This is a genomic window from Hominisplanchenecus sp., from assembly GCF_046967715.1.
In the GTDB taxonomy this organism is placed as follows: domain Bacteria; phylum Bacillota; class Clostridia; order Lachnospirales; family Lachnospiraceae; genus Hominisplanchenecus; species Hominisplanchenecus faecis.
This window is the reverse complement of record NZ_JBKVNQ010000005.1, coordinates 1-56,736: the sequence shown is the minus strand read 5'-3', so window position 1 is coordinate 56,736 and position 56,736 is coordinate 1. Positions and strand designations below refer to the sequence as shown.

The following is a 56,736-nucleotide window of genomic DNA, read 5'->3' as shown; positions in this document are numbered from 1 at the left end:
ATATATTTTCCGCAATGCACATACCAGGCTTTTTACACCGGCCGATAAATATTTTTCCCCGTTTCTGGTTCCGAAACCAAACAGCGGAAAACAGTTCAGTGCAAAAGAAAAGGCCGATATCCTTCCCGAGCATAATCAGAACATCCATCTTGTCCCACAAATCATGACAAACAAAGCAGCAGATTTTATTGCCATGACAAAGGCTCTGGAAGAATATGGTTATCAGGAAGTCAATTTAAATCTGGGTTGTCCGTCCAGAACGGTTGTCACCAAAGGCAGAGGAGCCGGGTTTCTTTCAGATCCTGAGACACTGCAATTTTTTTTTGATGAAGTTTTTCGGGAAATAAAGATCAAAATTTCAGTGAAAACGAGGATCGGTCTGGAACATGCAGAGGAATTTCAGGATCTGCTTTCGGTATACAATCAGTTCCCATTTGAAGAACTGATCATACATCCACGTGTACAGTGCATGTATTATAATGGAACGCCGGATATGGAAACGTTTGCATATGCCTGCCAAAACAGCAAAAACAGTCTCTGTTACAATGGAGATCTGTTCCGAAAAGCAGATTTTGAAAGATTCAGGGAGCAGTATCCAAAAGTTCCGGCAGTAATGTTTGGACGCGGAGTGCTTGCCAATCCGGAACTGATCGGTGAAATAAAAGGCAAAAATGCCATGGACAAGATGAGGTTTCGTGTATTCCATGACTGCATTTTTGAAGCATACCGGGAAGCATTTCAGGATGATAAAAATGCCATGTTTAAAATGAAAGAATTCTGGTACTATGCGGCAGATATGTTTACCGCTTCTTCGAAATATGCAAAGAAGATCAAAAAGACGAAGAGTGTCTCGACGTACGAGGAAACGGTGGCACAGCTGTTTGATGAACAGGAGCTGATCGCGGGGGCGGGATTCTCAAAAAAGACAGAGTGAGGGAGCATTTATGATTGCAGACAGTCCTTTGATAGGAAAAATAATTTTGATCCTGGTTCTGATCGCCATTGATGCGTTCTGTTCTTGTGCGGAGATCGCAGTGATCTCACTGGATGCATCGGAACTGGAGAAAATGGCGGAAGAAAAAAACAAAAAAGCAGAAAGACTTTTGAAATTTTTAAGACAGCCGGAGAAATTTCTGACCATGATCCAGGCGGTGATCACACTGTGCGGATTTCTGATCAGTGCCTTTACGGCAGATCTGCTTGCACTGTGGATGACCGGTCTTGTGATGGAGCAATTTGCACACCTGGTTTCGGCAAAAGTCTGGCATAATATCTTTCTGGTGCTGATCACGTTTTTGCTTTCCTATGTGGTGCTGGTCTTTGGTATCCTGCTGCCAAAGCGTCTTGCGGCAAAACGGGGGCAGAAGCTGGCATTTCGGATGAGCGAGCTTCTGGAAGTGTTCTGGATCGTTTTTTCGCCGTTTACGGCTCTTTTAAATGCGACTACAAATCTTCTGTTACGTCTTTTCGGGATCGATCCAAATGCGGAGGCGGTGGAAGTCAGCGAGGAAGAGATACGGAAAATGGCAGATGCCGGAAGCAAAAAAGGTGTGATCGATTTGGAGGAAAATGAGATCATCCAAAATCTGTTTGAATTTGATGACATGGCAGTGGATGAGTTTGCCACGCATCGGACAGACATCACGCTTCTGTGGACGGATGAGACGCTGCAACAGTGGGAGGAGACCATTCACGACAGCCGCCACACCGTTTATCCGGTCTGCGAAGAGACGGTTGATCATGTGGTCGGCGTATTGAATATCAAGGATTTCTTCCGGTTCCGCGGGCGGACAAAGGATTTCATTATGAAGCATGCCGTGAAACCGGCTCAGTTTATCCCGAAATCGGTAAAAGCAGATGTTCTGTTTCGGCGGATGAAAGTCTCACATAACCATTTTGCGGTGGTTCTGGATGAGTATGGCGGCATGGTAGGTATTGTCACGATGAACGATCTGTTAGAGCAGCTGGTCGGGGATCTGGAAGATGATTTGGCAGAGCTTGCCGAAGAGCCGAAAATCTCCCGGATTTCAAAGGATACCTGGAAGATTGACGGCGGTGTAGATCTGGAAGATGCTGCGGAGGCACTGGAAGTGGAACTTCCGGTGGAGGATTATGATACCTTTGGCGGTTTTGTCTTTGGCATATACGGAACGATCCCATCCGATGGAACACAGTTTGAGGTCGATGCATGCGGACTGCATATCAAGATTCTTTCCATTAAAGAACATCGTCTGGAGTCGGCGGTCGTCTGTAAAACGACAGGTTCAGAAAATGCGGCAGAACAAGAAAGAAGTGAAAAAAATGAAGATAAGTGAAGCGGATCTGTTTGAAAAGATCGAAGCATTTCTTGCAGATTATCCAATTTGTCAGTATGGATTTCTGAAAAGTGAGGATATTCTGTTTTCAGATAAAGTGCGGTATATCTGCGAAAAGGAGTGTCCAAGGTATGGAAAGTCCTGGTCCTGCCCGCCGGCTGTGGGAGAGGTTGCGGACTGTAAAAAACACTGCATTTCTTATCAGTATGCACTGGTGTTTACGACGCTCTCGGAAGTGGAAGATATTGACGATATGGAAGAGACGCTTGCAACCAGGCCGGAGCATGAAGAGGTTGTCCACGCGATCTGTCAGGAACTGGAGCAGTTATCCGAAGCATACTTTGCTCTTTCTTCCGAATCCTGTGCAATCTGCAGCCAGTGTGCATACCCTGAAAGTTGCCGCCATCCGGAACATATGATCCCATGTATTGAGAGTCAGGGGATTTTAGTGACGGATGCGGCAGAAAAATGCGGCATCGAATATTTTTATGACCGTCATACCGTTACCTGGTACGGCATTATTTTTTTTCATCATGATCAAAAGAGCTGCTGATTTCCAAAAAGGATCGTAAAACAGATCAGCAGGAGAAACTAAGAAAGCAAAGGGCAGGTATTTTTTGGAAACGCATCACATAAACTGCATAATAAAAGGTGATGACAGCGGTATGAGTTCGAAAAAGAAAGCGATCCGGCAGCGTATTTTAGAATCTGCCCAGATACCGGAGGATCTCTCCAGAGGAGCCGTTCTTCTTCAGATAACCGGAAGAGAAGAGGTATACATAGAGAATTTCAGGGGGATTTTAGAATATACAGACTGCGGTATTTTGATCCTCGGGAAGCAGGGAAGGATTTTGATCGAAGGCAGATACCTTCAGATTCCGTTTTATACCTCAGAAGAGATGAAAATTACCGGACAGATCGACCAGATCCGCTATTTATAAGGAGGCAAAAGCTTGGTTTTGAAGCTTCTTTTATACCGAAAAGGGATGCTGAGGATAAGCGTAACAGGTGAAAGTTATGACCGCTTTTTAAATCTCTGTGCAAATCATGGAATTGCACTGTGGAATCTGGAGTATCATGGAAATGCCTATGAGATGGATATTTCGGTTCAGGGATTTCGCATGCTGCGTCCGCTTGTGAAAAAAAGCAGAACCAGAGTGAGGATCATACGGCGGCAGGGACTGCCGTTTTTTTTATATCGCTGCCGGAAGAAAAAGATGCTGTTTGCCGGACTGCTGTGCGGTATCCTGCTTCTGTATTTCATGTCCTGCTTTTTGTGGCGGATCGATATTGAGGGAAATCAGCAGATTACAAGAGGACAGATCTGTCGCTATCTGGAAACCGTGCATATTGAAAACGGCACTCGTATTTCCGTGATCGACTGCAAAGAACTGGCGGCGATGCTGCGAAAACAGTTTGATGCTTTTACCTGGGTTTCCGTAAAACAGGAAGGAACCAGACTGCTGATCCAGGTAAAAGAGAGCACAGATCCTGAGGCAAATGTGGAAAATAATGAAAAAAAAGAAACAGAAGGAACAAATCCTGCAAATCTGCCCACGGATCTGATCGCAGATAAAAACGGTGTCATAACATCCATGATCACAAGAAAAGGAGTACCAATGGTGTCAGTCGGTGACACGGTGAAAAAGGGTGACTTGCTTGTGAAAGGAGAGCTGGAGATCCTGGATGACTCCGGGGAAGTATCCGGTTATCAGTACTGTGCTTCGGATGCAGATATTTTTCTTAAAACTTCTTATGAATATCGGGAAAAGATACGATTAAAGAGAAAAGAGAAGCATTACAGCGGAAAAGAGAAACAAAAGATCGGACTTCGAGTCGGAAAATGGCAGATGTATCTGCCGGGTGCCGGCAAAAAAATGCAGACGTTTGATACGGTGACAGAGATGCATCCACTATGCATTTTTCAGAATTTTTATCTTCCGGTTTCTTTTGAAAAGCAGCAGTTTTTCGAGTATACATACGAAACGGTGACATTGACAGAAGAAGAAGCATCTGCCATGGCTGAAAAAGATCTGTATGATTTTCTGAATAAAATTCAGGAAAAAGGGGTTCAAATATTTGAAAATAATGTTAAAATAGAATTTGATACAAACTATTGCATCGCAAAAGGGTCTGTTATTTTGATAGAGAAGGCCGGAAAAAGTGTAGAAAGGATAACAACGGAATGAGTATTGTAGAAGCAAGTATTTCTGTTCCGGCGGAGCATGAAACAAATGTTTTCGGACAATTTGACCAGCATATAAAAAAGATGGAGCGGGCACTGAATATCACCGTTGTGAACCGTGATGGCGTTTTAAAGATCATCGGCGGGGAGACGGCAGTGAACAAAGCCAGGAAGATTTTTGAACAGCTGATCGAACTGTCAAAGCATGGAAATATTATTCAGGAACAGAATGTTGACTATGCGATCGCACTTTCTTATGAGGATAAAGAAGAAGCACTTTCTGCGATCGACCAGGATACGATCTGCCATACGATCAACGGAAAGCCGATTAAACCAAAGACGCTTGGACAGAAGCAGTATGTTGATGCAATCCGCAAAAAGATGATTGTTTTCGGGATCGGTCCTGCCGGAACCGGAAAGACTTATCTGGCCATGGCGATGGCGATCCAGGCATTTAAAAACGATGAGGTCGGCAGGATCATTCTGACCAGGCCCGCGATCGAGGCAGGAGAAAAGCTTGGATTTCTGCCGGGGGATCTGCAAAGCAAGATTGATCCGTATCTGCGTCCGCTCTATGATGCACTGTATCAGATCATGGGACCGGAAAGTTTTGCCAAAAACATGGAAAAAGGATTGATTGAAGTAGCACCGCTTGCCTATATGCGGGGAAGGACTCTGGACAATGCCTTTATCATTCTGGATGAGGCACAGAATACGACGCCGGCACAGATGAAAATGTTCTTAACAAGAATCGGTTTTGGCTCAAAAGTTATCATCACTGGTGACAAAACGCAGAAAGACCTTCCATCCAGTGCCGCTTCCGGACTGGATGTAGCCATGAAAGTCCTGAAAAAAGTAGATGGGATTTCGTTCTGTGAACTGACCAGCAAAGACGTTGTACGTCATCCGCTGGTGCAGAAGATTGTGCAGGCCTATGAGGAATACGAAAAGAAAGCTGTACAGAAAAAGACAGACAGAACGGTGAAGAGCAAAACGAAGACTTCGACGGGTACAACAAGGAGAAAATCATGACACTGAATTTTGAGAGCGAGTACGAAAAAGAGCTGCCGTTTGATGCCAGGGAAGTGGCGGAAAAGGTATTTACATTTACAATGGATTATCTTGGCTGTCCTTATGAGGCAGAAGTAAGCCTTCTGCTGACCGATGATGAGACCATCCACCAGATCAACAAAGAACAACGTGATATTGACCGTGCCACTGATGTGCTGTCTTTTCCGATGACAGACTATGTCACAGAAGGTGATTTTGCATTTCTGGAGGAGGAAGGGGCAGACTGTTTTCATCCGGAAACGGGAGAACTACTGCTTGGCGATATCGTGATATCCGGTGACAAGGTGTTGCAGCAGGCAGAAAGCTACGGCCATTCTCCGCTTAGGGAGTATGCTTTTTTGATTGTACACAGTCTTCTGCATCTGGTCGGATACGATCATATGGAAGAGCAGGAAGCAAAACGTATGGAAAAGAAACAGGCAGATGTCCTGGAATCCATGGGAATTACAAGATAGGGGGAAGAAAGAATGAAAAAGAAATTAGCAGTTCTGGCGGCTGTACTGATGGCAAGTGCCGTACTTGGAGGCTGTGCACAGAAAGCACCGGAAACCGAGACACAGACACAGACGCAGACGGAAACGCAGACTGAAACGGAAACCGAAACGGTTGCAACCGAAGCGGGAACGTTTGATCAGGGAGAGGCACTGCCGAAAGGAAAAGTACGCAGCTACCTGACCGGAAAGATCGTTGATAAAAAGATCGGTCGGAAAAGACCGTATGCGATCATGCTCAATAACATTTACGGTGCCATTCCGCAGGCCGGTATCGAACGTGCCGATGTGGTATACGAAGCTCCGGTAGAAGGTGCGATCACAAGACTGATGGGTATTTTTGAAGACTACGACGGGATGGAGAAGATTGGTTCTGTTCGAAGCTGTCGTGAGTATTATGTGCATTTTGCAAAAGAATTTGATGCATTGTATGTACATTATGGACAGGCTGTTTATGCGTGTGAAATTCTGAACAGCAACATTGACAACATCAGCGGACTTTCTTCTCAGGAGGGATTTGGACAGCTTTATGGATATGCCGGAGAAGAGACGTTTTACCGCACGGATGACAGACCGTCTCCGCACAACTGTTATACCAGTGCCGACCGTCTGATCGAAGCGACAAAAAAACTGTGTTACAGCCGAGAGTATGATAAGGATTACGATGGTCATTATCAGTTTGCGGGCGACGATCAGACCGTCACCTTTACAGATCCGGCAACCCATATTGAACCGGGATATGAAGTAAATGAACCGTGGTTTGACTATAATGCAGATGAAGGTGTATACTATCGTTATCAGTATGGCGACGCACAGATCGATCAGCTGACCGGAGATCAGCTGAAATACGATAATGTCATTTTCCAGCTTTGCGAATGTTATCCGCTGGATGATCACGGATACCTTGCCATTGAGGCAGAAAAAGGTGGTACCGCGTATGTCTTCACAAAGGGAACTTACGAAAAATGTACCTGGACCAAGGATGATATTGAGAGTCCGGCACGTTATTTTGATGAAGATGGAAATGAGATTACCATCAATCAGGGAAAGACCTGGGTATGTGTTGTTTATGATACAAAAGAAGACCAGATCGTGATCGAATAAAAAAATACAGAAAATATACCCCGTCGCAGGTGCGTCTGCCTGGTTCGCTGCCCGCGGGAACAAAGAGGTATGATAAAATATGAGTAAAAAGAGTTCAAGCAAAACAAATTTTCTGGCACAGGGGACGATTCTTGTAATCGCCTCCTTTGTCGCAAAAGCAATCGGTATGATCTACCGTATTCCGCTCACTCACATTTTGGGGGATGACGGAAACGGTTATTATTCTACCGCAAATGAGATTTATACTATTATCCTGATGATTTCTTCTTTCAGCCTTCCGCTTGCTGTATCCAGGCTGGTAGCAGAGCGGGAGTATGCAGGAGAAGTGAAAAATTCCTACAAGGTTCTGATCTGTTCCCTGCGTTTTGCGGCCGTGACAGGCGGTATTCTTTCCATTCTGACTTTCCTGCTTGGCGGTGTGATCACCAAGTATGTGATGGGGGTGGAGCTTGCAAGCTATGCACTTCGTGTCCTTGCACCGGCGATCTTTCTTTTTGCACTGACCGGTGTACTGCGTGGATTCTTCCAGGGACACGGTACGATGGTCCCGACAGCGGTGTCGCAGATCATTGAGCAGATCATCAATGCCATCGTTTCGGTAGCCGGTGCTTATGTGATGCTGCAGTACGGCCTGAAGCTTGGTGAGAAAAAAGGCGATGCGGAGCTTGGAACCGCACTTGCAGCAGCAGGAGGTACATTTGGAACGGTCGCCAGCGTCGGTGTGGCACTGCTGTTTATGATAGTGATCTATCTTGGCTATCGTAACGGTTTCAAACGCCGCATGAAAAAGGACAAAACAAGAAGAAGAGAATCTGACCGTGCCATTTACCGTGCGATTACTTACACTATTCTTCCAATCGTGCTCAGTACGCTGGTATATAATATCAGCACGATCATCGACCAGGGCGTGTTCAACCACATTCTGGCAGGCATGGGATTTACCCAGAAACAGTATGCAACCGTCTGGGGCATCTACAGCGGTAAATTCCGCGTGTTGATGAACGTCCCGCTGTCGATCGCATCCTGTCTGGCACCTTCGGTTGTACCGGCTCTGACAGAGGCGATGGCGAACAATGATTTACGGGAAGCCGGACTTCGGACCCGCGATACGATCCGCTATACCATGGTATTTACAATCCCGTGTGCAGTCGGTATGGCGGCACTGGCAAGACCAATCATGATGATGCTCTACGGAAACAACGACAGTCTGGCCCTTGCGGCAGGCATTATGCAAAGCGGAGCACTTCTGACCGTCCTTCTGGCACTGTCTACGCTTACCACCGGTATTTTACAGGGACTTGGTGAGATGCAGGCACCGCTTGTGCATGCAGCGACAGCCGTGGCGATCCATCTTGGATTTTTAGTTCTGTTTGTTGTAAAGTTTAAATGGAACATTTATGGAGTAGTCTATGCAAACATTATTTTCGGACTGATCATCTGTCTGCTCAATGCACGTTCCATCCGCAAAAAACTGCACTATCGCCAGGAGATTAAAAAGACCTTCCTGGTTCCGGTGATCGCGGCCGGTGTGATGGGCATTGCCGCATATCTGGTACACAGAGTGTTCAATCTGTTTGCCGGAAATACGATCTCAACGATCCTGGCGGTATGCGTGGGAGCTGTTGTCTATGGTATCTGTCTTGTAAAACTTGGCGGTATCCTGGAGCGTGAGATCCGCAGACTTCCAAAAGGTGATCTGCTGGCAGATCTTCTGATTCGGCTGAATATACTGTAATAGCAGTCATGTGTAAAAACAGGCCGTGAGCTTTGATGTTCACGACCTGTTTTCTAACTGCTGTAATTTTCCAGAAAATCATAAAGTTCTTTTTCGGTCCGGATATATTTTCCGTTTCTAATTTCTGTTTTCAGAGCGTCCGGCAGGCTGCTTAAGCGGATGCTGGTGTTTTCGTACAACGTTTCTTTATCATCCAGATAAATTGAGACGAAGCCCTGTTCTTCTGTAAGATAATATTGATATACCGGATGCGGATTCCCGGCATTTGCCGGAGCAGAGCGTATGGTTTCACTTTCATGATCGGCAGATTCTTCGGCGGAAGGCGGATTTCCGGTGATATAGTGATAGCTTAAATTGTAGGCGGTGCAAATCAGAAGAAGTAAGAGAAATGCTGCCGCAAAATAAATAGGCCAATGTTTCATGATCTTTTTCATCTCCTTTTTTTCAGTATTTCCGCTTTTTCCTGTTTTATCCGGGCAATTGACCTCTGGACGTACCTGACAAAATGGTGTAAGATAGCATGGAAAATGATCTGCAGACGAGCAGCAGATGGATGATACTTCAGGAGGAAAACATGAACAGCAGTATCAGAGAAATATTAAAAGATAAAAAGCGAATTGTGATAAAGATTGGTTCTTCGTCCCTGACTCACCCGGAGACAGGGGCGTTGAACCTTACGAAACTGGAAGTTCTGGTGCGTGAGATCAGTGATCTCCATAATATGGGCAAAGATGTGATTGTGGTATCATCGGGGGCGATTGCGGTCGGAAGAAGAGCTGCAGGTCTCGGACACCGACCAAGTGAAACAAAAGAAAAACAGGCATGTGCTGCAATCGGACAGGCCAGACTGATGATGATCTATCAGAAGCTTTTTTCGGAGTACAATCAGCTGGCAGCACAGATCCTGATGACCAAACGTACCGTTATGGACAATCTGAGTCGTTTTAATGCACTGAATACCTTTCAGGAACTGTTAAAATTAGGGGCGATTCCGATTGTAAATGAAAACGATACGGTTTCCACGTATGAGATGCAGTTTGGTGATAATGATACGCTTTCTGCGATCGTAGCGGCATTGATCGATGCAGATCTGCTGCTCCTGCTGTCGGATATTGACGGTCTGTTTACGGATGATCCGAACAGCAATCCAAATGCGGAATTAATCCATGTAGTAGAAAAACTGGATGACCATTTGCTGAAAATGGGAAAGAGCACATCTACAAGCGATGTCGGCACCGGCGGTATGGCATCGAAATTGACAGCGGCAAAGCTCGCTTCCGCAGCAGGCACGGATATGGTCATTGCAAATGGAGAAGATTTCCGAAATATCCATCGTGTGATCGAAGGACAGGACTGCGGTACCCTTTTTCTTTCTCACAAAAAAGATGAGTTTTATCTGATGGATTATCTGGAAAAAATGTTATAATGCCGGGAATGTGCAAGTTGACTCTGGCATCATAGTTGGGGACTTTTGACACCCACATCATAAAATAAGGAGAAATATAGTATGATAACGGATGAAAAATTAGCAAGAATCAATGAACTTGCCAGAAAAGCAAAAGCAGAAGGACTGACAAGTGCCGAGACAAAAGAACGCGATGTGCTGAGAAGAGAATATATTGAAGCAGTCCGGGCAAACCTTCGCGGACAGCTGAACAATATCAATATTCAGGAACTGGATGGAAGCATTACAAATCTTGGTGAAAAATATGGAAAAAAAGGACATTAGAAAACAGGTTTTTGCACAGCGGGCAAAAACAAGTGAAGCATTTGTGCAGCAGCAGAGTTCTCTGATTGCCGGGAAGATTTTTGCACTGCCGCAGTTTCAGGATGCTTCCTGTATTTATGTGTATATGGATTACAACAAAGAAGCATCAACCAGACCGATCATTGAAGAAGCATGGAGACTTGGGAAAAAAGTGGCAGCACCAAAAGTTTTCGGTGAGGATATGCGATATTTTTACATTCATTCTTATGATGATGTGACTCCGGGATATTTTAATATACCGGAACCGGATGAGACGAGAAATCTGAAAGAAGCGGCAGATGAGACGGCACTGCTTCTGGTGCCGGGTGTGGCATTTGATAAAGATCGCCACCGCTGCGGATATGGAAAAGGATTTTATGACCGCTATTTAAGCAGACATACACAGCATGCTACCGTTGCCATGGCACTGGATTTTCAGATCGTAGAAACGGTTCCGTCAGATGTGTATGATATCTGCCCGCAGATGCTGATCACACCAACGATGATTTATGGAAAATAAAAAGGAGGATTTGTCAATGAAGCGAACACTGGACGAGATTGGAATGTATGCGATGGCTGCGAAGCCGCATATGCAGTTGCTTGGGACAACAAAAAAGAATCAGGCACTGGAAGCAGTTGCAAATGCATTGAATGAGAAAGCAGATTATCTGATCGCAGAAAATGAAAAAGATATGCAGGCCGGAAAAGAAGCCGGGATGCATCAGGGACTTCTGGACCGTCTTCTGCTGACCAAAGACCGCATTGCCCAGATGGCAGAAGGACTGGTACAGATCGCAGGGCTGGAAGACCCGATCGGGGAAGTGCTTTCTATGAAAAAACGCCCGAACGGACTGCTGATCGGTCAGAAACGTGTTCCGCTTGGCGTGGTTGGCATTATTTACGAATCCAGACCGAATGTGACGGCAGATGCCTTCGGACTCTGCTTTAAAACAGGAAATGTGGTCGTGTTGAAAGGCGGAAGCGATGCGATGCATTCCAACATTGCCATTGTAAAAGTGATCCGTGAAGCTTTAAGAGCGTGCAAAGTGGATGAGGATGCGATCCAGCTGATCGAGGATACCGACCGTGCCGTCACAACGGCATTGATGAAGCGGAAAGATTTTCTGGATGTTCTGATCCCAAGAGGCGGTGCGGGACTGATCCGTGCTGTTGTGGAGAACAGTACCGTTCCGGTGATCGAGACCGGAACAGGGAACTGCCATATTTATGTCGATGAAAGTGCAGATCTTGACATGGCCGTCAATATCATTTTCAATGCAAAGACACAGCGGATCGGGGTCTGCAATGCCTGTGAATCACTGGTGGTACATGAAAAAGTGGAAAAAGCACTGATGCCGCTGTTAAAGGCAAAACTGGATGAAAAATCAGTTGAGATCCGTGGCGATGAACAGGTACAGGAAAGCGTTTCCGGCATCGTTCCGGCTGTGGAGAGTGACTGGGGAAAAGAATATCTTGATTATATCCTCTCCGTTAAGACCGTTTCTTCCATCGACGAAGCAATCGCACATATCAACCGCTATAACACCGGACATTCCGAGGCGATCATCACAAGAGATTATGCAAATGCTCAGAAATTTCTTGAAGAAGTGGATGCAGCAGCTGTCTATGTCAATGCCTCCACAAGATTTACCGATGGCTTTGAATTTGGCTTTGGGGCTGAGATCGGGATCAGTACACAGAAACTCCATGCAAGAGGACCGATGGGGCTTACGGCACTGACGACCACGAAGTACATTATCTATGGAAACGGTCAGGTGCGTTAAAAGATAACGGGAATAGATAATGCCAATACCTGGAAGCAAGAGCGGAGGAATAGAAAGATATGTTAGGAAAATTAGGTATATTTTTCCTTGCCATTGGATTGGCAAAAATCGCATGGTATCTTATCTGGAAAGACAGAAAATATACTAGACAGTAATCGGATAAAAGTAAAGCATGATATAACAAACGGGCATCTGTTTAACAGATGTTCGTTTGTTATACGCTGAGAAAATTTAACGGAAAAAGCAGTTGAATTGACGGGAGATATTTTTAAGAAATTAAAATGTTTGCATTGGAGTAGATGAGATGATCAGGTATATGATTTGTAATATGGATCTTGATATTGATATTGGAAGATTGGTTCTGGCAGCAGCAATCATTTTTCTGCCGATGTACTTCTTTCAGAAGCTGGCAGACTGGAGCACGGCAAATCAGAAGAGTATAGCAGACCTTTCCGTTGCTTTTTGCAATATCGTATGTTATATTAGAAAAAGTTATTGCAATTATAGAAGGGAAGAAAATTAGTGACAAACAACGAAGAATTCGAAAAGATATTAGAGAACATTGACGAGAATGGTCCGGAGCCACAGGAAGAACCGCAGAGACAGTATTATTTTATGAAAAAAGCCCGTGCCATCCTGAAACAGAAAGCAGAAGAACTGGGACGTCCGCTGACTGCGTGCACGGTGACCTTTGGCTGTCAGATGAATGCGAGGGACAGTGAAAAGCTGATCGGTATTCTGGAGAAGATCGGTTATGTAATGACAGAAGACGAACATGCAGATTTTGTGATCTACAATACCTGTACGGTCCGTGAGAATGCAAATCAGCGAGTTTACGGACGACTCGGAGCTTTAAACAGCATGAAAAAGAAAAATCCGCATATGCTGATCGGTCTGTGCGGCTGTATGATGCAGGAGCCGGAAGTTGTAGAAAAACTGAAAAAGAGCTACCGTTTCGTGGATCTGATTTTTGGAACACACAATATTTTTAAGTTTGCAGAGCTGATCTACACCAGACTGATCTCTGAACGTATGGTGATCGATATCTGGAAAGATACCACGCAGATTGTAGAGGAGCTTCCGGTGGAGCGAAAATATCCGTTCAAATCCGGTGTCAATATTATGTTTGGCTGCAACAATTTCTGCAGTTACTGTATCGTTCCATATGTCAGAGGACGTGAGAGAAGCCGTGAGCCGAAGGATATCATTCGTGAGATTAAAAAACTGGTTGCAGATGGCGTTGTGGAAGTGATGCTTCTTGGACAGAATGTCAATTCTTACGGCAAAAATCTGGAGCAGCCGATGACTTTTGCAGCTCTTTTAAGAGAAGCAGAAAAGGTAGAAGGCCTGAAGCGGATCCGTTTTATGACCTCTCATCCAAAGGATCTGTCGGATGAACTGATTGAGGTTATGAAAGAATCAAAGAAAATCTGTCCGCATTTTCATCTGCCGCTGCAGTCCGGCAGCAGTGCTATTTTAAAGAAAATGAACCGCCATTATACAAAAGAACGTTATCTGGAACTGGTTCGAAAACTTCGGGCGGCACTTCCGGATATTTCTCTGACAACGGATATTATTGTCGGCTTTCCGGGTGAAACAGAAGAAGATTTTATGGAGACGATGGAAGTGGTAAAAGAAGTGCAGTATGACAGTGCGTTTACCTTTATCTATTCCAAGCGTACCGGAACCCCGGCAGCTGTTATGGAAAATCAGATCCCGGATGATGTAGTGAAAGACCGTTTTGACCGTCTGCTTGCAGAAGTACAGGAAATTTCGAGAGAACGCTGTGCAAGATTTGAAGGACAGACGATGGATGTTCTGGTGGAAGATGTCAATGACCATGATCCGTCCCTTGTCACCGGAAGACTGACTAACAACCTGCTGGTACATTTTAAGGGTACAGAAGACTTGATCGGAAAAATCGTCGATGTGCATCTGGATGAGTGCCGCGGATTTTATTATATGGGAACGATGATTTCAAAATAAAGCCAAAAGAAACAAATCGAAGAAAACAGGCGTATTTTGCTTTTTCAGTCAGAAAAGGCGGGGTACGTCTGTATTCATGAACATAAGGAGAGGTTTATGCAGCAGGAGACACCAAAGCCGCACAAACGGCGTGTAAGATATAAAGGAAAATATCCGAAAAAATTTGAAGAAAAGTACAAAGAGCTGAATCCGGAAAAATATCAGGATACGGTTGAACATGTGATCCGAAAAGGGAATACACCGGCAGGTATGCACATTTCCATTATGGTGAAGGAAATCCTGGATTTTCTGAAAATCCAGCCGGGAGAAACCGGATTTGATGCCACGCTTGGATACGGCGGCCATACAAAGGCAATGATGGAATGTCTTCATGGAGAAGGCCATATGTATGCTACGGATGTGGATCCGGAAGAGTCGGCAAAGACAAAAAAGCGTCTGGAAGAACAGGGATTTGGGGAAAGGATTCTGACCATAAAGCTTCAGAATTTCTGTACGATCGATGAGATTGCAAAAGAAGCGGAAGGATTTGATTTTATTTTGGCGGATCTTGGTGTATCTTCCATGCAGATCGACAATCCGAAACGGGGATTTTCTTTCCGTGCGGACGGACCTTTGGATCTTAGACTGAATCAGCAAAAAGGAATCAGTGCGGCAGAAAGACTGGATCAGATCAGCAGAGAGGAACTTGCCGGGATGTTATATGAAAATTCAGATGAACCGTACTGCGAAGAGATCGCAAAAGCGATCACAGATGAGATCCGCAAAGGGAATCGCATCGATAGCACAACAAAACTGCGGACTGTTATCGAAAATACGCTGGATTTTCTTCCGGAAAAAGAGAAAAAAGATACGATCCGAAAGACCTGCCAGCGTGTGTTCCAGGCACTTCGCATTGATGTCAACCAGGAATTTGAAGTTCTGTATGAATTTATGGAAAAACTGCCGGATGCCTTAAAGCCGGGCGGACGTGTGGCAATCCTGACGTTCCATTCCGGGGAGGACAAACTGGTCAAAAAAGCACTGAAGGCCGGATACAAAGCAGGTATTTATTCGGACTATGCCAAAGATGTGATACGTCCGTCCATGCAGGAGTGTGCACAGAATGGCAGAGCCAGGTCAACGAAAATGCGTTGGGCGGTAAAAGCAGAGTAAGAACAGAGGTACAAGCATGTTTTGTGCAGAACAGGCACAAACAATAGAAATGAGATGAAAGAGGTTTGACCGTTGAGTACAACAGCAAAAAATAATAAAAAAAATTCCGTAACGCCGATGATGGCAAAATATCTGGAGACAAAGGAACAGTACAAGGACTGTATTCTTTTTTATCGCCTGGGTGATTTCTATGAAATGTTTTTTGACGATGCCCTGACGGCATCCAAAGCACTGGAGATCACACTGACAGGAAAAGACTGCGGACTTGAAGAGCGTGCTCCGATGTGCGGCATTCCTTATCATGCTGCAGATACATATCTGAACCGTCTGGTGGCAAAAGGATATAAGGTTGCAATCTGTGAACAGGTAGAAGATCCAAAGCAGGCGAAGGGACTGGTTAAGCGGGAAGTTATCCGCATTGTCACGCCGGGAACGAATCTGGATACTAACGCCATGGATGAGACAAAGCACAATTATCTGATGGCGATTGTGTGCATGGCGGATCGTTTTGGCGTCTCCATTGCCGATATTTCCACCGGTGATTATCTGGTGACGGAAGTGGATGGATGCAGAAAACTATTAGATGAGATCACAAAGTTTGCACCGACCGAGATCATCTGCAACGATTCCTTTTTTGTCAGCGGTGTGGATGTAGAAGATCTGAAAAACCGTCTTGGAATTGCCGTCAATGCCCTGGAAAACTGGTATTTTGGTGATGAACGCTGTAAGAAGACACTGCTGGACCACTTTCATGTCTCCAGCCTGGCAGGACTCGGACTTGGTGAGCTGAACTGCGGGATCATCGCAGCCGGTGCACTGCTTCAGTATCTGATGGAAACACAGAAAACAGCGATCGCAAACCTGACTTCGTTAAATACTTATTTTGCCGGAAAATACATGGTGATCGACAGCTCGACCAGAAGAAATCTGGAGCTTTGCGAAACTTTACGTGAAAAGCAGAAAAGAGGTTCCCTTCTGTGGGTTCTCGATAAGACAAAGACTGCGATGGGGGCAAGACTTCTGCGTTCCTTTATTGAGCAGCCGCTGATCGACAAGGAAGAAATATCAAACAGACTGGAAGCCGTCGGAGAATTAAAAGACAATGCGATCTGCAGGGAAGAACTGCGAGAATATCTTTCTCCGGTCTATGATCTCGAGCGTCTGATCAGTAAGATCAGCTACAAGACTGCAAATCCAAGAGATCTGATCGCATTCGGCACATCTCTGTCCATGCTGCCGCATATCAAATACATTTTATCTACGATGAAATCTCCGCTTCTTGTGGAAGTATGTGAGCAGATGGATGAACTTCAGGATGTGTGTGATCTGATCGACCGGGCAATTATGGAGGAGCCGCCGATCCAGATTAAAGACGGCGGTATCATCAAAGAAGGCTATAACGAAGAAATCGACCGTCTGCGTGCCGCAAAGACAGAAGGCAAGACCTGGCTGGCACAGCTGGAAGCCAAAGAACGTGAAAATACCGGCATCAAAAACCTGAAGATTAAATACAACAAGGTGTTTGGCTATTATCTGGAAGTGACAAACTCTTTTAAAGATATGGTTCCGGATTACTATACAAGAAAACAGACACTCACAAATGCTGAACGTTATATCACGCCGGAATTAAAAGAGCTGGAGGACATCATTCTCGGAGCGGAGGACAAGCTCTTTTCTTTGGAATACAATCTGTTTTCCGATGTAAGGGAACAGATCGCAAAAGAGGTAGAACGCATTCAGAAGACCGCAAAAGCAGTAGCGGCGATCGATGTCTTCGCTTCTTTGGCACTGGTTGCAGAACGTAATAACTATGTCTGCCCGAAAATGAATGAAAAAGGCGTGATCGATATCAAGAACGGCCGTCATCCGGTAGTTGAACAGATGATCGAAAACGATATGTTCATTGCAAACGATACTTACCTTGACAACAGCAAAAATCGTATTTCCATCATTACCGGTCCAAACATGGCAGGTAAATCAACATACATGCGTCAGAGTGCCCTGATTGTTTTGATGGCTCAGATCGGTAGCTTTGTTCCGGCATCTTCTGCGAAGATCGGCATTGTGGACCGTATTTTTACAAGGGTCGGAGCTTCCGATGACCTGGCAAGCGGACAAAGCACTTTTATGGTGGAAATGACAGAGGTTGCCAATATTCTTCGAAATGCAACTTCGAACAGTCTTCTGATTCTGGATGAGATCGGACGCGGAACGAGCACTTTTGACGGGCTTTCGATTGCATGGGCGGTGGTTGAGCATATCGCAAATACAAGACTTCTCGGGGCAAAAACGCTTTTCGCAACGCATTACCATGAACTGACCGAATTGCAGGGCAAATTATCGGGTGTGAATAATTACTGCATTGCTGTAAAAGAAAAGGGCGATGACATTGTATTTCTTCGAAAGATTGTAAAAGGCGGTGCGGATAAGAGTTATGGTATCCAGGTCGCAAAACTTGCCGGTGTTCCGGATTCCGTGATCGAACGTGCCAAAGAGCTGGTAGAAGAATTAAGTGATGCGGATATCACAGAGCGTGCAAAAGAGATTGAGGCAGCAGGCAGTGCACCGCAGGCAAAAACAGCGACAAAAGTCCGCAACCGTCCCAAAACCTACGATCAGGTTGATATGGGGCAGATGGCACTGTTTGACACTGCAAAAGATGAGGATATTTTAAAAGAATTAAGTGAGATGGAGATTGCTTCCATGACACCGCTGGAAGCATTAAATACATTGAACCGTCTGCAGAGCAAACTAAAAAACCGTTGGAGTGTAACAGGCGTACAGGGATGATAGTATGAAGAATATTGCAGTATTAGATGAAAGTACCATTGATAAAATTGCAGCAGGAGAGGTAATCGAGCGACCTTCTTCTGTGGTCAAAGAGCTGGTAGAAAATGCCATCGATGCCGGAGCGACTGCTGTGACGGCTGAAATCAAAGACGGCGGGATCTCACTGATCCGGATCACCGATAACGGCGAGGGAATTGCAAAGGATCAGATTGCGACAGCTTTTCTGCGTCATGCGACCAGCAAGATCACGAAAGTGGAGGATCTGCTTTCTGTATCTTCGCTTGGATTTCGCGGTGAGGCGTTATCGAGCATTGCCGCAGTCTGCCAGGTGGAAGTGATCACCAAGACGGCCGGCACACTGCTCGGGACCAGATACCGCATTGAGGGCGGACAGGAGATTTTAACAGAAGAGATTGGAGCACCGGATGGAACGACCTTTCTGGTCAATAATATTTTTTATAATACACCGGCAAGAAAAAAGTTTTTAAAATCTGCGATGACAGAGGCTGGATACATCAGCGAACTGATGGAACGCATGGCTCTTTCGCATCCGGAAATCGCGTTCAAATTTATTAATAACCGACAGACCAGGCTGCACACATCAGGCAATCATAACCTGAAGGATATTATTTATGGTATTTATGGAAGGGATATTGCGGCCAATCTGCTTCCGGTAAAAGCAGAAGGAGCATTTGGCAGGCTGGATGGATTTGTCGGAAAGCCGGTGATCTCCAGAGGCAACCGCAATTTTGAAAACTATTTTGTTAATGGAAGATATGTAAAAAGCAAGATCATCACAAAGGCGATCGAGGATGCCTATAAAACATTTATGATGCAGCATAAATATCCGTTCACGGCACTGCACTTTACGATACCGGGGGACCTTCTGGATGTCAACGTTCATCCGACCAAACTGGAACTGCGTTTTTCCAATCAGGAAGAAATCTACCAGATCGTATATGATACTGTACGGCAGGCACTCTCATCCAGAGAACTGATCCCGGATGTTGGTGTGGAGAGGGAGCCGAAAAAGGCAGAACTGCCAAAATATAAGAAGCCGGCACAGGTTCCGGAGCCATTTCAGCTCCCAAAGGCAAAACCACAGTCCTCTTTTACGGCACATGTGATACGGGAGAGTGCACCTTCGTACGGAAATCTGCATACAGCCACATCTGATCCGGCTGTTGTACATGCTTCCAAGCAAATGGCAGTTTCTATGCAGAATCCAGTTTCTACGCAGGATCAGACAAAGGCAGAGCTGCCAAAAACAGAAAAAGTTCCACGTCCGCTTCCGCAGATGTTCCAGAAACAAAATACAGAGCCGGCATCAAAGAGCGTACCAGAAACCGAAAAAGGAGAAGTGTCTGAAACAGCAGAAAAACCAGAGAAACCGTTCGAACAGGAAATCACCAGAGAGATTCAGAAAGCAGAACAGATGGAGCTTTTTGATGATAAGCTTTTATCGCAGCAGAACGTGAAGCAGCATACGGTCATCGGACAAGTGTTCGATACTTACTGGATCGTGCAGTTTCAGGATAAGATGTATCTGATCGACCAGCATGCGGCTCATGAAAAGGTTTTATATGAGCAGACAATGAAACGATTAAAAGATCATACGTTTACGTCGCAGCGGATCAGTCCGCCGGTCATTCTGACGCTGAGTCTCAAAGAGGAGGAAGCTTTAAAAATGCACATGGATGTTTTTGAAAAGCTTGGCTTTGAGATAGAACCGTTCGGAGGCATGGAATATGCCCTCAGTGCAATTCCGGACAATCTGTTCGGCATTACGGAGCGTTCTCTGTTTCTGGAGATTTTAGATGACCTGGTAGACCAGTCGGTCAGGGGCACGCCGCAGAGTGTTTTGGAAAAGGTGGCTTCCATGTCCTGCAAGGCAGCAGTCAAGGGAAATCACCGTATGAGTACAAAAGAAGCACATGCTCTGATTGATGAGCTGCTGACACTGGATAATCCATACAACTGCCCACATGGGCGGCCGACGATCATTTCCATGTCGAAATACGAGCTGGAGAAGAAATTTAAGAGAATTGTATAGAAACGGGGGGAGTTATATTATGACAAAGGAACCACTGATCATTCTGACCGGACCGACGGCGGTCGGGAAAACGGCACTTTCTCTGTCTCTTGCAGAGCGTGTGAACGGGGAGATCATCTCAGCAGATTCCATGCAGGTTTACCGCGGCATGGATATTGGCTCAGCAAAAATCATGCCGGAAGAACAAAAAGGAATTCCGCATCATCTGATCGATGTGTTAGATCCGGATGAGGAATTTCATGTTGTCCGGTTTGTACAGATGGCAAAAGAAGCGATGGAAGATATCCGGAGCAGGGGAAAAGTACCGATCCTCACAGGGGGGACTGGATTTTACATACAGGCCATGCTTTATGATATTGATTTTACGGAAAGCGGAGAGGACGATTCTTACCGAAGAGAGTTGGAGACTTACGCAAAAGAGCAGGGGGCAGAAAAGCTGCATGAGAAATTAAAGGAAGTCGATCCCATTTCCGCCGAGAAGATCCATGCAAATAATGTTAAGCGTGTGATCCGGGCACTGGAATATTATAAACAGACCGGGGAGGCAATTTCCAGGCACAATGAGCAGGAACGGCAGAAGGAATCTCCTTATGCCTTTGCCTATTTTGTATTGAATGACAAACGGGATCGTCTTTACCAGCGTATTGATGCCCGCATTGATGAGATGCTTTTAGAAGGTCTGGTGGCGGAAGTAGAAAAGCTGAAGGAAAAGGGGTGCCACCGCGGTATGGTTTCGATGCAGGGACTTGGCTATAAAGAGATCCTGGAGTATCTGGACGGAGAATGTACCCTTGAGGAAGCAGTTTATAAATTAAAGCGAGATACGAGACATTTTGCCAAGCGTCAGATCACCTGGTTTAAGCGGGAACGCGATGTGATCTGGGTTGACAAAGATGCTTTTGAATATGACGAAGAAAAAATTCTGCAGTATATGCTTGCAGTTTTACAGGAGAGACATGTATGGAATCATTAAAAAATATGTACGAAGAATTTGGCATCTGTGATGCGATTTATGAGTTTGGACAGAAAACGGAGGAAAAATTAAAGGCACGTTTTGATGCGATCGATAAAAATGCAGAGTACAATCAGTTGAAAGTACTGCATGCCATGCAGAAAAACCGTGTCTGTGCAGAACATTTTTCCGGAAGTACCGGATATGGCTACAACGATGACGGAAGGGATACGCTGGAAAAGGTATATGCGGATACATTTCACACGGAAGATGCACTGGTAAGACCGCAGATCACATGCGGAACCCATGCGATCGCTCTGGCATTGTTCTCTAATTTAAGACCGGGAGATGAACTTTTATCGATTGCCGGAAAGCCGTATGATACGCTCGAAGAAGTGATCGGTATCCGCCCGTCGAGAGGCTCTCTTGCCGAATATGGAGTTTCTTACGCACAGGTGGATTTAAAGGAGGATGGTTCTTTTGATTTTGACGGGATCAGAAATGCAATCAATGAACGAACGAAAGTGGTGACGATCCAGCGTTCGAAAGGCTATCAGACCAGACCGACGCTTTCGGTTGCAAAAATCGGGGAGGCGGTTGCTTTTGTAAAAAATATAAGAGAAAATATCATATGTATGGTTGACAACTGTTACGGGGAATTTACGGAGCTGAGTGAGCCAACGGATGTCGGTGTGGATATGATGGCCGGCTCTCTGATAAAGAATCCGGGCGGCGGACTGGCACCGGTCGGCGGTTATATCGTCGGAAAGAAAGAATGTGTGGAGAATGCAGCCTGCCGTCTGACGTCTCCGGGACTTGCCAAAGAGGTCGGAGCCTCCCTTGGTATTTTAAATTCTTTTTATCAGGGATTTTTTCTGGCACCGACCGTTACAGCCGGAGCTTTAAAGGGTGCCATTTTTGCAGCAAACATTTACGAAGCATGTGGATTTCCAGTAGTCCCGAATGGTTCTGAAAGCCGTCATGATATCATTCAGGCTGTGGAGCTTGGAACAGCAGAAGGTGTAATCGCATTTTGCCGCGGTATCCAAGCAGCAGCACCGGTAGACAGCTACGTAACACCGGAGCCGTGGGCAATGCCAGGCTATGACAGCGATGTGATCATGGCAGCGGGAGCTTTTGTTCAGGGATCTTCCATTGAGCTGAGTGCAGACGGACCGATCAAACCGCCGTATGCCGTGTATTTCCAGGGCGGACTTACCTGGCAGCATGCAAAACTTGGCATTTTGATGTCTCTTCAGAAACTTTATGATGCCGATCTGGTGAGACTGCCTCTTTAAAAGGAATATGATGACAGGGAGAAAACAGATGAAACGAATTATAGTTGCAGGCGGAGGGGCAGCAGGATTTATGAGTGCTTTTCATGCAAAACGGCCGGATACAGAAGTGACCGTTCTGGAGGCACAGGAAAAACCGGGGAAAAAGCTTCTGGCAACCGGAAACGGAAAATGCAACCTGACTTATGCATCCAGAGAACCGCTGCTTTCCTATCGGGGAACAGGGCAGGATTTTACAGAAGCTGCCTTGCAAACATTTGATCAGGAACGGACCGTGCAGTTTTTTGAAGAACTTGGTATGTTGATGCATGAAAAAAACGGCGGAGTTTATCCCTATACGGATCAGGCACAGACGGTGCAGATGCTTTTTCTGGATGTATTGCGTGAGCGTGGTGTGAAAATAAAAACACGGGAACGCATTATTGATATTCTGCCACAAAAAAAGGGAGGTTTTTTTGTGAAAACAGAAGGATGGCAATACGAGGCAGATGTCGTGATTCTTGCCTGCGGATCAAAGGCAGCACAGACACTTGGCGGGTGTGAGGACGGCTATCATTTGGCAGAAAAACTTGGCCATCCGGTTACGGAGATCGTTCCGGCACTGGTTCCGTTAAAGACAAAAGAAGCTGCTTTCCATGCACTTGCCGGACTTCGAAGCCCGGCGAAAGTAACGCTTTTTCTTGATGGAAAAAAGGCGGCTGAATCGGAAGGAGAACTGCAGTGGACATCGTATGGAATTTCCGGGATTGTAGTTTTTCAGGTCAGCCGTTTTGCAGCACTTGGGCTTTTAGAAAAGAAAAACGTGCAGATTTCTCTCAATCTGCTTCCACAGGTGAACAGACAGCATCTTCTTGCAATATACCAAAAACAGACAAATAAAAAGGCAGAGCATCTTCTGTCCGGGATCTTTCCACAGAAACTGGCCGCTCTGCTGCTGAAACAGACTGGATATAAAGCAGGTGAAATTTTGCAGGAAGAATCGTTTCTTGAGATTCTTTCTCTGGTATCTAATCTGCGTCTTACAGTAACCGGTACACGTTCATTTGAGTATGCACAGGTCTGTGCCGGTGGTATTGACACTGCTTTTGTAAATGCAAAGACCATGGGATCGAAAAAGGTGCCGGGACTTTATTTTGCCGGGGAGATTCTGGATGTAGATGGTGCCTGCGGCGGCTATAATCTGCAATGGGCCTGGAGCAGCGGTTACCTGGCAGGATATCATGCAGCAAACGATCAGAAAGGACAGGTAGAACAGAATGCTTAGAATTTCACAGATAAAGAGAAATGCGGAAAAAGGAGAACAGGGATTGAAACACGCCGCAGCAAAAGAACTTCGCATCCGGGAGGAAGAAATTCAGAATCTTCGGATCTGCAAACGTTCTCTGGATGCGAGAAAGAAACCGGAACTGTATTATGTCTATACGGTAGATGTGGAAGTAAATGACGAAGAAAAAATACTGCGAAGATGTAAAAGCAACAAAGTTACCAGCGCAAAAGAAGTCATCTACGCCCCAGAGCAGAGCGGCACAATTCCATTCAAACATCGTCCGGTTGTGATTGGCATGGGGCCTGCGGGGCTTTTCTGTGCACTTTCTCTTGCAAGAACCGGTTTTGCACCGATTCTTTTAGAGAGAGGCATGGATGTCGACCGCAGACAGGAGATGGTTGAAACATTCTGGCAAACAGGGCAACTGGATGAACGAAGCAATATCCAGTTCGGAGAAGGCGGAGCCGGCACTTTTTCGGATGGAAAACTGAATACAGCCGTAAAAGATGCCACCGGAAGAAATACGTTTGTATTGAAAACCTTTGTGGAATTCGGTGCACCGGAAGAAATCCTGTGGCTGAACAAACCACACATCGGAACCGATCTTCTCAGGGAGGTCATTAAAAATATCAGAAAAGAGATCCTGCGTCTTGGAGGAGACGTGCGTTTTGAAGCACAGGTCACCGATTTTGAAATCCAGAAAGGACAACTTCGGGCACTGATTATCAATGGAGCAGAACGGCTGGAATGTGAGGCGGCCGTCCTGGCAATCGGTCACAGTGCGAGAGACACGTTTGCACTGCTGAAAAAAAGACAGTTTTCTATGTCACCGAAAGCTTTTGCGGTCGGTGTCCGCATGGAACATCCGCAGCATCTGATCGATCAGTCCCAGTACGGAAAAGAGCGGGGAACGCTTCCGGCAGCAGATTACAAGCTGACCTGTCAGCTTCCGAACGGACGAGGTGTATACTCTTTTTGTATGTGTCCTGGCGGATATGTCGTAAATGCTTCTTCCGAGGAAGGAAAACTTGCCGTTAATGGTATGAGTTATCACAGCCGAAACGGTGACAATGCGAACAGTGCCATTGTTGTTACGGTGACACCGAAAGATTTCCCGGGAGATGATGTGCTTGCCGGCGTAGAATTTCAGAGAAAACTGGAAGCGGCGGCATATGAAGCCGGAGATGGGAAGATCCCTGTGCAGCTGTATCGTGATTTCTGCAAAAAGCAGGTCAGTGAATCACTTGGAGAAACCACTCCTTCCATGAAAGGAGCATGGACATTCGGAAATGTGAGAGACTGTTTTCCAAAAGAGATCGGAGATTCAATCGAGCAGTCGGTCAAAGTCTTTGGAAGAAAGATCAGAGGCTTTGACAGAGGAGACGCGATTTTATCCGCAGTAGAAAGCAGAACATCTTCACCTGTGCGGATCGAGCGGGAAAAAGAGACGCTGGAGAGCAGTATTTCCGGTATTTATCCATGCGGGGAAGGAGCAGGATATGCCGGCGGGATTACTTCCGCAGCCATGGATGGACTGAAGGTTGCGGAAGCTATTTTAAAAAAATTTAAGATTAAATAGTGTGTACACTTCGCACTATTTATGATACAATAGCCTATCGGAAGAAAATGGATACTGCGATACGGGTATCAGGGGGACAAGAGAGCCGGTTGTATTTTATGAAAGAAAACAACTGTAAAATGACAGAACTGCCGGCAGATGAATTGCCATATGAAAAATGCATAAACAAAGGTTCGGAAGTGCTAAGCGATGCAGAGCTTCTCGCCGTTATTTTGCGTACAGGATCAAAGGGGATCAATGCATTGGAACTTTCCAGAAAAATATTGGATGCAGGAGCACCAAGAAATGGACTTCTTGGCCTGTATCATATGACAATTCCACAGTTATGCCAGATACGCGGTATCGGAGAAGTAAAAGCAGTACAGCTCAAATGTATTGCGGAGCTTTCCAGAAGGATTGCCGGTCAATCCGCCTGGAGTGCCCTGAACTTCAAAGATGCTGCCAGCATTGCAGATTATTTTATGGAGGAGATGCGTCATCTGGAGCAGGAGCAGATGATTCTTCTGATGCTTGACACAAAATGCCGTCTTCTTGCGAGGCAATCCATATCCAAGGGCAGTGTAAACTGTTCTGTCATTACGCCGCGTGAGATTTTTTTGCTGGCCCTGCAGCATCATGCGGTTTTTATTATACTTCTGCACAATCATCCAAGTGGAGATCCGACTCCGAGTGAAGAGGACAAAAGCCTTACAAAAAGGATTTCACTTGGCGGTGAGCTGGTTGGGATACGTCTTCTGGATCATATTATTGTGGGAGATCGGTGTTATGCCAGTTTCAGGGAAATGAAAATCCTTTGAGATAAGGAGTTTGAGTACATGTTGTTTCGAAAAAAATGCGGGATAGATCTTGGAAGTGACACGATAAAGATCGCCGATAAAAAAAACAAAAAAGTGGTCTGTGAAAAAAATATGATCGCGGTGCGGGATAAAACCTATGTGATCGCAGTCGGCCAGCGTGCATACGAAATGTACGAAAAGACGCCCCTCTGCGTAACAGCGGACAGTCCGATGGTTGACGGAGCGATCGCAGACGGCGGGAATCTCGGCTTTATTCTGGCACGGTTATTAAAGCGTTTTTCGAGTGTTTTTACAAAAAGGCCGGATATTCTGGTGACGGTTCCGATGGAGCTGTCGGAGATTGAGATGCGTGCTTTTTATAAAGTACTGACTGGACTGAAAGTAAGAAGGATCGCTCTTGTGGAAAAAGGAGTTGCAGATGCGGTCGGCATCGGTATGCCGGTTCTTGCCCAGACGGGAAGTATGGTGGTCAACATCGGAGCTTCCACAACCGGGATTTCTGTGATCTCAGATGGAAAAGTGATCATCGGAAGACAGTATCCGTATGGCGGAAATGCAATGGATCAGGCAGTCATCACGATGGTACGCCGCGAGCATAATCTTGCAATCGGCAAAAAGACGGCAGAGAAGCTCCGTGTTGCTATGGGGTATCTTATGAACGGGGAAGCAAAGAGCAGCGAAGTTTACGGTATCCACACGATCAGCGGAGTCCCAAGTTCTGCCAGGATACCGTCCGAAGATATCAGCAAGGCGATAACCGATACGGCCGATGCGATTGCCGATGCCGTGAAGATGACACTGCAGAGGACACCGCCTCAGCTGCTTGAAAATATACAGCAGAATGGTATTTATCTGGCGGGAGGTGTGTCACTGACACCGAATATTGCCAGCTATATACAGGAAAAGGTAACATTTCCGGTTTATAATGTTCCAGATCCTGTCTATAACACGATGAATGGTCTTGTGGAGATTATGAATGACAAAGAACTGAAAAAGCTGACATTTTCTTTGAAGGATTATGTCGGCAATCTGATATAAAAGAGGAAATGCAATGAAAAAAAAGATGAATGATTCAGGAAAAAGCAAACTGGTACTCACAATTCTGACAGCGGTATGTGTCGTTTTGATCATTCTGTCTTTTACGACAGATGCAGTATCCGGGCCACTTCATTATGTCACAGGAGTGATCACGCCGATCCAGAGTGGAATGAACGCAATCGGCACATGGATCTCGGACAAGGGAGAATACCTGTTCCATACAACAGATCTGCGAAGTGAAAATGCCGGACTGCAGAAAAAAGTGGACGAGCTGACCGCAGAAAACAGTGATCTGCTGCAGAATCAGGATGAGTATGAAAGATTAAAAGATCTGCTGGATCTGAAAGATGAATACAGCAACTATCCGACGATCGCCGCACGCATTATCGCAAAAGATTCCGGAAACTGGTTCAATGTATTTACGATCAACAAAGGATCGAAAGACGGGATTCAGGAAGATATGAATGTCATTGCAGACGGAGGTCTTGTCGGGATTGTAACTTCGGTAGGATCAAACTGGGCGACTGTTCGTTCAATCATAGACGATTACAGCAACGTCAGTGCCGAGATCAGCTCCACTTCCGACAACTGCATCATTGCCGGTAATTTGAAACTGATCGATGAAGGCAAGATCAGCCTTGTGAAGCTGACGGATGCGGATAATAAGGTGACAGTCGGTGACAAAGTGGTGACATCAGAAATCAGTAACCGCTTCCTTCCGGGGATTCTGATCGGTTATGTCAGCGAGATCGGGATGGATTCCAATAACCTGACAAAATCAGGAAGCATTACACCGGTTGTTGATTTCAGACATCTGCACGAAGTGCTGGTCATTACACAGCTGAAAAATACCGATGAGGCACAGAAAGATATCCAGTCTCAGGCACAGAGTGAGACGGAGATGATTCTGGAAACAGAAACCGGAAAACAGACAGAAAGCAGTAAGCAGGCAGGAGGAGAATAGTGAAACGCAGAGTCATAATGATTATTTTGATCTTACTGACATTTGTTCTGCAGACGACATTGATGCAGACATTTGCCATTGCATCCGTCTCCCCGAATCTTCCGATCATCCTGACGGTTTCTTTTGCACTGATGCGTGGAAAACGCGAGGGGATGTTTGTGGGTGCATTTTTTGGTATCCTGATGGATATTTTTTACGGACCGGTGCTGGGATTTCATATGCTCCTCTTCACCTATGTCGGATACTTCAACGGTTTCTGTTATCGCATTTTTTATGATGATGATATCAAGATGCCGGTACTTCTGATCGCATTCAGCGATCTGGTCTATGATCTGGTGGTTTATCTTTTCCAGTTTTTCCTTCGCGGAAGGATCAGCCTGTTCTTCTATCTGAGAAGGATCATTATACCGGAAGTGATCTATACTGCACTGATCACGCTGGTTGTATACCGCCTGCTTCTGGCATTGAACCATAAACTTGAAAAGGCAGAACAAAGGAGTGTAGGTAGCTTTGTTTAATTATGTTAAAAATTCACTGTCCAAACTGATAAAGTCCAGACTGATCGTTCTGGTTGTCCTGTTTGCATTGCTTGCAGGCATACTGATCCAGCGTCTGTATACCATGCAGATCATCAACGGTGAAAAGTATCTGACGGATTTTACCATGCAGATCAAAAAAGAAACAACACTGAAAAGTACGCGGGGCAATATTTATGACCGCGACGGAAATGCGGTTGCATACAACAAGCTCGCATATAATGTCACCTATGAAGATGTAGGCAGCTATGATACGACAAGAGAGAGAAATCTTGCGATGAACGGCAGCCTGTATCAGATCATGAAAGTGATCGAAGATGGCGGTGACCAGGTTTATACCAACTATGCGATCGACATTGGAAGTGACGGCCAGTATGAGTTTACAAGGGAAGGCTTTAATCTTCTGCGTTTCCGGGCAGATATTTTCGGATACGCAGATACGGAAGATCTGAAAACCGATGAGAGAAACTGTACGGCAGAAGAGATGATGCAGACACTTTCTACGAAAAAATGGTACGGAATCGACCTTTCCGTTTACACGGAAGAAGAGCTGCAGGAGTACGGCCTTCCATCCAGTTTTACAAAAGAAGAGCAGTTAAAGCTGACTGCACTGCGAAGTGCGGTTGCACAGAACAGCTATCAGAAGTATGTGACGACTACGATCGCAAAAGATATTTCTAAAGATACGGTTGCTGTTATTATGGAAAACAAAGACCGCTATCCGGGCGTGGATGTGGAAGAAGATTCTATCCGGGTTTATGAGGACGGTCTTTATATGGCACCACTGATCGGTTATACCGGTCAGGTTTCCGCAGAAGAACTGGAAGAACTTAATGGTGAAAACGGAAACGGTCAGTACAGCAGCAGTGATATCGTCGGAAAGTCCGGACTCGAGAAATATTTTGAAAAAGAGCTTCGCGGACAGAACGGAACAAAAACGGTTTATGTGGATAACCTTGGAAAAGTATTGAAAGAAGATTCTGAAGTTGCACCGCAGGCCGGAAATGATATCCATCTTACCATTGACCGCAATCTTCAGATCGCAGTATATAAGATTCTGGAGCAGTATATTGCCGGAATTGTATACAATAAGATTTTTGATGCCGAGAAATTTGATAAAGACAGCATTTCATCAGAGGATGATATCCTGATCCCGATCTATGATGTGTATTACAGCCTTTTTGAGAATAATGTGCTGGATGCAGATCATCTGGCTTCTGACGATGCAAGCGATAATGAAAAACGTATCTACAGTGAATTTCAGAGTCGGGAAGAAGAGATTTTCTCTGAAATACGGGGTCAGATGACATCCTCTTCAGCAACGGCATATCAGGATCTTTCCGAGGAGATGCAGGTATATGAAAGCTTTATTGTGGACGATGTTCTGATCGAAGGAACAGAAGTCCTTGATAAAGACAAGATCGATACCAATGACGAGATGTGGACAAAATGGAGCAATGACGGATCCGTCAGTCTGAATGAGTTTTTAAGTTATGCGATCTCCAAGAACTGGATCGATATCACAAAAGTAAACAGCGATACTACATACCTTGACACCAGTGAAATCACAGGTGCACTTGCCGATTATGTGACGGACTATCTTTCAAAGAGTGATGCATTCAGCCGCCAGGTATATAAATATATGATACAGAATTATCAGATCAGCGGAAAGGATATCTGTCTGCTACTGTTTGATCAGGGTATTCTGAAGATGAATGAGGAAGATTACAGTGCTCTGGAAAACGGAGCAGTTTCGGCTTATGATTTTATCATGGCGAAGATTTATTCTCTTGAGATCACACCGGCAATGCTTGCACTGGAGCCGTGTACCGGTTCAGCCGTGATCACCGATCCGGACAACGGCGATGTTCTGGCATGTGTTACATATCCGGGCTATGATAACAATCGTCTGGCAAACAATATGGATGATGATTATTTCTATAAACTGAACAGCGACAAATCTTCTCCGTTCTATAATAAAGCAACGCAGGAAGTGACAGCACCTGGTTCTACGTTTAAAATTGTGGCGGCAACTGCAGGTGTGATGGAAGGTGTTGTAGGTGCCTATGATACGATCAACTGTACCGGAAAGTTCCAGCTGATCCCTCCGGATGTAAACTGCTGGATCTATTCAGAAAGATATAAGAGCGGATCTCATGGTCCTCTGACTTTGTCACAGGCGATCACGGAATCCTGTAACTTTTATTTCAATACAGTCGGTTATATGCTTGGAAAGACCTCGGATTTTACCAATCTTACACCGGAGACCGATGCGGATGGAAATGTCGTACAGTCTTCCACTTATAATGACGCACAGGCGATCAGCACACTTACCAAGTATGCTGCAATGTATGGTTTTGATGCCAATACGGGCATTGAAATAGATGAGACAGCACCGCATGTTTCCACTGCGGATGGTGCCAGAACTGCAATGGGACAGGCAGGCAATACCTTTACGACCAGTCAGCTTTCACGTTATGCGGCAACGATCGCAAACAATGGAACCTGTTATGATCTGACTCTGCTTGACCGTATCACAGACAGCGATAATAATACGCTGGAAGAGCCGGAGCCGGTTGTGCACAGCACTGTGGATCTTTCGTCAGATCTCTGGGATGTGATCCATTCCGGTATGAATGGAGTTTATCAGAATAACGCCGCATTTACGGACATAAAGAGTTCTTTCAATATGGCCGGAAAGACAGGTACTGCACAGGAGAATCAGGACAAACCAAACCATGCACTCTTTATCGGCTATGCACCGTATGATACACCGGAAATTGCCATGGCAGTGCGTATTACAAACGGCTATTCTTCCACGAACGCGGCGTCCGTTGCAAAAGATATTGTAAGTTATTACTTTAAACTGAAAGATGAAAGCGATATTATTACAAATACTGCAGCAAATGTAAATGTAAGTAACAGTTTTGCGGACTAACAGTCGGGGGAGGCGAGCGTATGAACCGTAAATCCGTGATCATTAAGAGTAATAAATACGGCCTGACCGTTATCCTGGATGACAAGATGCCGTTTCAGGAACTCCTTCTTGACATTGCGGATAAATTTCAGGAATCTGCCAATTTTTTCAGAAATGCAAAAATGGCTGTGACATTCCGTGGAAGAGTACTGAACCGGGAAGAAGAACGGCAGGTGATCGAGACGATCGTAGATCACTGCGGCATCCATATCCTCTGTGTGGTGGATGAGGACGCCGTCAGTCAGGAGCATTACCGCAGGATTTTAAATGCGGCACTGGAAGAGCAGGAAAAAGTGGATGGCCTGTTTTATCGAGGGACTCTTTCAAATGGCGAAGTCCTGGAAACAGAGACAAGTGTGGTGATTCTTGGAGATGTACATTCTGGTGCCAAAGTTGTGTCAAAAAGCAACATTGTCATACTCGGATCCTGTCGTGGCAGCGTTTACGCGGGAGCGACGGGGGATCGCAACTGTTTTATTGCCGCCTTTGTGATGAAACCGGTTCAGATCCGTATTGCCGACAAAGCTGCACGCAGTGCGATCACCAAATATTCGGATCAGACAGAATACAAGCCGGAACCGAAAATTGCTTATATAAAAGAAAATCATATCCATGTGGAACCTATGAGCCAAGATACATGGGATGCCGTTTATGGGTCAGCAGAAAAAATCTAAAAATAACTGTGAAGACACAAAGCAGTTCACAATGTACACAGGACAAACGGCCAAAACGCCGGAACAGATCATTTTCGTTGAAAAGGCTGTGGGACAACCACAAGTTCGACTTGAAAAGATTTATGGAGGAATGTGTAATGAGTGAGATTATTGTGGTAACTTCCGGAAAAGGCGGTGTCGGAAAAACAACGGTGACTGCGAATCTCGGAGCAGGGCTGTCTATGCTCGGCGGACGAGTCGTTCTGATCGATACAGACATTGGCCTTCGCAATCTGGATGTTGTTATGGGACTGGAAAACCGGATTGTTTACAATCTGGTTGATGTGATCGAAGGAAACTGCAGGCTGAAGCAGGCGTTGATCCGGGATAAAAACAATCCCAGTCTGTTTCTTCTGCCGGCTGCTCAGACAAGAGATAAATCCGCGGTGACTCCGCAGCAAATGAAGAAGCTTACGGATGATCTTCAGGAAAAGTTTGATTTTATCCTTTTAGACTGTCCAGCTGGGATCGAGCAGGGATTTTTCAATGCGATCGCAGGTGCAAAAAGGGCGATTGTAGTGACTACGCCGGAAGTTTCCGCTATCCGTGATGCAGACAGGATCATAGGTCTTCTGGAAGCAAATGAGATCGATCGCATTGATCTTATTATCAACCGGCTGCGGATGGGCATGGTAAAGCGTGGTGATATGATGTCTGTGGAAGATGTTGTCGAGATTCTTTCCGTAAATCTTCTCGGGGCGATTCCGGATGATGACAGCGTAGTGATCGCGACTAATCAGGGCGAAGCACTTGCTGCATCGGAAAGTCTGGCCGGACAGGCATTTTCCAATATTTGTCGCCGGATATATGGTGAAGCGGTTCCACTTATGGATTTTGAACAGAGGGATGGATTCTGGAGACATCTTGGCGAGCTGCTGAAAAGAGGAAGAAGGGAGTAAGTTAGATTGAAACGATTTCTTTTCTGTTTTCCACAGAGATCTGCTGTACTTGCCAGACAGAGGATGGCTTCCATTCTTTATATGGATCGCCTGGACTGCCCGGAAGATACGGTAAAATATCTGAAACGTGACATAAGAAAAGTGATCGAAAAGTACCTGAATATTGAAAATGCGGATGTCAGTATCCGCATGGATATCAAAAGAGAAGTAAAGCAAGGGGTTAAAGATGTTAAGACAATACAAATTGAAAGATTATAAATTCAGACTGGTTCTTTGGGTTTTGATCCTGTCAGTAATCGGTATCATGGTGATCGGCAGTGCGAATAGCAGTTATCAGATGAAACAGATGATCGGTATGGGCGTCGGAATTGTTTTTATGATCATGGTGTCTTTGATGGATTATTTGTGGATCAGCAATTTTTACTGGATCTACTATATTGGCGGTCTGGTGCTTCTGATCGCAGTACGTTTCTTCGGAACAGAGGTAAACGGTGCAAAGCGTTGGATTGACTTTGGCGGTTTTAGCTTTCAGCCATCTGATATCATGAAGATTGTGGTAATCATCTTTTTTACTCGTTTTTTCATGAAGCATGAAGAGGATCTCAATAAACCGCAGACTATTTTAAAAGCTGTCGGACTGGTGGCGATCCCATGGTTCCTTATTTATAAACAGCCGGATTTGTCTACCAGTATCGTTGTGCTTCTGATTTTCTGCACAATATATTTTATTGCAGGCTTGAGTTCTAAAATAATCGGTGGTATGATACTGATATGCATACCGCTTGTAGTCATCGGAGCGATGCTTGTGACACAGCCGGATCAGAAGATTCTGAAGGGGTATCAGCACGATCGAATTATGGGGTGGCTTCAGCCTGAAAAATATCCTGACATTTCTTATCAGCAGACAAACTCTAAAATTGCAATTGGTTCCGGCCAGCTTTATGGCAAAGGGCTGAACAACAGTGATGTCAATTCTGTAAAGAACGGTAATTTTATCGCAGAACCGCAGACAGACTTTATTTTTGCAGTTGCAGGAGAAGAGCTTGGATTTTTAGGCTGCTGTCTGATCGTTGCACTGGAATTTCTGATCGCACTGGAGTGTATTATGGTCGGGAAAAATGCAAGGGATGTTTCTGGGACGCTGATATGCTGCGGCATGGCGGCTTTGATTGCATTTCAGAGTTTTATCAATATATGCGTTGCGACCGGCCTGATGCCGAACACCGGACTGCCGCTGCCATTTGTAAGTTACGGACTGACATCACTGATCAGTCTTTACATTGGGATTGGCATGGTTCTGAATATAGGACTGCAGGTACGAAAATATTAAAATGGAGAAGATACAAAGGAGGTCTGATTTATGAATATAGGACTTATTGCACATGATTCCAAAAAGAAGCTGATGCAGAATTTCTGCATTGCCTACAGAGGAATATTATGTAAAAATGAATTATATGCAACAGGAACGACAGGAAGACTTGTGGAGGAGGTTACCAATTTGAACGTCCACAAATTTCTTGCCGGACATCTGGGGGGAGAACACCAGATGGGAGCCCAGATTGAGAATAATCAGATTGACCTTATGATTTTTCTGAGAAACCCGATGGGAGCAAAACCACATGAGCCGGATACGAAGAATATCTTTCGACTCTGTGACATGCATAATATCCCACTTGCCACCAATCTGGCAACAGCAGAACTGCTGATAAAATCCCTCGACCGAGGAGATCTTGAATGGCGGGAGATGTACAAATAATGGAATCAACAGGAAAAAATACAAGACGGGAACGCAATCGTCGCACACCGGTACAGCCGCCGAAAAAAGAACATAAGATCAGCCTGATGAAGGTTGGCATTTCGTTTCTTATCGTGATAGCACTTGTTCTCGGCTCCGTTTCCGTAGTAACAGTGATCAAAAACAGAGAGATTCACCTTTCCAATCTTTACGACAAAAGCAATGCGGTTTTTGGGATAGAGAAAGTTCAGTTCAATGCCAACAGAGCGGCTGCTTTTTCTGAAAATCTGTGTGTACCGGATGGAACAGAAGACGATTCTTCCTTAAATCTTACCTCAGGAGCAGCTGGTTCTTTTGATCTGGCATCCGGGGAAGTAGACTATGCACAGAATATTTTTAACAAGATGTATCCGGCAAGTATCACAAAAGTCATGACGGCTCTTGTGACTTTGAAAAACTGCAGCTTGGATGAAACCGTAACAGTTGGAGAGGAATGTCAGGATATTGAAAGCGGATCCTCTGTCTGTATGATCGAGCCGGGAGATCAGCTTACCGTTGAGCAGCTTTTATACGGTCTGCTTTTGAATTCCGGAAACGATGCTGCCATGTCTTTAGCTGTCTATGTCGGCGGTACCGTTGACAATTTTGTTAACATGATGAACGAAGAGGCGGCATCTCTTGGAGCAACCGGGACACATTTTGCCAATCCGCATGGTCTTCATGACGAAAATCATTATACAACGGCATATGATATTTATTTGATGTTTCAGGAAGCATTAAAGTATGATGCCTTTCAGGAAATTATCGGTTCATCTGAATACTATAGTATCTTTATCCGCGATAATGACAAGTATGGTATCATGTGGCAGTCAACGAACTATTATCACATCGGAGAGGCAACTCCGCCTCAGGATGTAGAGGTGATCGGCGGTAAGACAGGTACTACGGATGAGGCCGGAAGCTGCCTCTGTCTGCTCGCAAAAGATAAATATGGGGATTCTCATGTCTCAATTATCCTTAATGCAGGTGATAAAGAAACATTATATGCCGAAATGAATAAATTATTGTCTAAAATTAACAATTAAAGGTTGTAATTTTTCTAAATATACACTATAATCAACATATAATATTTAGGTCGCCGGACTAAAGGAGGAGATTATAATGATACAGATCATTGCAGGCAAAAAGGGTAAAGGAAAAACAAAACATCTGTTGGACAAAGTAAATGCAGAAGTAAAAGAAGTGCACGGAAATATTGTTTATCTCGATAAGAGTTCTAAACATATGTACGAGCTGAACAACAAAGTTCGTCTGATCGATACTTCAGAATTTGGTTTGTCAAGCAGTGATGGATTTATCGGATTTATCTGTGGCATTATTTCACAGGATCACGATCTGGAGCAGATGTATCTGGACAGCTTTCTGAAAATTGCCAAACTGGAAGATGCAGATATCACAGAGACCATCGATAAACTGGATGAGCTGGGCGAGAAATATAATATAACTTTTGTTTTAAGTATTTCTCTGGATGCAGATGATCTTCCGGAAAATGCAAAATCAAAAGTCATTGTATCTTTATAAGCGAAAAGCTTTGATTTTCTATGGATGCAGCAAGCAATCTTTGCAGGCAGGACGGTTTTCCGTCCTGCCTTTCTAATTCAGAGGAAAGGGTTCTGTAAAATATTTACACTGAAAATCTTTATCTGGCATCATCAACCTGGCAGATGCGTCCGTAAGTACTGATCAGATACAATCCTGACAGACCGACCAGTGTATAAATGATCCTAGAGAGCCAGCTCATGTCTCCAAAGAGGAAAGCGACCAGGTCAAAGCGGAAAATGCCGATCAGTCCCCAGTTGATCGCTCCGATAATAGAAAGTGTAAGACAAGTATAGTCCAGTCCTTTTACATTCATATATTTTAACTCCTTTCATCGTTTATCTCTATTTTTTCCTGAAATTAAATATTTATTCCATTGTTTCTGAAACAAGAACGTGGTAGAATGATATCTGTTCAAAAATTTCTCAGCTAAGATGAAAATAAGGAGGCGTATTGGTTGATTGCAAAAAAGAATAGTAAGAAGATTGTAAAGTATAAAAAATATATTGGCATAAATATTGGTACACTGCTGTTTGGAATTGTATTTGTTTATATGATGGTCTGTATCGTCATGTATCTGACTTCGACGCACATTGCACCATATGAAGTAAAAAAAGGCAGTCTGTCCGGAAATTATAAATATACAGCACTCGCACTGAAATCAGAAACAGTTGTAGAAGCACCGGAATCCGGAGCTGTTACTTACTATGCAAGAGAAGGAACAGAAATCGGTAAAAATGGTGTGATCTGTTCTATCAACGAAAACGGAACAACAAGAACAGAACGGACATCGGCATCATCACAGACTACAGAGTCAGCATCGCTCACAGAAAGTACGGAATTGTCTGAAAGTACAACAGAAAGTTCCGCTGAGACAGAAACAACGGCTGAAAGTACAGATGAAAAAGAGGATGCATTGCAAACTACAGATACTTCCGAAAGCGGAACACTATCTGCCGCAGATGCAAAAAAACTGTGTGCTGCGGCTGCCGGATATGCGTCTGCTTTTTCAGGTCAGAACTTTCAGAAAGCATATGATATGAAGGCGGATGTAGAAAGTGCCGTTTTAGATCTCTATACAGAAGATGTTTACGGAAATGCAGACGAAGGCAGTTTGTTCAATGTATGTCGAACGGATGGACCTGGTATTGTGGTTTATTCGGTGGATGGCTTTGAAGATGTAAAGGCGGAAGATGTGACAACTGATATGTTTTCTATGAAGGCATATCACAAAGAAAATCTTCGTCTGAACGGAACAGCCAAAAGTGGAGATCCGTTATATAAACTGGTGACAGAGGATAACTGGTCTCTGATTCTGCCAATTGACAATAAAATTGTTTCCGAACTGACGGATCAGAGCTCTGTTACGATCCGTTTTCTGAAAGATGGTACAACGGCAGATGCTACAGTGTCGGTTGTTCAGAACAAGAATACCTATTTTGCAAAGCTGGATATGGATCATTCTGTTGTGCGTTTTGCATCGGATCGCTTTCTGGATATTGAATTACTTTTAAATAAGAAGAGTGGATTGAAAATACCAAAAACTGCAATCGAACAGCGGAATTTCTATATTATTCCGCAGGAATATGTGATTTCCAATAACGATGACAGCAATGAGGTTACAGTTCTGGTGGAAACCTATACAAACAGTGGAAAATCAGAACAAAAATATAAAACAACAACGGTTTACGAAAAAGTGGATGATAACTACTATGTGGATATCAATGAATTTTCAGAGGGCGATTATATCGTTCGGAAGAATTCCAGCAACAAGTATCGAATCGAAGAGACTGCATCCCTTCAGGGAGTCTATAATATCAACAAAGGTTATGCTGTTTTCCGTGAAGTGACTGTGATCGCAGAGAACGAGGAATACTGTATTGTGGCAGATGACGATACGTTTGGACTGGCACAGTACGATCATATTGCACTGGATGCGGATACGGTTTCCGACGATCAGCTGTTATGATCCTGTTTACAGAGAAAAAGATAGTGGAGGTATAAGAAACATGATAAAAGAAAATTTGCAGGAAGTAGAGAGACGTATCTGTGAAGCTTGTAAGAGAAGCGGAAGAGACCGCAGTGAGGTACAGTTGATCGCCGTCAGCAAAACAAAACCGGTGTCGATGATCGAAGAGGCCTATGCGGAAGGAATTCGCAGATTTGGAGAAAACAAGCCGCAGGAGCTGCGTGACAAATACGAAGAAATGGAAAAAGATATCAAATGGCATATGATCGGTCATTTACAGAGAAATAAAGTAAAATATGTGGTAGGGCGTGCAGCTCTGATTCATTCCGTGGATTCTGTCCGACTGGCAGAGGCGATAGACCAGGAAGCGGAGAAAAAAGGAATTGTGATGCCGGTTCTGGTGGAAGTAAATGTTGCATCAGAAGAGAGTAAGTTTGGTGTTCGTGTAGAAGAATGTGCAGATTTCATCGAAAACATTGCCAAAATGGAGCATATTTCTGTAGAAGGACTGATGACGATTGCACCTTTTGTAGAAAACGCCGAGGATAATCGCAAATATTTTGCAAAATTAAGAGAATTATCAGTTGACATATCAGCCAAAAACATAGATAATGTTAATATGCGTGATCTCAGTATGGGTATGACCGGAGATTATGAGGTTGCAATCGAGGAAGGTGCTACCATGGTTCGAGTCGGAACAGGTATCTTCGGAGAACGCAATTACAATTTGTGATAAAAGCAGATAGGAGAACAAAATGGGAGTATTAGATAGATTCTTAAATGCCATGAAACTGAATGACAATGATGGATTTGATGACGATGACTTTCTGGATGACGAAATGGATGATTTCGAAGAAGAAGCTCCAAAAAAGAGATTCTTCAAAAAGCAGAATGAAGAAGACGATTTAGGTGATCTGGATATGGATGAGAAAGTGCCTTCCGGAAAAGAAAAGAGCAAGGCAAAATCTTTCCAGAAATCCGGAAGCACTTCTTCTCCTCGTCCGTACAGTACATCATCTGCAAAGACCAGCAACTCCGGTAAGATTTCTCAGATGCGTACGACAAAAAAATCCGTTGCCGGAATGGAAGTATGTGTAATCAAACCGCGTTCTATGGAAGACACAAGAGAGATTACCGATACACTGCTTGCAAATTGCACAGTTGTACTGAATATGGAAGGTCTTGATGTTGATATTGCACAGAGAATCATTGATTTTTCATCTGGTTCCTGCTATGCAATCGACGGTAATCTTCAGAAAGTCAGCAATTTTATTTTTATCATTACGCCATCCGGTGTGGAAGTTTCCGGAGATTTTCAGGAAATTTTGAATGGTGTTGATATGCCGTCTCTTGGAAACAAGTTTTAGGAGAAAGTAAATGGATAAGATGGAGGAACGCACAAGGCAGCGTATCCTGGATCTGGCAAATCTGGCAGATCGAAGAGGAATCATCACTTATACAGATTTTATGAATCTGAATGAATTAAATATTTTTCACAGCACGGTCGGAAAGATTCCATTTGTTCGATGGAAACTTTTCGGCGGTTATGCAAAAGCAGAGCGTCAGTTGGCAGCGTTTATCCCTGATGCTCTTTATTTTCGTTATGATTTTTCGCAAAAGGGCGATTCAGATGAAGATGCTATACCATTTCCAATCGTATGTCTTCAGATTAGGCCCCTGAATCTGAAATTTGCAGAGAAACTTTCACACAGAGATTATCTTGGAGCCATCTTGAATCTGGGCATAGACCGTTCGGTTACCGGTGATATCCTGATTGACGAGGAATGTGCCTATCTTTTCTGTATGCAGAAAATAGCAGATTTTCTGTGTGATAACCTGACACGGATCCGGCATACAACGGTTTTATGTCAGGTGTTTGAGGGAGAAAGAAAAGAAATCCCACTGCGTACGGAAAAAATAGAAGGAACGGTTGCTTCTGTACGTCTGGATACTCTGCTTGCCCTGGCATGGAAAACTTCCAGAAGCAGTCTGGTCGGAATGATTGAAGATGGCCGCGTTTTTGTAAATGGAAAATGCATTACTTCAAATGGATATCATGTAAAAGAGAATGATCTGATATCAGCCAGAGGTATGGGAAGATTTGTATACGAAGGTATGCTTTCACAGACCAAAAAGGGACGTTACCTTGTAAAACTTGAAAAATATGTTTAAACAGCTCAGCGATTCTGGAAAATCGGATTCCGCATGTATTCGATGAATGGAACAGGAGGTAAAAACAATGGATACTACAAAATACCGCACACAGATACCGGTTAAAAAAGATGGGATTTTTGCCTATGAAATTTATCTTGAAAAAGATTTTGGGATGCTTGCAGAGCGTTTGAAGGTTTGTAAGCCGGAAAACCGAAGGTTATGTATTGTTACCGATTCTACCGTGGATCAATATTACGGAGATCAGGTAGAAGAAATTCTTGCATCCTGTGCAAAGGAAGTTACCCGCTTTGTTTTTCGGGCAGGAGAAGAAAACAAAAATCTCAATACTGTGCAGGATTTGTATGAGCATCTGATCCTGCATCATTTTGAACGAAAAGATATGCTGGTTGCTCTTGGAGGAGGCGTTGTTGGGGATCTGGCCGGTTTCACTGCAGCGACTTATCTTCGAGGCGTTGATTTTGTTCAAATTCCGACAACACTGCTCTCACAGGTGGACAGCAGCATTGGCGGTAAGACAGGCGTGGACTTTAACTGTTATAAAAATATGGTCGGAGCCTTTCATCAGCCAAAACTGGTGTATATGAATCTGTCTGCCCTGAAGACGCTGACAGACGAACAGTTTGCCTGTGGCATGGGAGAAATCTTAAAACATGGCCTGATCAAAGATCAGGGATATTATGAGTGGACAATCTGTCACAGACAGGAAATAATGGAACGCAGTTTGGAAGTTCTGGAAGAAATGATCTCCAGAAGCTGTGAGATCAAACGTGATGTAGTAGAGAAAGATCCGACAGAAAAGGGAGATCGTGCACTTTTGAATTTTGGACATACACTTGGACATGCCATTGAAAAGTTAAAAAACTTCTCTTTGATGCATGGACAATGTGTAGCACTTGGAAGTCTGGCGGCTTCCTATCTTTCCATGAGGCGTGGACAGATAACAGAAGCAGAGCTGACTGCAATCAAAGAAGCGAATATCGCTTTTGGTCTTCCGGTATCTGTTGAAGGAGTGACACCGGAAGAGGTTGTGGAAACAACACGTTCTGATAAAAAAATGGAAGCCGGAAAAGTAAAATTTATTTTGTTAAACAGTATTGGAGATGCCTGTATTGACAGAAGTGTTACCGATCAGGAGATGGAAGATGCGGTAAAATATCTTGAAAATATTACGCTTCTGTAGCAGAGAAAGGTTAAGATTATGAAAAAAGGATATCGGACTATTGTTGCAGTTGTCTCGCTGTTTCTGCTTGTTCTTATAGACCAGGTCACAAAATTTGCTGCGGTAAAATGTTTAAAAGGAAAAGAAGCATTTTCGCTGATTCCGGGTGTTTTTGAACTGCAGTATCTTGAAAACAGAGGAGCGGCTTTTGGAGCACTGCAAAATCAGAGATGGTTCTTTATACTGATTGTTATTTTTGTGCTCGCAGTACTTTTATGGTGCTTCATCCGTTTTCCGAAGGAAGCACATTACCGTCCGCTTGCAGTGCTGGCTGTTTTTATTGCGGCAGGTGCGATAGGAAATATGATCGACCGGTTGCTTAACGGCTATGTCATTGATTTTCTGTATTTTTCGCTGATTGATTTTCCAATCTTCAATGTTGCAGATATCTATGTGACGGTCGCTATGGTTGTATTGTTTATATTGATACTGACAATTTATAAGGATGATGATTTTCATTTTCTGAAACTGCACGGATCAGAAAAAGCGTAAATCAGATTGCAGGAGAAACTATGCAGGAACTGATATTATTACCGGAAGAAGAATCGATTGGTGAGCGTGCAGATAAATATCTGGCAGTTCAGCTTCCGCAGTATTCAAGGAGCTTCTTTCAGAAACTTTTCAAGGACGATCAGATACAGATTCAGAACACGCCGATCAAGGCGAGTTACCGCATTACCGGAGAAGAAGAAATCGCACTTACAATCCCGGATGCCCAGAAGCCGGATATTGTTCCGGAAAACATTCCGCTGGATATTCTGTATGAAGATCAGGATCTCCTTGTGGTAAACAAGCCGAAAGGCATGGTGGTACATCCGGCTCATGGTCATTACAGCGGAACACTGGTCAATGCACTGATGTATCATTGTAAGGACAGTCTTTCCGGAATCAATGGGGTATTGCGTCCCGGTATTGTGCATCGAATTGATATGGATACCACAGGCTCTTTGATTGTCTGCAAAACGGATATGGCACACAAAGTGATTGCAGCACAATTAAAAGAACATTCTATCCATAGATGTTACCGTGCCATTGTACATGGTGTGATTAAAGAAGATTCCGGTGTGATCGATGCACCGATCGGAAGAAATCCCACCGATCGAAAGAAGATGGCGATCAATGAGCAGAATGGAAAACGGGCGGTGACGCATTTTAAGGTATTAAAACGTTTCCGACAGTTCACGTATATTGAATGTGAGCTGGAAACCGGCCGTACACATCAGATTCGTGTTCATATGGCTTCTCTACAGCATCCGCTTCTCGGAGATTCGGTATACGGTCCGGCAAAATCACCTTATAAACTGCAAGGACAGACACTTCATGCGATGACCATCGGGTTTATTCATCCGTCTACCGGAGGATATATGGAGTTTTCAGCTCCGTTGCCGGCATATTTTGAGGAGTTGCTTCATAAACTTCCATAAAGTACAGAAAATGCAGAAATTGTTTGTAAGATTTAAAAAATGCTTGTAAATTGTCTACTCAATGATGTATAATCACTCTTATAAGGAGAAGAAATACGGCAGATTTTATCTGCCAGAAAGAAAGGGTGGTTCTATATGACATGTAAATCAATTATTACGATCGGACGACAGTATGGAAGCGGCGGACATGAGATTGGCCAGAAACTGGCAAAAGAACTTGGAATAAAATGTTATGATAAGGAACTTCTCGACCGTGCTGCAAAAGAGAGCGGAATCTGCCAGGAATTGTTTGAGCATCACGATGAAAGGCCGACGAACAGTTTTCTATATTCCCTTGTAATGGATACATATTCCATGAACGGGGCAGCATCCGGATATACCGAAATGCCTTTAAATTATAAGGTTTTTCTGGCTCAGTTCAATGCAATCAAACAGATTGCAAAGGAAGGTCCCTGTGTTATGATCGGCCGTTGTGCGGACTATGCACTGGCAGATTTTGATAACTGCATCAGCATTTTTGTGCATGCCGATATGGATAAACGTATCAAGCGTATAGCATCAAAATATGCATTGACAGAAGCAAAAGCACGTGATCAGATTCTAAAAACTGATAAAAAGCGTGCCAGCTACTACAACTACTATTCGGATAAAAAGTGGGGAGACGGTTCCAGTTACAATATGTGCATAGACAGTGGAGTATGCGGTATTGACGGAACGGTTCAGCTTATCAAAGACTTTGTTGCATTAAAAGAAAAAATAAAAGGATAAAATACATATGAAGTTTGTTATACAGAGAGTTTCCAGAGCAAGTGTTTCCGTAGATGGAGCTGTTATCGGAAAGATCAACAAGGGTTTTCTGGTACTGATTGGTATCGGAGCAGAAGACGGAAAAAAAGAAGCAGATCTTCTGGTGCGGAAAATGTGCGGCCTTCGTATCTTTGAAGATCAGGATGGAAAGACCAATCTGGCTTTAAAAGATGTGGATGGTGAGCTTTTGCTCATTTCTCAGTTTACGCTTTATGCAAACTGTAAAAAAGGAAATCGCCCAAGTTTTATTGAGGCAAAGAATCCGGAAGAGGCGAATGCATTGTATGAGTATATCATTGCAGAATGTAAAAAGCAGATACCGGTTGTTGAGACGGGAAGCTTTGGAGCAGATATGAAAGTAGAACTGCTGAATGACGGACCATTCACGGTGATTGTGGATTCAAAAGAACTGATGTAGATCAGACTGGATTTGTCAAAAATAAAAAACACAAGAAAAGCAGAAAGAAAAAGAAGATTTCATGATACGAAGAAAAACGTATCAGGAACCTTCTTTTTTCAATGCTTCTGAAACAGACTGGACATATGCGGACATAACCCGGTAAAGACCATCGCGATAAGAATTCGGACACTGCTCCATCAAAACGTGAAAAATCGTATAATCATAAGCATCTGTATCCAGTGGCTTCAGGTCAAGCAAATGATCAGCAGAAAGATTCAGTGCCTCACAGATGTTTTTCAGAGTATCAATGGATACGCCCTTCTTTCCGGATTCAATATCATAACAGAAACGAGGTGTTATATTCGCCATTTCAGAAAAAGTTTCTCTTGTATAGCCCATATCCTCACGTGCTTGACGGATACGTTCGCCCATAGTATACAAATCTAACATACCTCTAATCCCCTTTGTAAAAAATAGCAGATAACCTGCGATTGTTTTCTGCTGTATTGTCCATTATTGTGATCAGCAGGATAATTACATTATCTTTTCTATTTTAACGATAAAAAGAATATCTATACATGAACTAAAAGTGTAAATAAAAAGAACTAAAAGTTCAAATACGAAGGTAAAAAAGAAGGAAAATACTATGATTAAGAGCGAAAAGAATGGAAAAGAAGAAATTTGACTCTTGACAATCAGGGGTAAAAGGTGGTACGTTTGTACCGGAATTATTTGTAAATACAATAAGAATATGGCGAGGTATGGATTATGCAGGAAATGAAACCGATAAAAGAAGGTAAAGTACGCGAGATTTATGACAATGGTGACAGTCTGATCATGGTAGCTACAGATCGTATCAGTTGTTTTGATGTAATCTTGAACAACGTAGTTACAAAAAAAGGAACGGTTCTTACACAGATGTCTAAATTCTGGTTTGAAATGACAGAAGATATTTTGCCAAATCATATGATATCTACAGACGTAAAAGATATGCCGGAATATTTTCAGCAGGATCAGTTTGATGGAAACAGCATGATGTGCCGTAAACTTGATATGCTTCCACTGGAATGTATTGTACGTGGTTATATTACAGGAAGCGGCTGGGAAAGCTACAAAAAAACAGGAAAAGTATGTGGCATTGAGCTTCCGGAAGGTCTGAAAGAGTCTGATAAACTGCCTGAACCAATCTATACACCGTCCACAAAGGCTGAGATTGGAGATCACGATGAAAACATCTCTTTTGAACAGAGTGTAGAGCACCTGGAGAAATATTATCCTGGAAAAGGAAAAGAATATGCAGAGAAACTTCGTGATTATACGATCACATTGTATAAGAAATGTGCAGCTTATGCTCTGGAAAAAGGAATTATCATCGCAGATACGAAATTTGAATTTGGACTGGATGAGAACGGAAATATTACAATTGGTGATGAAATGCTGACACCGGACAGCTCACGTTTCTGGCCTGCCGAAGGATATGAACCAGGACATGGACAGCCGTCTTTTGATAAACAGTTTGCACGTGACTGGTTAAAAGAAAATCCAGACAATGACTGGACACTTCCGCAGGAGATCGTAGACAAAACGATTGAAAAATATCTGCAGGGATATGAAATGCTGACCGGAAAGAAACTGGACTGATAGAATTACAGTAACCGGTTAAAAAAACAGTAACTATTCAGCAATTTGCTAAACCTTGATTATCCATGGATACCTCCGTTGTCTTTTATGTGGTTTGCTAGACCCACATAAAAGACAACGGAGATTTTTATATTTGATACTACATTATCGCCTCTTGCGTCCACAAGTATTAGTCTTCACGAAGGCGGATTGCAGTGGCAGCTTTTCTTCTTCTGGCATCATCCATGGCAGCATAATGCTTTTTGGTGGTGTTCACATCTTTGTGCCCGAGCACATCGGCAACCAGATAAATGTCTCCTGTTTCCTGATATAAAGTGGTACCATAAGTACTTCTCAATTTGTGTGGTGTGATTTTTTTTGTAGTTGTGATGGCACGGGCATACTTTTTGACCAGATTTTCCACCGCCTGAACGCCGATACGTTTTCGCTGGGTAGAGTAGAAGAGAGCGTGCTCGTGTCCTTCCAGTGGGGAAATCGCTTTACGTGACTCTAAATAGTCTTTTAAAGCTTTTTCCACTTCAGGGCCAAAATAGACTACCATCTCAGAACCGCCTTTGCGTATGAGGCGAATACCGTTGTTACGGAAGTCAATGTCTTCCACATCCAGTCCGACACATTCAGATACACGGATACCGGTACCAAGCAGGAGAGTGACAATGGCAAGATCACGCAGTTTTGTTTTTTCGTAATAAGCTTTTCGCTGACCGGTGAGCTGATCACCGCAGTGTTCAATATAATCCAGCAGTGCAGCCGTTTCACCGGCGTCGAGGCGGATAATGGCTTTGTCATGGATCTTTGGCATATCGACCAGCTGGACCGGATTGGTCTCGATTGCCTGTCTTTTATAATAGTAAGTATAAAAGCTTCGAAGAGAAGAAATTTTTCGCTTTAATCCACGTTCCCCGTTTGTGATTGTCGTCTGGTCATTCGGACTGTCATAGAGCTTCAGATATTCCATATATTCTTCAATATCGATCGGTTTTAACTGATCCAGTACGGAAACGTTTAAGTTCGGAATCCCGATTTTTGCAAGAGACGGATTCTGAGATATCAGAAACTGGAAAAAAATCCGGATATCATAGGCATAAGAAATGCGGGTTTTTGTGGAAGTTGTAGGTTCAATGGCACGAAAATAATCCTTTGCAAAAGCAGGTAAAGTTTTCAAAACTTCACGAAGTTTGCGGATATTGTCCATGTCGGTTTGTTCGTGATAAGTTATGTTAGCAGCCACAGGGAATCCTTCTTTCTGTAAAAATTATATGCTTCGAGATAACAGCAGTGTGCAGAGTGGTTAGCATTAAAAAATAAATGAATACATAAAAATAAATAATAATGATAAAAATATTTTGAAGCAAAAACACAAATAAATCGAATGAAATGTGCTAAAAGAAGCGGCTTTAATCTATACGACAAACACAAGTTTTTCAAATAGATTAACCAAATTTTATAGAAAAGCACCGTAATCGTCCTTTTATATTGATTTACGCTGTTTTCTATAATAAAATGTATTTCTTCGGTTATTTATTTTCTATTATTTATTATTTATTCCATTTCTTCTTGTATTACTATTTATACTGTTCAGGAATTGCCTTCCACTTTTATTTATTCTTCAAATTCTGCGGTTACCATAAATCCTCTTGGTGTATGCTCAATGTTGACGATCACACCTTCACGTGCTTTGATGCGGTTTGCATTTTTAAAACATCCAGACATCGCTACAGCCGGTTCTATAATGTAACTAAAATTCATATTCGTCTGAATTTCAGTTATTTCAACATGATCTCCAATCTGTACCAGATTTGGACGTTCCATCTTGAATTTTTCCTGTCTCATAGTTAAATTTTCCTTTCATCTTATTTTGTTCATATTATTAAGATCAAAAATTCTCGTTACAGTATAACACAAAAAATATGGTTTTGCATGAGTAAAAAGCTGCTATTTTAATTCAGTAGAATAATATGGAATGACAATACGCTGCCCGGCATAGATCTTATCGACATCGGTAAGGGAATTGATGCTTTTTACTTCTTTGATATAGGTTTTCGGAGAATCATATTCCTCTGTCATATGCTCATTGGCGATATCCCACAGGCTTTCCCCCTTCTGGATCACGATGTCTGTGTAATACTTGTAAGCATGTCTTTTAGGCTTTTCCTGATCTGCATTTACCGTAAAACAGATACTTAAAGATACAGCAAGGATCAGAAAGGTTATTAAGATTGCTGTAAACAGGCAGGAATATCTTTTTACCATACACTGTTTCCGGTTCCTTTTTCGATTCATAATCATACTTTTTTCTGTCATAGTCTCTCTCCTTTTCGTGGTTTGTCTGTCGTGTGATCTTCTGTCTGAACATAGAGCAATCGTTTTTGAAAACAAGGAACGTTTGTTCTTGATTAACATCATTATATTACGGGAACGTACGTTTGTCAATATAAAAACGAACATATTTTCGAGAATATTTGTTTGCTTTTTTTAAAGTCCTGTGTTATGATAAAAGAAAAGAAAACAGTGATGATTTGGCGAAGGTACTTAACCGTTTACAAAAACAGTGGAATTGAAGTCCTGTCGCATATTCAGACAGATTGGAGGATAGATATGGCAGATGGTACTATTACAGCAAAACAGAAAGAAATATTAGAATACATAAAATCAGAAATTTTAAAGCGAGGATTTCCGCCTGCAGTGCGTGAGATCTGCGAGGCAGTTCATTTAAAATCTACTTCGTCTGTGCATTCCCACCTGGAGTCTCTGGAAAGAAAGGGATATATCAGACGTGATCCGACCAAGCCGAGAGCGATTGAGATTCTGGATGACAGTTTCCAGCTATTAAGAAAAGAAATGGTGAATGTCCCGATTGTCGGTAAGATCGCAGCCGGTTCTCCGCTTCTGGCAGTGGAGAATATTGAATCTTATTTCCCGATCCCTTCCGAATACCTCCCGAATGCACAGACATTTTTACTGGAGGTAAAAGGAGAAAGTATGATCAATGCCGGTGTGCTCTCAGGGGATCATATTCTTGTCAAACAGCAGGATACCGCAGAAAACGGCGAGATGGTTGCAGCTTTGATTGATGATTCTGCGACGGTAAAAACATTTTATCACGAGAATGGTCATATTCGTCTTCAGCCGGAAAACGATACCATGGATCCGATTGTTGTCGAGGAGAAAGACGTTCATATTCTTGGAAAAGTAATTGGAGTATTTCGTTTCTTTTCTTAAACGTAATCTTAGATTAATATAAATGCTCTGAGAGAATCGCATGCGAGGCTTTACGTGCATTCGACTCGAAATAAATAACTGTAAACAAAACAGGGCGAAAATACTTTCTTTGGTATTCTCGCCCTGAGCATGATTATTCTTTATAATATTGAGAATAAAAAGCATATTGTTTTAATCTCTTACTACTCTATACCTTTATAATTTTTACAGTTCTTCCACCGTCAGGCTTTTGCCGTCACGCCAGATACGTTCCAAATCGTAGAACAGACGGTTTTCATTATCAAAGATATGGACAATGACATCCTGATAATCCATCAGGATCCAGTTGCCGCTCTGATAGCCCTCGATCTGTTTTGGCTCATGACCAAGCTTTCCAAGTGTTTCTTCTACATTATCTGCCATAGCCTGGACCTGATTTCTGTTTGAGCCGCTTGCGATGATGAAGTAATCAGCAAGTACAGTAACTTCTGAGATATTAAGGATCTTAATATCTTCTCCTTTTTTATCAGCCAGAGCTTCACAAATCTGTTTTGCAAGTTCTCTTGATTCCATATGTGGGTACTCCTTTCTGAGCTTTAACTCACTCAATCCTGTTTTTCTTCCTGCAGTTGTCTGTAAAATTCATATGCCTGCTGTGTTGTCGAATCGACTTCGGCATGGATTGTTTCAAGATACTGAAGTGTATCATGAAGTACCATATACAATGCCTTGTCAAGATCCTGAAATGCAGCTTCACGTATCGCAGGCAGATTGGTTGCTTTGTTTCGCCATGGTTCTATATAATCGGCAAGATAAGTAATCTTCTGGAGAAGTGTCATATCGACATTTCCGGTTGTATGATATCGAATCGCATCCAGAATATCCTCATCTTCAATGTCATATTTGGATTTTGCAAGAAATACACCGGCTTTTGCATGAAGCAGCGAAGGATTTTTCCGTTCTGCTTCTGTGATAGCAATGTTATTTTTTTCGCAGATGCTTATCTTTTTATCGTTTGGTATACATTTTGCACAGTCGTGCAAAAGTCCGGCAACCATCGCACGCTCCAGATTACAGCCGTGGCACATAGCCAGGGCTGCACAGGTATACATGACTCCAAGCGTATGCTGATAGCGATCCGGTGTTAATTTCTTCTGCAGTTTTTCCTGTATTTTTATCAGATCATATCTATTTGTCATTCTTTACACTCACTATACAGATTTTTTTCTTTAATATACGAAATGACTTTATCCGGTACATAATATTTCAGGGAAGTATTCGCTTTTCGGATCCATTCCCGGATCTCGTGCGAAGAAACGTCGATATTTGGTGTGGAAAGGATCCGGATATCCACCTGATATTTTTGAGTGAGATATTCTATCTGTTCTTTAAAATGTTCTGCCGATACATGATCTCGTACCGCCGCAACGATCACACAGTTCTGACAGATTTTCTGCGGCTCATGCCAGGTTTCAAATGCAAACAGAGAATCGGCTCCCATAATAAAATAGTATTCCGTATCCGGATGCTTTACAGTCATTTCCTGCAAAGTTTCGCTTGTATAACAGTAATCTTCCCGAAAGGCTTCTTCCAGAGAAAGTTCAAAATGCGGATTGTCTGCAATGGCATCGCGAACCATATCAACACGTTCCTGAATATCTGCACGGCCGATACGGTTTGGCTTGTGAGGCGGATTGGCAGAAGGCATAAAAAGTACTTTCTCCAGCCCAAACTGATGCCAGGCATTTTCGCCGAGGATCAGATGCCCGATGTGGATGGGATCAAAGGTTCCTCCCATGATCCCAATTTTTCTTGCTTTTTCTTTCTTCAAGAAAATGCCTCCCCTCAACGTGGAAGTTCGATTTTTTTCTTGTCGTCTTTTCCTTCTTTATAAAGAACGATTTTTTTGCCGATAACCTGTACAACCTGTGAATGGGTGCGTTCTGCCAGGGTTCTCGCAAGTTCCTTCGGATCGTCCATGCAGTTTTGCAGTACATTGATCTTGATCAGTTCACGTACTGCCAGTGCTTCAGCAATCGCACTGGTGTTTTCTGGTGTCAGGCTTCCCTTGCCGATCTGGAAGATCGGATCCATGGTCATAGCCAGACTTTTTAAATAAGCACGCTGCTTACTTGTCATAATTATATTCCTCGCTTATCATATCAAATCTTTATTTATAGTAATCAAATTTCAGGCCGTACATACGGACGGTATCGCCCTCCTGAATTCCGGCAGCTTCCAGTTCGTCGAGAATGCCGGTTGTTTTGAGGAAGTTCTGGAAGAACTGGAAGCCTTTTTCGGAATCCAGATTCGTATAACCAAGCATACGTTCAATCTTTGGACCTTCTACCACGTAAGTGTTTTCCTCTTCTTCTGACTTCTCAACGGTATAAGGAAGGTTGTCATTTGGATTATACTCGTTCGGATCGTATTCCTGCTCAAATACAACCGCTTCTTTTGGCAGTGCATCCAGCAGTTCACGCACATAGTATAAAAGTTCCTTTAATCCCTTGCCGCTTACTGCGGAAATGGAAAATACTTTCATGCCCTGAGGCTCAAATTCTGCACGGATGCGTTCAACCGGATCCTCGTCCTCAGAATAGATCACATCGGTTTTATTGGCAGCGATCACCTGCGGCAGAGTTGCCATTCTCGGATTATAGGCTTTGAGTTCTTCATTGATCTTGTAAATATCATCCACCGGATCACGGCCTTCTGTAGAAGCTGCATCCACGACATGGATGATGACCTTTGTACGTTCGATGTGGCGTAAAAATTCATGTCCAAGTCCGACACCTTCCGAAGCTCCTTCGATCAGTCCCGGGATATCCGCGATCACAAAGCCTTTTCCGCCATCCAGATCTACAACGCCAAGATTTGGATTCAAGGTTGTGAAATGGTAATTTGCGATCTTAGGTCTTGCATTTGTCACACGGGACAGGAAGGTTGATTTTCCGACATTCGGGAAACCGACCAGACCGACATCTGCGATCACTTTTAATTCGAGCTGTACCCAGAGTTCTTTGGCACTCTGTCCGGGCTGGGCATATTTCGGAACCTGCATGGTAGCCGTTGCATAGTTCATGTTTCCTTTGCCGCCACGTCCACCTTTTAATACAATCTGACGTTTGTTGTCACCGGACATGTCAGCGATCACTTTTCCGGATTCTGCATCTTTGATCAGGGTTCCTTCCGGAACTTTCAGAATGAGATCTGTACCATTTTTTCCGTGACAACGTTTTTTACCGCCTTCTTCTCCCGGCTGAGCACAGTATTTTGCCTTGTGCCGGTAGTCGTTCAGGGTATTAAGTCCTTCATCGACTTCGAAAATGATATCTCCGCCTTTGCCGCCGTCACCACCGTCCGGACCGCCGTTCGGCACGAAAAGTTCTCTTCGGAAACTTACGTGTCCGTCTCCGCCTTTACCGGAACGGATAAATATTTTTGCTCTGTCTGCAAACATATATACTCCTTTATATCAAAAATGGCTTCAAACCGTAAACGATTTGAAGCCACATGTTCCACTTATTATTTTGCCTCTACAGGAACAATTGAAACCTGCTTTTTGTCACGGCCTTTTCTCTCAAAACGTACAACACCGTCTACTAAAGCAAACAAGGTATCGTCGCCGCCGCGTCCAACATTAACGCCCGGGTGAATCTTTGTTCCACGCTGTCTGTAAAGAATGTTACCAGCCTTTACAAACTGTCCGTCAGCTCTTTTTGCACCCAGTCTTTTAGACTCGGAGTCACGTCCGTTCTTTGTAGAACCAACACCTTTTTTATGAGCGAATACCTGAAGGTTCATCTTCAACATGGTCTACACCTCCTCGATTTTCAATCGTATAAATTCATTACCGTATTGTGTCTGAATATCTCTCAAACCAAGAATCATAGAATCAAGCAGAAGTGTGGTTTTATCGGATACACTGCCTTCCAGAATCAGTTCTACGATACCGTGATCTTCACGGGCAGCAAACTTATCGTCTGTAAAAGTCTCAATCGAATTTACAGCATTTACAACAAGTACGGATACCGCCGCACAGATAATATCATAACCTTCCTCAGCATAACCGGCATGTCCGACTACTTTAAAACCAGCATAACTGTCATTTGATCTATGGATTGTAACTGTAATCATATGGATTAACCGTTAATTTTTTCAATCTTAACCTGAGTGTACTGCTGTCTGTGACCGTTCTTTTTATGATATCCGGTCTTTCTCTTGTACTTGTAAACAATAACTTTTCTTGCTTTTGCATTCTTAACAACGCTAGCAGTTACTGTTGCACCAGCTACATCTGCACCAACTTTCAGTCCGTCATTGCTAACTGCAAGAACATTTTCGAAAGTTACTGTTTCACCAGCTTCTGCACCAAGCTTTTCTACGTTAATGATATCGCCCTCAGCTACTTTGTACTGTTTACCACCTGTTGCAATAATTGCGTACATATGGCACCTCCTATTATCATTACTCGCTAAATATGGTAGTCTGCCTTGCGGCATGACATTTAAACCTCTTTATGCGGCATCTGCTACATGATAGCATGCCTTAGAATTTACGTCAACTGTTTTTTGCAAAATATTTCATTATTTTTAATCTTTCTGTGAAAGAGACTCCTTTTCGCTTTCCAGTGCTGCAATCTGCTCTTTTAAAGTTTTATGGACTTTTTTCCGGGTGATCTCCACAAGCTCCAGCTTTGTCATATCGATCAGTCTTGTTTTGACAGGATCGGCAAACAGCCGGCTTTCCAGAAATGCAAGCAGTTCCTTCTGATCTTCTTTGTTTTCCATATTGATGAAATCGATCAGAATGATACCGGAAAGGTTCCGAAGGCGGATCTGTCTTGCTGCTTCTTTCGCCGCTTCCAGATTGATTGTTTTTAATGTTTCACGCCGCAGTTTTTTACCGGAATATTTACCGGTATTGACATCAATGACGGTCAGTGCTTCCGTCGGATCGATCACCAGATAACCACCGCTTTTCAGCCAGACCTGTCTGGAGGTCGCCAGATCGATCTCTCGTTCCAGGCGGCAGAGCTTGTAGAGCGGAAGCAGATCATCCTGATACAGACGGAGTTTGGAAAGATTCTGCAGATCGTTTTCTTTCAGATAATGTTCCAGAGAGTTATAAATCTGAGTATCGTCTGTGATGATTGAGGTCAGATCTGCAGTGTAAGTATTGCGGAGCATCTCGATCCAGACCGGTTCTGACGTTTTTAAAGCAGAAAAACAGGTCCGATAAGGTGCCGTTTTTAAAAGATGCAGATACTGTTCTTCCAGTTTTTTCGCTTCCGCTTCAATCTCTTCTCTGGAAGCTTCGCCGGCGTTTGTACGCACGATAAAGCCATATTTTTCGCGTGCAAATGGTTTCATCCATTCTTTCAGGCGTTCTTTTGTGCTCTGTGAAAGTTTGCCGGAGATACCGATGCGACTGTCATTACCGGTCAGCACAAGATACTGTCCCGGAAGTTCGAGGTTTCCGGAGAGGGCGGGAAGTTTCGTCTTTAAGCCATCACGGATCACTTGAACGAGCAGTTCATCTCCTTCTGCGATTTTTTTTGAATTGCCTTTTTTTGTATAGATGGCATTCGGGTTTGCGGCAATATTAAAATAGCACTGCTGTCGGTCTGCAATTTCAATAAATGCTGCATCAATGTTTTTCTGGACTTTGCGTACTTTTCCGATATAAATGTTTCCGACAAGCGATGTGCTTTCATCGGATGCAGAAGCAATACGCAGATCTGTGGCATGCGTGCCGGATAACGCCGCCATCCAAATGGTCTGCTCATCTCTCTTTGTGATGATCAGTGTATCAGCCAATGTCTTTTCCCAGATCTTCCAGTGAAATATGCCCTTCTGCGTAGACCTCTTCCCGGTTGATAAGAAGTGCAAAAGCAGGCAGATCATAACCGATTTCCCGGCAGAATGCTTCCATGACAAGCTCCGGTTTGATGTTGTCGGTACTTCCGGTGGAGAGTGTCATGAAAATTTTTCCGTCAGAGACAGAAAGTGCATAAATCAGCGGCTTCAGATCCATTTCACGTTCGCTTTTCTTTGTTTTTTTTGTCACAAGAATGGAAGGTTTTTCATAAAATGCCAGAAGCTTTTCTTCCCATCCGGCAGGCGGCTCCATCCCTTCACGAAATATTACAGTATAGTCCGCCTCTGCAACTAAAGACATGGCATTGCTTGCCTTTTCATCCGGAATTTCACGGAAACTTACGATCTCCATGCCTTCGACCATCACATCGTTCAGGCGTCTGACTGCCTCGGCAGATGAGATCGGTGTCTTCAGCATGATGTCGGCATACTCACCGTTGCTGGTCAGTCCGACACCGAGCGGTGCTGCAAAGGATAAGATCATATGCGGGCTGAATCCTTCTGTGTAGGCGATGTCAATGTCTGCCCTGCGGATTGCTTTCTGAAAATAACGCATCACATCCAGATGACCGATGAATTTCATGACACCCTGTTTGCGGAATTTAATTCTTACCTTCATAACATACACCTCCTCCAAATACACTTGCTCCGCATCCGGAACAGCCGGCACGACAGTTTTTCGTTACTTCTTCTTTCTGGGCACGTTCCCATTCTTTCCATAAAAATTTCTTGGTAACGCCGATCCTGATGAAATCCCATGGAAGGATTTCTTCGTAGGAACGCTCACGCTCGGTATAAAAAGCCGGATCAAGATGAAATTCATCAAAAGCTTCACTCCAGCGGCTGTATTTGAAATTTTCACCCCAGGCATCGTAGAGTGCTCCCTTTTCGTATGCTCGCAGGATGGCAGGAGCCAGGCGGCGGTCACCTCTTGCCAGAATACCTTCGAGTACGGTGACATCTGCTTCATGCCAGTTGTACTTGATGCTCTTGCGATTCAGCTGGTCTTTGACTTCCTGATTTACAATCTTGGCTTTTCCGAGAAATTCGTCCCGGTTGTTCATCGGAACCCACTGGAACGGGGTAAATGGTTTTGGAACAAAGAAAGAAGTGCTGACCGTGATCTGGCACTTGCCGTTTCTCTGGTCTTTCGGGATTTCGTAATAGCGTCTTGCAATCTTATCTGCCAGATGTGCGATATCTTTCATATCGTCCTCGGTTTCCGTTGGCAGTCCAAGCATAAAATAAAGTTTT

Annotated in this window: 62 protein-coding genes and 1 pseudogene (1 of these 63 only partly in view); 46 read left to right on the top strand and 17 right to left on the bottom strand. The window is 43.8% G+C overall.

Annotated features, from left to right (window positions below; all coding sequences use genetic code 11):
• The 9 genes from ACLTL4_RS01550 to ACLTL4_RS01510 all read left to right on the top strand — a co-directional run.
• A protein-coding gene (locus tag ACLTL4_RS01550; protein ID WP_022119613.1) for a tRNA dihydrouridine synthase crosses the window boundary here: on the top strand, positions 1–934 show its 3' portion. It extends 38 nt beyond the left edge of the window; 934 of the gene's 972 nt are visible here — the last part of the coding sequence; its start codon lies beyond the left edge, outside the window; it ends in the stop codon at positions 932–934.
• Between the two features lie 10 nt (positions 935–944).
• Positions 945–2,315 (top strand): hemolysin family protein, encoded by a 1,371-nt coding sequence (locus ACLTL4_RS01545; protein ID WP_412290655.1) that lies wholly within the window; start codon positions 945–947, stop codon positions 2,313–2,315.
• A complete protein-coding gene (locus ACLTL4_RS01540; protein WP_147631411.1) occupies positions 2,302–2,868 on the top strand; it encodes a DUF2284 domain-containing protein in 567 nt (188 codons plus the stop codon). Before ACLTL4_RS01545 ends, ACLTL4_RS01540 begins: the two co-directional genes overlap by 14 nt.
• Positions 2,869–2,980: 112 nt before the next feature.
• Entirely contained in the window at positions 2,981–3,256 is a 276-nt protein-coding gene (locus ACLTL4_RS01535) for a YabP/YqfC family sporulation protein (protein WP_022119797.1), read from the top strand.
• A gap of 12 nt (positions 3,257–3,268) precedes the next feature.
• Positions 3,269–4,504 carry a sporulation protein YqfD gene (gene yqfD / locus ACLTL4_RS01530; RefSeq protein WP_412320167.1) on the top strand — a complete coding sequence of 412 codons (1,236 nt, stop codon included), beginning with the start codon at positions 3,269–3,271 and terminating at the stop codon, positions 4,502–4,504.
• A complete protein-coding gene (locus ACLTL4_RS01525) occupies positions 4,501–5,532 on the top strand; it encodes a PhoH family protein (RefSeq protein WP_022118631.1) in 1,032 nt (343 codons plus the stop codon). The genes yqfD and ACLTL4_RS01525 overlap by 4 nt, the downstream gene beginning before the upstream one ends.
• Positions 5,529–6,026: an rRNA maturation RNase YbeY gene (gene ybeY, locus ACLTL4_RS01520; protein ID WP_022118630.1), complete on the top strand. Its 498-nt coding sequence runs from the start codon at positions 5,529–5,531 to the stop codon at positions 6,024–6,026. The genes ACLTL4_RS01525 and ybeY overlap by 4 nt, the downstream gene beginning before the upstream one ends.
• Positions 6,027–6,038: 12 nt before the next feature.
• On the top strand, positions 6,039–7,166 hold the full coding sequence (locus tag ACLTL4_RS01515) for a DUF3048 domain-containing protein (protein ID WP_022118629.1): 1,128 nt from the start codon (positions 6,039–6,041) through the stop codon (positions 7,164–7,166).
• Between the two features lie 79 nt (positions 7,167–7,245).
• Positions 7,246–8,901: a polysaccharide biosynthesis protein gene (locus ACLTL4_RS01510; RefSeq protein WP_173865597.1), complete on the top strand. Its 1,656-nt coding sequence runs from the start codon at positions 7,246–7,248 to the stop codon at positions 8,899–8,901.
• A 53-nt stretch (positions 8,902–8,954) separates the two neighbouring features.
• Here the strand turns inward: ACLTL4_RS01510 and ACLTL4_RS01505 are convergent, their stop codons facing one another.
• Complete coding sequence (locus tag ACLTL4_RS01505) at positions 8,955–9,323, bottom strand: hypothetical protein (protein WP_412291072.1); 369 nt, start codon at positions 9,321–9,323, stop codon at positions 8,955–8,957.
• Positions 9,324–9,475: 152 nt separating this feature from the next.
• Here ACLTL4_RS01505 and proB point away from each other — a divergent pair, with 152 nt between their 5' ends.
• From proB to ACLTL4_RS01375, 26 genes are all read left to right on the top strand, one after another.
• Positions 9,476–10,327, top strand: a complete 852-nt coding sequence (gene proB, locus ACLTL4_RS01500) for a glutamate 5-kinase (protein WP_022118626.1) — start codon at positions 9,476–9,478, stop codon at positions 10,325–10,327.
• Between the two features lie 81 nt (positions 10,328–10,408).
• The gene (locus tag ACLTL4_RS01495) at positions 10,409–10,630 is read left to right on the top strand and encodes a DUF896 domain-containing protein (RefSeq protein ID WP_179963772.1); all 222 of its coding nucleotides are present in this window, start codon (positions 10,409–10,411) and stop codon (positions 10,628–10,630) included.
• Positions 10,611–11,168, top strand: coding sequence for a 5-formyltetrahydrofolate cyclo-ligase (locus tag ACLTL4_RS01490; protein ID WP_412291073.1), 558 nt, complete (start codon positions 10,611–10,613; stop codon positions 11,166–11,168). Before ACLTL4_RS01495 ends, ACLTL4_RS01490 begins: the two co-directional genes overlap by 20 nt.
• Before the next feature lie 16 nt (positions 11,169–11,184).
• Positions 11,185–12,432: a glutamate-5-semialdehyde dehydrogenase gene (locus tag ACLTL4_RS01485; RefSeq protein WP_147631418.1), complete on the top strand. Its 1,248-nt coding sequence runs from the start codon at positions 11,185–11,187 to the stop codon at positions 12,430–12,432.
• A 316-nt stretch (positions 12,433–12,748) separates the two neighbouring features.
• Positions 12,749–12,955, top strand: a complete 207-nt coding sequence (locus ACLTL4_RS01480; protein WP_412320166.1) for a hypothetical protein — start codon at positions 12,749–12,751, stop codon at positions 12,953–12,955.
• Entirely contained in the window at positions 12,955–14,418 is a 1,464-nt protein-coding gene (miaB, locus tag ACLTL4_RS01475) for a tRNA (N6-isopentenyl adenosine(37)-C2)-methylthiotransferase MiaB (RefSeq protein ID WP_412291075.1), read from the top strand. The genes ACLTL4_RS01480 and miaB overlap by 1 nt, the downstream gene beginning before the upstream one ends.
• A gap of 96 nt (positions 14,419–14,514) precedes the next feature.
• Positions 14,515–15,570, top strand: a complete 1,056-nt coding sequence (gene rsmH, locus ACLTL4_RS01470; protein ID WP_412291076.1) for a 16S rRNA (cytosine(1402)-N(4))-methyltransferase RsmH — start codon at positions 14,515–14,517, stop codon at positions 15,568–15,570.
• A 117-nt stretch (positions 15,571–15,687) separates the two neighbouring features.
• Positions 15,688–18,360, top strand: a complete 2,673-nt coding sequence (gene mutS, locus ACLTL4_RS01465) for a DNA mismatch repair protein MutS (protein ID WP_173897131.1) — start codon at positions 15,688–15,690, stop codon at positions 18,358–18,360.
• Positions 18,361–18,364: 4 nt separating this feature from the next.
• Positions 18,365–20,413 (top strand): DNA mismatch repair endonuclease MutL, encoded by a 2,049-nt coding sequence (gene mutL / locus ACLTL4_RS01460; protein WP_412291077.1) that lies wholly within the window; start codon positions 18,365–18,367, stop codon positions 20,411–20,413.
• Between the two features lie 19 nt (positions 20,414–20,432).
• Positions 20,433–21,386: a tRNA (adenosine(37)-N6)-dimethylallyltransferase MiaA gene (gene miaA / locus ACLTL4_RS01455; RefSeq protein WP_412291078.1), complete on the top strand. Its 954-nt coding sequence runs from the start codon at positions 20,433–20,435 to the stop codon at positions 21,384–21,386.
• Complete coding sequence (locus ACLTL4_RS01450) at positions 21,374–22,663, top strand: aminotransferase class I/II-fold pyridoxal phosphate-dependent enzyme (protein WP_173865605.1); 1,290 nt, start codon at positions 21,374–21,376, stop codon at positions 22,661–22,663. The genes miaA and ACLTL4_RS01450 overlap by 13 nt, the downstream gene beginning before the upstream one ends.
• A gap of 28 nt (positions 22,664–22,691) precedes the next feature.
• Positions 22,692–23,924: an NAD(P)/FAD-dependent oxidoreductase gene (locus ACLTL4_RS01445; RefSeq protein ID WP_412320165.1), complete on the top strand. Its 1,233-nt coding sequence runs from the start codon at positions 22,692–22,694 to the stop codon at positions 23,922–23,924.
• Positions 23,917–25,506: an NAD(P)/FAD-dependent oxidoreductase gene (locus tag ACLTL4_RS01440; protein ID WP_412291080.1), complete on the top strand. Its 1,590-nt coding sequence runs from the start codon at positions 23,917–23,919 to the stop codon at positions 25,504–25,506. Before ACLTL4_RS01445 ends, ACLTL4_RS01440 begins: the two co-directional genes overlap by 8 nt.
• A gap of 98 nt (positions 25,507–25,604) precedes the next feature.
• Entirely contained in the window at positions 25,605–26,303 is a 699-nt protein-coding gene (gene radC / locus ACLTL4_RS01435) for a RadC family protein (protein WP_412291081.1), read from the top strand.
• A gap of 18 nt (positions 26,304–26,321) precedes the next feature.
• Positions 26,322–27,341 carry a rod shape-determining protein gene (locus tag ACLTL4_RS01430; protein ID WP_147631479.1) on the top strand — a complete coding sequence of 340 codons (1,020 nt, stop codon included), beginning with the start codon at positions 26,322–26,324 and terminating at the stop codon, positions 27,339–27,341.
• Positions 27,342–27,354: 13 nt separating this feature from the next.
• The gene (mreC, locus tag ACLTL4_RS01425; protein ID WP_412291082.1) at positions 27,355–28,305 is read left to right on the top strand and encodes a rod shape-determining protein MreC; all 951 of its coding nucleotides are present in this window, start codon (positions 27,355–27,357) and stop codon (positions 28,303–28,305) included.
• On the top strand, positions 28,305–28,823 hold the full coding sequence (gene mreD / locus ACLTL4_RS01420) for a rod shape-determining protein MreD (RefSeq protein WP_022119781.1): 519 nt from the start codon (positions 28,305–28,307) through the stop codon (positions 28,821–28,823). Before mreC ends, mreD begins: the two co-directional genes overlap by 1 nt.
• On the top strand, positions 28,816–31,779 hold the full coding sequence (locus ACLTL4_RS01415; RefSeq protein ID WP_173865609.1) for a penicillin-binding transpeptidase domain-containing protein: 2,964 nt from the start codon (positions 28,816–28,818) through the stop codon (positions 31,777–31,779). The genes mreD and ACLTL4_RS01415 overlap by 8 nt, the downstream gene beginning before the upstream one ends.
• A 20-nt stretch (positions 31,780–31,799) precedes the next feature.
• Positions 31,800–32,492 carry a septum site-determining protein MinC gene (minC, locus tag ACLTL4_RS01410; protein WP_147631483.1) on the top strand — a complete coding sequence of 231 codons (693 nt, stop codon included), beginning with the start codon at positions 31,800–31,802 and terminating at the stop codon, positions 32,490–32,492.
• On the top strand, positions 32,470–32,637 hold the full coding sequence (locus tag ACLTL4_RS01405; RefSeq protein WP_178089186.1) for a hypothetical protein: 168 nt from the start codon (positions 32,470–32,472) through the stop codon (positions 32,635–32,637). Before minC ends, ACLTL4_RS01405 begins: the two co-directional genes overlap by 23 nt.
• On the top strand, positions 32,630–33,430 hold the full coding sequence (gene minD, locus ACLTL4_RS01400) for a septum site-determining protein MinD (protein WP_022119777.1): 801 nt from the start codon (positions 32,630–32,632) through the stop codon (positions 33,428–33,430). Before ACLTL4_RS01405 ends, minD begins: the two co-directional genes overlap by 8 nt.
• Positions 33,431–33,436: 6 nt before the next feature.
• Positions 33,437–33,688, top strand: a complete 252-nt coding sequence (locus tag ACLTL4_RS01395) for a cell division topological specificity factor MinE (RefSeq protein WP_248834582.1) — start codon at positions 33,437–33,439, stop codon at positions 33,686–33,688.
• Complete coding sequence (locus tag ACLTL4_RS01390; protein WP_412291083.1) at positions 33,657–34,760, top strand: FtsW/RodA/SpoVE family cell cycle protein; 1,104 nt, start codon at positions 33,657–33,659, stop codon at positions 34,758–34,760. The genes ACLTL4_RS01395 and ACLTL4_RS01390 overlap by 32 nt, the downstream gene beginning before the upstream one ends.
• 30 nt (positions 34,761–34,790) lie before the next feature.
• On the top strand, positions 34,791–35,186 hold the full coding sequence (mgsA, locus tag ACLTL4_RS01385; RefSeq protein ID WP_022119774.1) for a methylglyoxal synthase: 396 nt from the start codon (positions 34,791–34,793) through the stop codon (positions 35,184–35,186).
• The gene (locus ACLTL4_RS01380; protein WP_252191416.1) at positions 35,186–36,250 is read left to right on the top strand and encodes a D-alanyl-D-alanine carboxypeptidase family protein; all 1,065 of its coding nucleotides are present in this window, start codon (positions 35,186–35,188) and stop codon (positions 36,248–36,250) included. Before mgsA ends, ACLTL4_RS01380 begins: the two co-directional genes overlap by 1 nt.
• Positions 36,251–36,326: 76 nt before the next feature.
• Positions 36,327–36,746 carry a hypothetical protein gene (locus tag ACLTL4_RS01375; RefSeq protein ID WP_022119772.1) on the top strand — a complete coding sequence of 140 codons (420 nt, stop codon included), beginning with the start codon at positions 36,327–36,329 and terminating at the stop codon, positions 36,744–36,746.
• Between the two features lie 118 nt (positions 36,747–36,864).
• Here the strand turns inward: ACLTL4_RS01375 and ACLTL4_RS01370 are convergent, their stop codons facing one another.
• Entirely contained in the window at positions 36,865–37,080 is a 216-nt protein-coding gene (locus ACLTL4_RS01370; RefSeq protein ID WP_022119771.1) for a DUF378 domain-containing protein, read from the bottom strand.
• A 141-nt stretch (positions 37,081–37,221) separates the two neighbouring features.
• On the opposite strand from ACLTL4_RS01370, the gene ACLTL4_RS01365 reads away from it, so the two are divergent.
• The 9 genes from ACLTL4_RS01365 to dtd all read left to right on the top strand — a co-directional run bounded on the left by ACLTL4_RS01365 (position 37,222) and on the right by dtd (position 44,776).
• Positions 37,222–38,733 (top strand): HlyD family efflux transporter periplasmic adaptor subunit, encoded by a 1,512-nt coding sequence (locus ACLTL4_RS01365; RefSeq protein ID WP_173865612.1) that lies wholly within the window; start codon positions 37,222–37,224, stop codon positions 38,731–38,733.
• Positions 38,734–38,773: 40 nt separating this feature from the next.
• Positions 38,774–39,466: a YggS family pyridoxal phosphate-dependent enzyme gene (locus ACLTL4_RS01360; protein ID WP_022119769.1), complete on the top strand. Its 693-nt coding sequence runs from the start codon at positions 38,774–38,776 to the stop codon at positions 39,464–39,466.
• 22 nt (positions 39,467–39,488) lie between these two features.
• Positions 39,489–40,100 (top strand): cell division protein SepF, encoded by a 612-nt coding sequence (locus ACLTL4_RS01355; protein WP_022119768.1) that lies wholly within the window; start codon positions 39,489–39,491, stop codon positions 40,098–40,100.
• Positions 40,101–40,110: 10 nt separating this feature from the next.
• Positions 40,111–40,905 carry an RNA-binding protein gene (locus ACLTL4_RS01350; RefSeq protein ID WP_022119767.1) on the top strand — a complete coding sequence of 265 codons (795 nt, stop codon included), beginning with the start codon at positions 40,111–40,113 and terminating at the stop codon, positions 40,903–40,905.
• A 67-nt stretch (positions 40,906–40,972) separates the two neighbouring features.
• Complete coding sequence (gene aroB, locus ACLTL4_RS01345; RefSeq protein WP_412291084.1) at positions 40,973–42,088, top strand: 3-dehydroquinate synthase; 1,116 nt, start codon at positions 40,973–40,975, stop codon at positions 42,086–42,088.
• Between the two features lie 18 nt (positions 42,089–42,106).
• The gene (lspA, locus tag ACLTL4_RS01340) at positions 42,107–42,619 is read left to right on the top strand and encodes a signal peptidase II (protein WP_022119765.1); all 513 of its coding nucleotides are present in this window, start codon (positions 42,107–42,109) and stop codon (positions 42,617–42,619) included.
• A gap of 20 nt (positions 42,620–42,639) precedes the next feature.
• Positions 42,640–43,551 carry an RluA family pseudouridine synthase gene (locus ACLTL4_RS01335; protein ID WP_022119764.1) on the top strand — a complete coding sequence of 304 codons (912 nt, stop codon included), beginning with the start codon at positions 42,640–42,642 and terminating at the stop codon, positions 43,549–43,551.
• Between the two features lie 135 nt (positions 43,552–43,686).
• Positions 43,687–44,319, top strand: a complete 633-nt coding sequence (locus ACLTL4_RS01330; protein WP_022119763.1) for an AAA family ATPase — start codon at positions 43,687–43,689, stop codon at positions 44,317–44,319.
• Between the two features lie 7 nt (positions 44,320–44,326).
• Complete coding sequence (dtd, locus tag ACLTL4_RS01325; RefSeq protein ID WP_022119762.1) at positions 44,327–44,776, top strand: D-aminoacyl-tRNA deacylase; 450 nt, start codon at positions 44,327–44,329, stop codon at positions 44,774–44,776.
• Between the two features lie 81 nt (positions 44,777–44,857).
• On the opposite strand, the gene ACLTL4_RS01320 is transcribed toward dtd, so the two are convergent.
• Positions 44,858–45,208 carry a helix-turn-helix domain-containing protein gene (locus tag ACLTL4_RS01320; RefSeq protein WP_022119761.1) on the bottom strand — a complete coding sequence of 117 codons (351 nt, stop codon included), beginning with the start codon at positions 45,206–45,208 and terminating at the stop codon, positions 44,858–44,860.
• Between the two features lie 318 nt (positions 45,209–45,526).
• On the opposite strand from ACLTL4_RS01320, the gene ACLTL4_RS01315 reads away from it, so the two are divergent.
• On the top strand, positions 45,527–46,399 hold the full coding sequence (locus ACLTL4_RS01315) for a phosphoribosylaminoimidazolesuccinocarboxamide synthase (protein WP_022119760.1): 873 nt from the start codon (positions 45,527–45,529) through the stop codon (positions 46,397–46,399).
• A 169-nt stretch (positions 46,400–46,568) separates the two neighbouring features.
• Here ACLTL4_RS01315 and ACLTL4_RS01310 read toward each other — a convergent pair whose 3' ends face one another.
• From ACLTL4_RS01310 to ACLTL4_RS01300, 3 genes are all read right to left on the bottom strand, one after another.
• The gene (locus ACLTL4_RS01310) at positions 46,569–47,630 is read right to left on the bottom strand and encodes a tyrosine-type recombinase/integrase (protein WP_412291085.1); all 1,062 of its coding nucleotides are present in this window, start codon (positions 47,628–47,630) and stop codon (positions 46,569–46,571) included.
• A 371-nt stretch (positions 47,631–48,001) separates the two neighbouring features.
• On the bottom strand, positions 48,002–48,232 hold the full coding sequence (locus tag ACLTL4_RS01305) for a hypothetical protein (protein WP_022119758.1): 231 nt from the start codon (positions 48,230–48,232) through the stop codon (positions 48,002–48,004).
• 102 nt (positions 48,233–48,334) lie between these two features.
• Positions 48,335–48,703, bottom strand: coding sequence for a LysM peptidoglycan-binding domain-containing protein (locus ACLTL4_RS01300; protein WP_022119757.1), 369 nt, complete (start codon positions 48,701–48,703; stop codon positions 48,335–48,337).
• A gap of 294 nt (positions 48,704–48,997) precedes the next feature.
• Here ACLTL4_RS01300 and lexA point away from each other — a divergent pair, with 294 nt between their 5' ends.
• Positions 48,998–49,621, top strand: coding sequence for a transcriptional repressor LexA (gene lexA, locus ACLTL4_RS01295; RefSeq protein ID WP_022119756.1), 624 nt, complete (start codon positions 48,998–49,000; stop codon positions 49,619–49,621).
• A gap of 204 nt (positions 49,622–49,825) precedes the next feature.
• On the opposite strand, the gene rsfS is transcribed toward lexA, so the two are convergent.
• The 11 genes and pseudogenes from rsfS to ACLTL4_RS01240 form a co-directional block, all read right to left on the bottom strand.
• Positions 49,826–50,173: a ribosome silencing factor gene (gene rsfS / locus ACLTL4_RS01290; RefSeq protein ID WP_022119755.1), complete on the bottom strand. Its 348-nt coding sequence runs from the start codon at positions 50,171–50,173 to the stop codon at positions 49,826–49,828.
• Between the two features lie 32 nt (positions 50,174–50,205).
• On the bottom strand, positions 50,206–50,799 hold the full coding sequence (gene yqeK / locus ACLTL4_RS01285; RefSeq protein WP_022119754.1) for a bis(5'-nucleosyl)-tetraphosphatase (symmetrical) YqeK: 594 nt from the start codon (positions 50,797–50,799) through the stop codon (positions 50,206–50,208).
• Positions 50,796–51,431 carry a nicotinate-nucleotide adenylyltransferase gene (gene nadD / locus ACLTL4_RS01280; protein WP_412291086.1) on the bottom strand — a complete coding sequence of 212 codons (636 nt, stop codon included), beginning with the start codon at positions 51,429–51,431 and terminating at the stop codon, positions 50,796–50,798. The genes yqeK and nadD overlap by 4 nt, the downstream gene beginning before the upstream one ends.
• Positions 51,432–51,445: 14 nt before the next feature.
• Positions 51,446–51,739, bottom strand: a complete 294-nt coding sequence (yhbY, locus tag ACLTL4_RS01275) for a ribosome assembly RNA-binding protein YhbY (RefSeq protein WP_022119752.1) — start codon at positions 51,737–51,739, stop codon at positions 51,446–51,448.
• Between the two features lie 31 nt (positions 51,740–51,770).
• On the bottom strand, positions 51,771–53,063 hold the full coding sequence (gene obgE, locus ACLTL4_RS01270) for a GTPase ObgE (protein WP_022119751.1): 1,293 nt from the start codon (positions 53,061–53,063) through the stop codon (positions 51,771–51,773).
• 65 nt (positions 53,064–53,128) lie between these two features.
• Positions 53,129–53,416, bottom strand: a complete 288-nt coding sequence (gene rpmA, locus ACLTL4_RS01265; protein ID WP_022119750.1) for a 50S ribosomal protein L27 — start codon at positions 53,414–53,416, stop codon at positions 53,129–53,131.
• Positions 53,417–53,419: 3 nt separating this feature from the next.
• A complete protein-coding gene (locus ACLTL4_RS01260; RefSeq protein WP_022119749.1) occupies positions 53,420–53,740 on the bottom strand; it encodes a ribosomal-processing cysteine protease Prp in 321 nt (106 codons plus the stop codon).
• Between the two features lie 5 nt (positions 53,741–53,745).
• The gene (gene rplU / locus ACLTL4_RS01255) at positions 53,746–54,051 is read right to left on the bottom strand and encodes a 50S ribosomal protein L21 (protein WP_022119748.1); all 306 of its coding nucleotides are present in this window, start codon (positions 54,049–54,051) and stop codon (positions 53,746–53,748) included.
• A 144-nt stretch (positions 54,052–54,195) separates the two neighbouring features.
• Positions 54,196–55,422, bottom strand: a complete 1,227-nt coding sequence (locus ACLTL4_RS01250; protein ID WP_412291087.1) for a ribonuclease E/G — start codon at positions 55,420–55,422, stop codon at positions 54,196–54,198.
• Positions 55,415–56,101, bottom strand: coding sequence for a TIGR03936 family radical SAM-associated protein (locus ACLTL4_RS01245; RefSeq protein WP_022119746.1), 687 nt, complete (start codon positions 56,099–56,101; stop codon positions 55,415–55,417). Before ACLTL4_RS01245 ends, ACLTL4_RS01250 begins: the two co-directional genes overlap by 8 nt.
• A pseudogene (locus tag ACLTL4_RS01240) lies at positions 56,085–56,736 on the bottom strand (B12-binding domain-containing radical SAM protein); the annotation flags it as partial. The gene ACLTL4_RS01245 and the pseudogene ACLTL4_RS01240, both read right to left, overlap by 17 nt.

Bases quoted from the DNA above. Each gene is read 5' to 3' on its own strand.
- ACLTL4_RS01430 (WP_147631479.1), top strand. From the start codon at position 26,322: ATGTTGTTTCGAAAAAAATGCGGGATAGATCTTGGAAGTGACACGATA.
- ACLTL4_RS01330 (WP_022119763.1), top strand. From the start codon at position 43,687: ATGACATGTAAATCAATTATTACGATCGGACGACAGTATGGAAGCGGC.
- ACLTL4_RS01440 (WP_412291080.1), top strand. From the start codon at position 23,917: ATGCTTAGAATTTCACAGATAAAGAGAAATGCGGAAAAAGGAGAACAG.
- ACLTL4_RS01405 (WP_178089186.1), top strand. From the start codon at position 32,470: ATGGGTCAGCAGAAAAAATCTAAAAATAACTGTGAAGACACAAAGCAG.
- ACLTL4_RS01490 (WP_412291073.1), top strand. From the start codon at position 10,611: ATGGAAAAAAAGGACATTAGAAAACAGGTTTTTGCACAGCGGGCAAAA.
- lexA (WP_022119756.1), top strand. From the start codon at position 48,998: ATGGCAGATGGTACTATTACAGCAAAACAGAAAGAAATATTAGAATAC.
- ACLTL4_RS01540 (WP_147631411.1), top strand. From the start codon at position 2,302: ATGAAGATAAGTGAAGCGGATCTGTTTGAAAAGATCGAAGCATTTCTT.
- miaA (WP_412291078.1), top strand. From the start codon at position 20,433: ATGACAAAGGAACCACTGATCATTCTGACCGGACCGACGGCGGTCGGG.
- ACLTL4_RS01525 (WP_022118631.1), top strand. From the start codon at position 4,501: ATGAGTATTGTAGAAGCAAGTATTTCTGTTCCGGCGGAGCATGAAACA.
- ACLTL4_RS01375 (WP_022119772.1), top strand. From the start codon at position 36,327: ATGATACAGATCATTGCAGGCAAAAAGGGTAAAGGAAAAACAAAACAT.
- ACLTL4_RS01350 (WP_022119767.1), top strand. From the start codon at position 40,111: ATGGATAAGATGGAGGAACGCACAAGGCAGCGTATCCTGGATCTGGCA.
- yqeK (WP_022119754.1), bottom strand. From the start codon at position 50,799: ATGACAAATAGATATGATCTGATAAAAATACAGGAAAAACTGCAGAAG.
- lspA (WP_022119765.1), top strand. From the start codon at position 42,107: ATGAAAAAAGGATATCGGACTATTGTTGCAGTTGTCTCGCTGTTTCTG.
- minC (WP_147631483.1), top strand. From the start codon at position 31,800: ATGAACCGTAAATCCGTGATCATTAAGAGTAATAAATACGGCCTGACC.
- ACLTL4_RS01390 (WP_412291083.1), top strand. From the start codon at position 33,657: ATGTTAAGACAATACAAATTGAAAGATTATAAATTCAGACTGGTTCTT.
- minD (WP_022119777.1), top strand. From the start codon at position 32,630: ATGAGTGAGATTATTGTGGTAACTTCCGGAAAAGGCGGTGTCGGAAAA.
- yhbY (WP_022119752.1), bottom strand. From the start codon at position 51,739: ATGACAAGTAAGCAGCGTGCTTATTTAAAAAGTCTGGCTATGACCATG.
- aroB (WP_412291084.1), top strand. From the start codon at position 40,973: ATGGATACTACAAAATACCGCACACAGATACCGGTTAAAAAAGATGGG.
- dtd (WP_022119762.1), top strand. From the start codon at position 44,327: ATGAAGTTTGTTATACAGAGAGTTTCCAGAGCAAGTGTTTCCGTAGAT.
- ACLTL4_RS01515 (WP_022118629.1), top strand. From the start codon at position 6,039: ATGAAAAAGAAATTAGCAGTTCTGGCGGCTGTACTGATGGCAAGTGCC.
- ACLTL4_RS01495 (WP_179963772.1), top strand. From the start codon at position 10,409: ATGATAACGGATGAAAAATTAGCAAGAATCAATGAACTTGCCAGAAAA.
- ACLTL4_RS01445 (WP_412320165.1), top strand. From the start codon at position 22,692: ATGAAACGAATTATAGTTGCAGGCGGAGGGGCAGCAGGATTTATGAGT.
- ACLTL4_RS01545 (WP_412290655.1), top strand. From the start codon at position 945: ATGATTGCAGACAGTCCTTTGATAGGAAAAATAATTTTGATCCTGGTT.
- ACLTL4_RS01335 (WP_022119764.1), top strand. From the start codon at position 42,640: ATGCAGGAACTGATATTATTACCGGAAGAAGAATCGATTGGTGAGCGT.
- ACLTL4_RS01450 (WP_173865605.1), top strand. From the start codon at position 21,374: ATGGAATCATTAAAAAATATGTACGAAGAATTTGGCATCTGTGATGCG.
- obgE (WP_022119751.1), bottom strand. From the start codon at position 53,063: ATGTTTGCAGACAGAGCAAAAATATTTATCCGTTCCGGTAAAGGCGGA.
- ACLTL4_RS01300 (WP_022119757.1), bottom strand. From the start codon at position 48,703: ATGACAGAAAAAAGTATGATTATGAATCGAAAAAGGAACCGGAAACAG.
- ACLTL4_RS01485 (WP_147631418.1), top strand. From the start codon at position 11,185: ATGAAGCGAACACTGGACGAGATTGGAATGTATGCGATGGCTGCGAAG.
- ACLTL4_RS01320 (WP_022119761.1), bottom strand. From the start codon at position 45,208: ATGTTAGATTTGTATACTATGGGCGAACGTATCCGTCAAGCACGTGAG.
- ybeY (WP_022118630.1), top strand. From the start codon at position 5,529: ATGACACTGAATTTTGAGAGCGAGTACGAAAAAGAGCTGCCGTTTGAT.
- mreC (WP_412291082.1), top strand. From the start codon at position 27,355: ATGAAAAAAAAGATGAATGATTCAGGAAAAAGCAAACTGGTACTCACA.
- ACLTL4_RS01245 (WP_022119746.1), bottom strand. From the start codon at position 56,101: ATGAAGGTAAGAATTAAATTCCGCAAACAGGGTGTCATGAAATTCATC.
- mutL (WP_412291077.1), top strand. From the start codon at position 18,365: ATGAAGAATATTGCAGTATTAGATGAAAGTACCATTGATAAAATTGCA.
- ACLTL4_RS01480 (WP_412320166.1), top strand. From the start codon at position 12,749: ATGATTTGTAATATGGATCTTGATATTGATATTGGAAGATTGGTTCTG.
- ACLTL4_RS01305 (WP_022119758.1), bottom strand. From the start codon at position 48,232: ATGAGACAGGAAAAATTCAAGATGGAACGTCCAAATCTGGTACAGATT.
- ACLTL4_RS01370 (WP_022119771.1), bottom strand. From the start codon at position 37,080: ATGAATGTAAAAGGACTGGACTATACTTGTCTTACACTTTCTATTATC.
- rplU (WP_022119748.1), bottom strand. From the start codon at position 54,051: ATGTACGCAATTATTGCAACAGGTGGTAAACAGTACAAAGTAGCTGAG.
- ACLTL4_RS01360 (WP_022119769.1), top strand. From the start codon at position 38,774: ATGATAAAAGAAAATTTGCAGGAAGTAGAGAGACGTATCTGTGAAGCT.
- rpmA (WP_022119750.1), bottom strand. From the start codon at position 53,416: ATGTTGAAGATGAACCTTCAGGTATTCGCTCATAAAAAAGGTGTTGGT.
- ACLTL4_RS01315 (WP_022119760.1), top strand. From the start codon at position 45,527: ATGCAGGAAATGAAACCGATAAAAGAAGGTAAAGTACGCGAGATTTAT.
- mgsA (WP_022119774.1), top strand. From the start codon at position 34,791: ATGAATATAGGACTTATTGCACATGATTCCAAAAAGAAGCTGATGCAG.
- rsmH (WP_412291076.1), top strand. From the start codon at position 14,515: ATGCAGCAGGAGACACCAAAGCCGCACAAACGGCGTGTAAGATATAAA.
- ACLTL4_RS01505 (WP_412291072.1), bottom strand. From the start codon at position 9,323: ATGAAACATTGGCCTATTTATTTTGCGGCAGCATTTCTCTTACTTCTT.
- rsfS (WP_022119755.1), bottom strand. From the start codon at position 50,173: ATGGAATCAAGAGAACTTGCAAAACAGATTTGTGAAGCTCTGGCTGAT.
- ACLTL4_RS01535 (WP_022119797.1), top strand. From the start codon at position 2,981: ATGAGTTCGAAAAAGAAAGCGATCCGGCAGCGTATTTTAGAATCTGCC.
- radC (WP_412291081.1), top strand. From the start codon at position 25,605: ATGAAAGAAAACAACTGTAAAATGACAGAACTGCCGGCAGATGAATTG.
- ACLTL4_RS01380 (WP_252191416.1), top strand. From the start codon at position 35,186: ATGGAATCAACAGGAAAAAATACAAGACGGGAACGCAATCGTCGCACA.
- ACLTL4_RS01260 (WP_022119749.1), bottom strand. From the start codon at position 53,740: ATGATTACAGTTACAATCCATAGATCAAATGACAGTTATGCTGGTTTT.
- ACLTL4_RS01510 (WP_173865597.1), top strand. From the start codon at position 7,246: ATGAGTAAAAAGAGTTCAAGCAAAACAAATTTTCTGGCACAGGGGACG.
- proB (WP_022118626.1), top strand. From the start codon at position 9,476: ATGAACAGCAGTATCAGAGAAATATTAAAAGATAAAAAGCGAATTGTG.
- mutS (WP_173897131.1), top strand. From the start codon at position 15,688: ATGATGGCAAAATATCTGGAGACAAAGGAACAGTACAAGGACTGTATT.
- ACLTL4_RS01355 (WP_022119768.1), top strand. From the start codon at position 39,489: ATGGGAGTATTAGATAGATTCTTAAATGCCATGAAACTGAATGACAAT.